This window comes from candidate division WOR-3 bacterium (assembly GCA_039801905.1).
GTDB lineage: Bacteria > Hydrothermota > Tepidihabitantia > Tepidihabitantales > JBDRVQ01 > JBDRVQ01.
Map to the genome: position 1 here is coordinate 1 of JBDRVQ010000007.1, position 57,671 is coordinate 57,671.

General features: G+C 44.4%; 42 protein-coding genes (1 of these 42 running past the window's edge). 19 read left to right on the forward strand and 23 right to left on the reverse strand.

The window, feature by feature from the left end; all coding sequences use genetic code 11:
- The first annotated feature begins 295 nt into the window (after nucleotides 1–295).
- Entirely contained in the window at nucleotides 296–2,398 is a 2,103-nt protein-coding gene (gene recG / locus ABIL00_02200; GenBank protein MEO0109582.1) for an ATP-dependent DNA helicase RecG, read from the forward strand.
- On the forward strand, nucleotides 2,395–3,375 hold the full coding sequence (locus tag ABIL00_02205; GenBank protein MEO0109583.1) for a DUF4837 family protein: 981 nt from the start codon (nucleotides 2,395–2,397) through the stop codon (nucleotides 3,373–3,375). Before recG ends, ABIL00_02205 begins: the two co-directional genes overlap by 4 nt.
- A 45-nt stretch (nucleotides 3,376–3,420) precedes the next feature.
- Here the strand turns inward: ABIL00_02205 and ABIL00_02210 are convergent, their stop codons facing one another.
- Nucleotides 3,421–4,533 (reverse strand): hypothetical protein, encoded by a 1,113-nt coding sequence (locus ABIL00_02210; GenBank protein ID MEO0109584.1) that lies wholly within the window; start codon nucleotides 4,531–4,533, stop codon nucleotides 3,421–3,423.
- Nucleotides 4,530–5,717 (reverse strand): pyridoxal phosphate-dependent aminotransferase family protein, encoded by a 1,188-nt coding sequence (locus ABIL00_02215; GenBank protein MEO0109585.1) that lies wholly within the window; start codon nucleotides 5,715–5,717, stop codon nucleotides 4,530–4,532. The genes ABIL00_02210 and ABIL00_02215 overlap by 4 nt, the downstream gene beginning before the upstream one ends.
- Before the next feature lie 74 nt (nucleotides 5,718–5,791).
- Here ABIL00_02215 and ABIL00_02220 point away from each other — a divergent pair, with 74 nt between their 5' ends.
- Nucleotides 5,792–8,065 (forward strand): glycosyltransferase family 39 protein, encoded by a 2,274-nt coding sequence (locus ABIL00_02220; protein ID MEO0109586.1) that lies wholly within the window; start codon nucleotides 5,792–5,794, stop codon nucleotides 8,063–8,065.
- Nucleotides 8,066–8,079: 14 nt separating this feature from the next.
- Here the strand turns inward: ABIL00_02220 and ABIL00_02225 are convergent, their stop codons facing one another.
- Both ABIL00_02225 and ABIL00_02230 read right to left on the reverse strand, forming a co-directional pair.
- Nucleotides 8,080–8,430 (reverse strand): hypothetical protein, encoded by a 351-nt coding sequence (locus ABIL00_02225; GenBank protein MEO0109587.1) that lies wholly within the window; start codon nucleotides 8,428–8,430, stop codon nucleotides 8,080–8,082.
- 202 nt (nucleotides 8,431–8,632) lie between these two features.
- Complete coding sequence (locus ABIL00_02230) at nucleotides 8,633–9,514, reverse strand: hypothetical protein (protein MEO0109588.1); 882 nt, start codon at nucleotides 9,512–9,514, stop codon at nucleotides 8,633–8,635.
- A gap of 99 nt (nucleotides 9,515–9,613) precedes the next feature.
- Here ABIL00_02230 and miaB point away from each other — a divergent pair, with 99 nt between their 5' ends.
- Genes miaB through mutS form a run of 4 tightly spaced genes read left to right on the forward strand, consistent with a single transcriptional unit; the run spans nucleotide 9,614 to nucleotide 14,869 of the window.
- A complete protein-coding gene (miaB, locus tag ABIL00_02235; GenBank protein MEO0109589.1) occupies nucleotides 9,614–10,912 on the forward strand; it encodes a tRNA (N6-isopentenyl adenosine(37)-C2)-methylthiotransferase MiaB in 1,299 nt (432 codons plus the stop codon).
- Nucleotides 10,909–11,202, forward strand: coding sequence for a lipopolysaccharide assembly protein LapA domain-containing protein (locus ABIL00_02240; GenBank protein MEO0109590.1), 294 nt, complete (start codon nucleotides 10,909–10,911; stop codon nucleotides 11,200–11,202). Before miaB ends, ABIL00_02240 begins: the two co-directional genes overlap by 4 nt.
- A gap of 8 nt (nucleotides 11,203–11,210) precedes the next feature.
- Nucleotides 11,211–12,302: a tetratricopeptide repeat protein gene (locus tag ABIL00_02245; protein MEO0109591.1), complete on the forward strand. Its 1,092-nt coding sequence runs from the start codon at nucleotides 11,211–11,213 to the stop codon at nucleotides 12,300–12,302.
- 26 nt (nucleotides 12,303–12,328) lie between these two features.
- Nucleotides 12,329–14,869, forward strand: coding sequence for a DNA mismatch repair protein MutS (gene mutS, locus ABIL00_02250; protein MEO0109592.1), 2,541 nt, complete (start codon nucleotides 12,329–12,331; stop codon nucleotides 14,867–14,869).
- 325 nt (nucleotides 14,870–15,194) lie between these two features.
- Here the strand turns inward: mutS and ABIL00_02255 are convergent, their stop codons facing one another.
- From ABIL00_02255 to ABIL00_02305, 11 genes are read right to left on the reverse strand one after another with little or no spacing between them, the layout of a single operon-like run.
- The gene (locus tag ABIL00_02255) at nucleotides 15,195–15,719 is read right to left on the reverse strand and encodes a DUF2284 domain-containing protein (GenBank protein MEO0109593.1); all 525 of its coding nucleotides are present in this window, start codon (nucleotides 15,717–15,719) and stop codon (nucleotides 15,195–15,197) included.
- The gene (gene rsmA / locus ABIL00_02260) at nucleotides 15,679–16,470 is read right to left on the reverse strand and encodes a 16S rRNA (adenine(1518)-N(6)/adenine(1519)-N(6))-dimethyltransferase RsmA (GenBank protein ID MEO0109594.1); all 792 of its coding nucleotides are present in this window, start codon (nucleotides 16,468–16,470) and stop codon (nucleotides 15,679–15,681) included. Before rsmA ends, ABIL00_02255 begins: the two co-directional genes overlap by 41 nt.
- Nucleotides 16,445–17,203 carry a TatD family hydrolase gene (locus ABIL00_02265; protein ID MEO0109595.1) on the reverse strand — a complete coding sequence of 253 codons (759 nt, stop codon included), beginning with the start codon at nucleotides 17,201–17,203 and terminating at the stop codon, nucleotides 16,445–16,447. Before ABIL00_02265 ends, rsmA begins: the two co-directional genes overlap by 26 nt.
- 22 nt (nucleotides 17,204–17,225) lie before the next feature.
- Nucleotides 17,226–17,687 (reverse strand): cupin domain-containing protein, encoded by a 462-nt coding sequence (locus tag ABIL00_02270; protein ID MEO0109596.1) that lies wholly within the window; start codon nucleotides 17,685–17,687, stop codon nucleotides 17,226–17,228.
- Entirely contained in the window at nucleotides 17,687–18,106 is a 420-nt protein-coding gene (locus ABIL00_02275; protein ID MEO0109597.1) for a ferritin-like domain-containing protein, read from the reverse strand. The genes ABIL00_02270 and ABIL00_02275 overlap by 1 nt, the downstream gene beginning before the upstream one ends.
- A 21-nt stretch (nucleotides 18,107–18,127) precedes the next feature.
- Nucleotides 18,128–19,306 (reverse strand): FprA family A-type flavoprotein, encoded by a 1,179-nt coding sequence (locus ABIL00_02280; GenBank protein MEO0109598.1) that lies wholly within the window; start codon nucleotides 19,304–19,306, stop codon nucleotides 18,128–18,130.
- Nucleotides 19,307–19,813, reverse strand: coding sequence for a flavin reductase family protein (locus ABIL00_02285; GenBank protein MEO0109599.1), 507 nt, complete (start codon nucleotides 19,811–19,813; stop codon nucleotides 19,307–19,309).
- A gap of 51 nt (nucleotides 19,814–19,864) precedes the next feature.
- The gene (locus ABIL00_02290) at nucleotides 19,865–20,278 is read right to left on the reverse strand and encodes a DUF2703 domain-containing protein (protein ID MEO0109600.1); all 414 of its coding nucleotides are present in this window, start codon (nucleotides 20,276–20,278) and stop codon (nucleotides 19,865–19,867) included.
- The gene (locus ABIL00_02295; protein MEO0109601.1) at nucleotides 20,275–20,832 is read right to left on the reverse strand and encodes a GNAT family N-acetyltransferase; all 558 of its coding nucleotides are present in this window, start codon (nucleotides 20,830–20,832) and stop codon (nucleotides 20,275–20,277) included. Before ABIL00_02295 ends, ABIL00_02290 begins: the two co-directional genes overlap by 4 nt.
- Nucleotides 20,833–20,871: 39 nt before the next feature.
- Entirely contained in the window at nucleotides 20,872–23,442 is a 2,571-nt protein-coding gene (locus tag ABIL00_02300; GenBank protein MEO0109602.1) for a hypothetical protein, read from the reverse strand.
- A gap of 15 nt (nucleotides 23,443–23,457) precedes the next feature.
- Nucleotides 23,458–24,657: a T9SS type A sorting domain-containing protein gene (locus ABIL00_02305; GenBank protein ID MEO0109603.1), complete on the reverse strand. Its 1,200-nt coding sequence runs from the start codon at nucleotides 24,655–24,657 to the stop codon at nucleotides 23,458–23,460.
- A gap of 255 nt (nucleotides 24,658–24,912) precedes the next feature.
- Between ABIL00_02305 and ABIL00_02310 the strand changes: the two genes are divergently transcribed.
- On the forward strand, nucleotides 24,913–25,974 hold the full coding sequence (locus ABIL00_02310) for a DUF763 domain-containing protein (GenBank protein MEO0109604.1): 1,062 nt from the start codon (nucleotides 24,913–24,915) through the stop codon (nucleotides 25,972–25,974).
- Nucleotides 25,975–26,020: 46 nt separating this feature from the next.
- Here the strand turns inward: ABIL00_02310 and ABIL00_02315 are convergent, their stop codons facing one another.
- Nucleotides 26,021–30,877, reverse strand: coding sequence for a T9SS type A sorting domain-containing protein (locus ABIL00_02315; GenBank protein MEO0109605.1), 4,857 nt, complete (start codon nucleotides 30,875–30,877; stop codon nucleotides 26,021–26,023).
- Nucleotides 30,878–30,973: 96 nt separating this feature from the next.
- Nucleotides 30,974–34,474, reverse strand: coding sequence for a T9SS type A sorting domain-containing protein (locus ABIL00_02320; protein MEO0109606.1), 3,501 nt, complete (start codon nucleotides 34,472–34,474; stop codon nucleotides 30,974–30,976).
- A gap of 599 nt (nucleotides 34,475–35,073) precedes the next feature.
- Between ABIL00_02320 and ABIL00_02325 the strand changes: the two genes are divergently transcribed.
- The 5 genes from ABIL00_02325 to ABIL00_02345 are packed head-to-tail and all read left to right on the forward strand — an operon-like array spanning nucleotide 35,074 to nucleotide 40,058.
- Nucleotides 35,074–35,742 (forward strand): ATP-binding cassette domain-containing protein, encoded by a 669-nt coding sequence (locus tag ABIL00_02325; GenBank protein ID MEO0109607.1) that lies wholly within the window; start codon nucleotides 35,074–35,076, stop codon nucleotides 35,740–35,742.
- A gap of 1 nt (nucleotide 35,743) precedes the next feature.
- Nucleotides 35,744–36,604 carry a permease-like cell division protein FtsX gene (locus ABIL00_02330; GenBank protein ID MEO0109608.1) on the forward strand — a complete coding sequence of 287 codons (861 nt, stop codon included), beginning with the start codon at nucleotides 35,744–35,746 and terminating at the stop codon, nucleotides 36,602–36,604.
- Between the two features lies 1 nt (nucleotide 36,605).
- Complete coding sequence (locus ABIL00_02335) at nucleotides 36,606–37,733, forward strand: peptidoglycan DD-metalloendopeptidase family protein (protein MEO0109609.1); 1,128 nt, start codon at nucleotides 36,606–36,608, stop codon at nucleotides 37,731–37,733.
- A 1-nt stretch (nucleotide 37,734) separates the two neighbouring features.
- Nucleotides 37,735–38,766, forward strand: a complete 1,032-nt coding sequence (locus ABIL00_02340) for a hypothetical protein (GenBank protein MEO0109610.1) — start codon at nucleotides 37,735–37,737, stop codon at nucleotides 38,764–38,766.
- A complete protein-coding gene (locus ABIL00_02345; GenBank protein ID MEO0109611.1) occupies nucleotides 38,763–40,058 on the forward strand; it encodes a B12-binding domain-containing radical SAM protein in 1,296 nt (431 codons plus the stop codon). Before ABIL00_02340 ends, ABIL00_02345 begins: the two co-directional genes overlap by 4 nt.
- Before the next feature lie 151 nt (nucleotides 40,059–40,209).
- Here the strand turns inward: ABIL00_02345 and ABIL00_02350 are convergent, their stop codons facing one another.
- The 3 genes from ABIL00_02350 to ABIL00_02360 all read right to left on the reverse strand — a co-directional run bounded on the left by ABIL00_02350 (nucleotide 40,210) and on the right by ABIL00_02360 (nucleotide 45,190).
- On the reverse strand, nucleotides 40,210–44,388 hold the full coding sequence (locus ABIL00_02350) for a CARDB domain-containing protein (GenBank protein ID MEO0109612.1): 4,179 nt from the start codon (nucleotides 44,386–44,388) through the stop codon (nucleotides 40,210–40,212).
- The gene (locus ABIL00_02355) at nucleotides 44,381–44,560 is read right to left on the reverse strand and encodes a hypothetical protein (GenBank protein MEO0109613.1); all 180 of its coding nucleotides are present in this window, start codon (nucleotides 44,558–44,560) and stop codon (nucleotides 44,381–44,383) included. The genes ABIL00_02350 and ABIL00_02355 overlap by 8 nt, the downstream gene beginning before the upstream one ends.
- 396 nt (nucleotides 44,561–44,956) lie before the next feature.
- Nucleotides 44,957–45,190 (reverse strand): hypothetical protein, encoded by a 234-nt coding sequence (locus ABIL00_02360; protein MEO0109614.1) that lies wholly within the window; start codon nucleotides 45,188–45,190, stop codon nucleotides 44,957–44,959.
- 103 nt (nucleotides 45,191–45,293) lie between these two features.
- On the opposite strand from ABIL00_02360, the gene ABIL00_02365 reads away from it, so the two are divergent.
- From ABIL00_02365 to ABIL00_02390, 6 genes are all read left to right on the forward strand, one after another.
- On the forward strand, nucleotides 45,294–47,810 hold the full coding sequence (locus ABIL00_02365; protein MEO0109615.1) for a T9SS type A sorting domain-containing protein: 2,517 nt from the start codon (nucleotides 45,294–45,296) through the stop codon (nucleotides 47,808–47,810).
- The gene (locus ABIL00_02370; GenBank protein ID MEO0109616.1) at nucleotides 47,811–49,958 is read left to right on the forward strand and encodes a 6-pyruvoyl-tetrahydropterin synthase-related protein; all 2,148 of its coding nucleotides are present in this window, start codon (nucleotides 47,811–47,813) and stop codon (nucleotides 49,956–49,958) included.
- Complete coding sequence (locus tag ABIL00_02375; GenBank protein MEO0109617.1) at nucleotides 49,951–51,468, forward strand: hypothetical protein; 1,518 nt, start codon at nucleotides 49,951–49,953, stop codon at nucleotides 51,466–51,468. Before ABIL00_02370 ends, ABIL00_02375 begins: the two co-directional genes overlap by 8 nt.
- Nucleotides 51,469–51,501: 33 nt before the next feature.
- Nucleotides 51,502–54,342 carry a phosphoribosylformylglycinamidine synthase subunit PurL gene (gene purL / locus ABIL00_02380; protein ID MEO0109618.1) on the forward strand — a complete coding sequence of 947 codons (2,841 nt, stop codon included), beginning with the start codon at nucleotides 51,502–51,504 and terminating at the stop codon, nucleotides 54,340–54,342.
- Between the two features lie 171 nt (nucleotides 54,343–54,513).
- Nucleotides 54,514–54,900: a RidA family protein gene (locus tag ABIL00_02385; protein ID MEO0109619.1), complete on the forward strand. Its 387-nt coding sequence runs from the start codon at nucleotides 54,514–54,516 to the stop codon at nucleotides 54,898–54,900.
- A gap of 2 nt (nucleotides 54,901–54,902) precedes the next feature.
- Nucleotides 54,903–55,346 (forward strand): hydrogenase 3 maturation endopeptidase HyCI, encoded by a 444-nt coding sequence (locus ABIL00_02390; protein ID MEO0109620.1) that lies wholly within the window; start codon nucleotides 54,903–54,905, stop codon nucleotides 55,344–55,346.
- Here the strand turns inward: ABIL00_02390 and rfbB are convergent.
- The 3 genes in view from rfbB to ABIL00_02405 are tightly spaced (each overlapping or abutting the next) and all read right to left on the reverse strand, a layout consistent with a single transcriptional unit that may run on beyond the window.
- The gene (rfbB, locus tag ABIL00_02395; protein MEO0109621.1) at nucleotides 55,316–56,329 is read right to left on the reverse strand and encodes a dTDP-glucose 4,6-dehydratase; all 1,014 of its coding nucleotides are present in this window, start codon (nucleotides 56,327–56,329) and stop codon (nucleotides 55,316–55,318) included. The two genes, ABIL00_02390 and rfbB, sit on opposite strands and share 31 nt — an antisense overlap.
- Complete coding sequence (locus ABIL00_02400) at nucleotides 56,326–56,805, reverse strand: dTDP-4-dehydrorhamnose 3,5-epimerase family protein (protein ID MEO0109622.1); 480 nt, start codon at nucleotides 56,803–56,805, stop codon at nucleotides 56,326–56,328. Before ABIL00_02400 ends, rfbB begins: the two co-directional genes overlap by 4 nt.
- A protein-coding gene (locus ABIL00_02405) for a glucose-1-phosphate thymidylyltransferase (GenBank protein ID MEO0109623.1) crosses the window boundary here: on the reverse strand, nucleotides 56,802–57,671 show its 3' portion. It continues 210 nt past the right edge of the window; the window shows 870 of its 1,080 coding nt (coding positions 211–1,080); its start codon lies off the right edge, out of view — the gene reads right to left on this strand; it ends in the stop codon at nucleotides 56,802–56,804. Before ABIL00_02405 ends, ABIL00_02400 begins: the two co-directional genes overlap by 4 nt.

Genomic DNA, 57,671 nt, shown 5'->3' on the forward strand with positions numbered 1-57,671 from the left:
ATTGGAGATAAAATCCCCCCTTAAATTAGGGATAAAATGCCGGATAAGAAGTGGGTAGGGGGGTGGTAGGGGAGGCGGTGGTGGGGCTCACTTCAATTTAACCTAAAATAATTAAGTTATTGGAAATGCGAAACTTAAAAGAAAGACCCTTCTTTTAATAGGCGACTTTTATGTCGCCTGAATAACATTCCTTTTTTCCCGGGAGAAGGGGCAAAGAGAACTAATATACTTTCCCAAAGGAATATCCGAAGGTCAGAATTTTTCTTGATTTATTGAGATTTGGGTCTATAATGAAATGATGCCCCAACTTTCCGGCAAGTTCGCAAAATGGAAGGATGTAGAATTTGACCTCAATTCCCCGGTTCAGTATCTAAAAGGGGTCGGACCAAAAAGGGCATACTATTTTAAGAAGATTGGGATAGAAAAGATTAAAGACCTCATCTTCCTCCTCCCCCGAAGATATTTAGACCGAAAAAATCTCCGCCCCATCCGAGAATTGAAAGTCGGCGAAGAAGGAACAGTGATCGGTAAGGTTTTAGCCAGTGGGGTAGAAAAGACCTTAAAGAAGGGAGAAGTGGTAAGAATCGCTGTTGGCGACCAAACCGGTATTTTGTATGTCACCTGGTTCAACCGCCCCGATCTAAAAAACACCTTCCGGATAAATCAGGAAGTAATCCTTTCCGGACCAGTCTCCTATTTTAGGGGGAAGTCAATGGTCAACCCCTATTACGAAATTATGGAAGAAGGAAAGGAAGAATATAACTACTGCGGCGCCATCATCCCCATCTATCCCTTAACCGAAAACTTATCCCTCTGGGATATCCGCCGCACGATGCGCCAGGCACTCCAAATTGCCCAACCCCTATTAAGAGAAACCCTGCCCAAAAAGATTCTAAAAAATTATTCCTTCCCTTCCCTCCCTGCCACCCTAAATTCCCTCCACTTCCCAGAGACGATGGAAGAGACGATAAAGGCAAGGGAGAGGTTGGTTTATGAAGAGTTCTTCTATTTTGAATGCCTCTTGGCATTGAATAAGAAGCGAAAGAAAGAAGATGCCCCAATTCTTAGCAATCAGGAGAGATTGACCAAGAGTTTCCTCTCCCTCCTCCCTTTCCCCCTCACCCAATCCCAAAGGGAAGTGATTAAGGAGATTGAGGATGATTTACAAAAGGGGAAGAGTATGACCCGGCTTTTGCAGGGTGATGTCGGTTCCGGAAAGACGGTGGTTGCCCTTTACGCGATGGTCTTAGCCTGTGAGAATGAGACCCAAGCCTGCCTCATGGCACCAACCGAAATTTTGGCAGAGCAGCATTTCTTAAACTGGCATCCCCTTTTGGCGAAGATTGGTATAAAAAGCGCCTTACTCACCGGCAGCACAAAAAAGAAGGAGAAAATCTATGAAGGGTTGGCAAAGGGAGAGATTGGGATTGTCTTCGGCACCCACGCCCTGATTGAAGAAGATTGCCGGTTTAAGAATCTCGCCTTGGTGATTGTTGACGAACAGCACCGGTTTGGGGTGATGCAGCGGGCAAAACTTCTAACGAAAGGGAAATCTCCCCACTTTTTGGTGATGACCGCTACCCCCATCCCCCGCACTTTGAGTTTAACCCTTTACGGCGACTTAGATATCTCAACCTTAAAGGAGAAACCTCCGGGAAGGAAAAGAATCGTTACCCGTTTAACGAGCGAAGGAAAGAGGGATAAAGTCTATGATTTTATCAAAGGGAAGTTAAAGGAAGGGAGGCAGGTCTACATCCTCTGCCCCTTGATTGAAGAGTCGGAGAAGTTGGATTTGGCTTCGGCGAAGAAGACCTACGAAGAGGTGAAGATAATCTTTAATGATTTTTCGGTTGCCCTCCTCCACGGTCGGATGAGAAGTGAAGAGAGGATGAAGACGATGGAAGACTTCCGGAAAGGTTTAATCCAAATTTTAGTCACGACCACGGTGATTGAGGTTGGGGTTGATGTGCCCAATGCCACAATCATCTTAATTGAACATCCGGAGCGATTTGGTCTGGCGCAACTCCACCAGTTGCGGGGTCGGGTCGGTCGGGGGGAAGAAGTTTCTTATTGCATCTTATTGGCACCAGAAAATATCTCCCCGGAGGCAAAGGAGCGATTGACCCATTTTGAAAAGATGGATGATGGCTTCCTCTTAGCCGAAAAAGACTTGGAACTGAGAGGACCCGGACAATTCTTCGGTGTCCGCCAGCACGGCTTGCCCGATTTCAAAATCGGCGACCCGATAAAAGAGAAAGAGATCCTCTTCCGGGCAAGAGAGGATGCCTTCGCTATAATTGAAGAAGACCCAAACTTAGAAAAAGAAGAGAATTGGGTCATTCGGGAGAATATCCCGAAGAGATTTTTGGCGCGGGAGGATTTATTAAAGGTGATATGAGAAAGAGATTCGCTTCTCTTTTTATTCTTGCTTTTTTCTCCTGCACCCCCCTGCCCGAGGTGATTGGCAGGTTATTTGATGTCTATGTCTTAACCAACTATTCCGAGATGATAAAGGATACCCTATCCCTAATCTTAGAAGAAGAGATTCTCACCCCCCAACCGGAGAAAATCTTCCGCCTCCGCTATCGCCCCCTCTCCCAATTCGCCGTCTATGCCCAATTCCCCAATCTCTTACTCATCGGCACCCCTTTTGATACCATCATCCGAGATTTCCTTGGGGAGAAAAGGGAGATTGTGGCGAAGGAGACCTTTGCCTTCTTCACCATAAAGGAAGAGAAGAAAGGGAAAAAACTCCACCAATTCTTCATCTTTGTCGCTGCGGATAAAGAGAAGTTGTGCCGGGGGCTTATTAGATATAAAGATAGGATAAGATATTCCTTGGAAGAAGAGATTAAAGAACGGATCTTCTCCCTCACCTATACCCGAGGGGAGAATGAAAAGATAAAAGAGAGGCTTGAGACCAATTACCATTTCTCCTTAAAGGTACCGAAGGGATTTCAATTGTCAGAAAAATATGCCGCCGGCAACTTCCTCTATCTCTTCACCCATTATCCGGACCGGAGCATCTTCATCTACTGGTCGGATGGGGAGAAGGAGTTAAACCCTTTTGATTTAATCACCCTCCGGGATAGCCTAACCTACTTATATTACGATGGTGATTATGTTGCCCGAAAATATACTACCTACCAGGAGACAAAATTCTTTGGTCTTCCCGCGATTAAAATCCAGGGTGTCTGGCAGAATGATAAAGAGATAATCGGTGGTCCTTTTATCTCTTATGCCTTTAATTACAAGGGAAAGTTCTATCTCCTTGACGGCACCCTCTTCAATCCCGGAAAGAGAAAGTTAAATAACCTCTTCCAACTCTCGGTAATTCTTCTCACCTTCCAACCAGAAGGTGGAGAAAAGAATTAAACCTTTAAGACTTTAATCACCTACCTTCTTTGGAAAATAAAGAAACTATATCTCTATCCCGTAGATGCGGGTCTTCTTGTATAATTTACAACCCCACATCTCAATCGGGCGGATGATTGCTAAGTTATCTTCTAAGATCTGGGAGACCTCTCCCCATTTATAACCCAACCTCTTTGCCCCTTCAAAGGTCTCATAGTATAATAAGGCATCAAGCCCTAAGTTATGAAACTTCTTCTTCACCCCCAATGCCCAGAGCCTTGCCGCATCAATTCTCTTCTTATAGATTAAGAACTTCAAAAAGCCAAAGGGAAAAAGCCTGCCGTTCAATCTTTTTAAGACCTGATTGTAATCCGGCAATGCCAAACTGACCCCCGCCGCTTCTCCATCAACTTCCACAATCGGCAACAATTCGGAAACGGCAATCGGCTTCAATTTCCTTCCCAAATACTTAAATTCGGCATCGGTCAGGGGGGCAAAGTCCCAATTTTCCGACCAGGCATCATTATAAATCTCTTTAATCAAATAAATCTCCTTATCCAATCTCTTCAAATCAATCCTTCGCACCCTGATATTCTTCTTCTCCTTTAAGTAGTTTAATACCCTCTTTAACTTCTCCGGGACCTCTTGGTCGGTGCGAATAGCGTAGGCATAAAAATCCTTCTCCTTTCTCATTCCGTACCTCTCGCAGAATTCCAAATAGTAAGGAGGGTTATAGGACATCTTTAAGACCGGTGGCGAATCAAAACCTTCCAGAAGAAATCCGCATTCGTCATAAAGACCGGGGTTAGCCGGACCGACCATCTTTTCCATCCCCTTCTTCTTCAGATCTTCCCGCACTTGGTCAAAAAGGGCAGCGGCAATCTCGTAATCGGCAAAAGCCTCAAAGAAACCGAAATAGCCAACCTTTTTTTGATGATAGTCATTGTAATTATAGTCAATAATGGAGGCGACCCGCCCCACAACCTGCCCTCCCTTTTTCGCTAAGAAAAGTTCCCTCTCCGCATGGGAAAAGAACGGATTCTTCTTCACATCAAGCGTTTCCGCCATCTCCGAGATTAAAGGCGGAACCCAATTCTTATCCCCTTTATATAACTTAAAAGGGAGAAGGATAAATTCCCTTAATTCCTTTTTCGTCTCAACCCTTTTTACCTCAATCATCCAATTATCCCCATCTTCTTCCCAACCTTCTCAAAAATTTCCAATGCCCGGTCCAAATCCTCATCGGTGTGGGTTGCCATATAACTGGTGCGGATTAAGGAACGTCCGGAAGGAACCGCGGGCGGGATTACCGGATTGGTAAAAAGCCCCGCCTCATAAAGATTATGCCAAAATTGGATGGTCTTATAGTCGTCACCGATAATAATGGGGATGATTGGCGTGCAACTATTTCCAATATTATAACCCATCCCTTTTAACCCTTTAAGCATCTTATTCGTATTCCGCCACAACCTTTCCCTCCTTTCCGGTTCGTTCTTTATTATCTCCAAGGCAGCAAGAACCGTCGCCACCGCCGGGGGCGGGATACTGGCAGAAAAGATTAAAGAGCGGGCTTGGTGGCGGATAAAGGTGATCACCCTCTTTTCCCCAACGACAAAACCACCGATGGTGGCGAAGGACTTAGAGAATGTGCCCATAATCAAATCTACTTCCTCCTCCAAACCAAAATGTTCCGCCGTGCCTCTTCCATTCTTCCCCAAGACCCCAACCGCATGGGCATCATCAACCATCACCCGACAGTTATATTTCCTCGCTAACCGGCAAATCTCCGGCAGGTTGGCAATATCCCCTTCCATACTGAAAACCCCATCCACGATAATCAACTTCCCTTTCTCCTTCGGAATCCCTTTTAATACCTTTTCCAAGTCTTCCATATCATTATGAATAAATCTCTTCACCTGACCGAAGGATAATTGACAACCGTCAACGATTGAGGCGTGGTCAAGTTTATCCGTAATGGCACAATCTCCCCTCCGCACCAAAGCCGAGATCACCCCTAAGTTAGTCTGAAAGCCGGTTGAGAAGACAATACAATCCTCTTTCTTAAAAAATTCCGCCAGATTTCTCTCCAACTCCTCGTGTAAGTCTAAAGTGCCGTTTAAGAAACGAGAACCCGTGCAACCGGTGCCGTATTTCGCAATCGCCGCGATTGCCCTCTCTTTCAACTTTGGGTGGTTGGTGAGTCCCAAATAGTTATTGGAACCGAACATCAGAAGTCTCTTCCCTTTGATTACCACCTCCCGGTCGGGTTCGGATTGGATGGGTTGGAAATAGGGATAGAAACCAGTCTTCTTTGCCCTCTCTACAATTGGATAGTACTCATAACACTTGTCAAATAAGTCCATAACCGATTTTATCTTTTCAGTGAGAAAAGTCAATATCATTCTTGAAAAGGAGCCTTTTTCTCTTATAATTTTTCGTGCCGAAAGACTCCCCCAAAGAGAGAAAGATTATTATCTTTATTAGTCTTCTCCTTCTTTTCCTTTCTGGTTTCTTAAATTACTCTTCTCCCTACTTTTATGGGGAGAGTTGGCGAATCTTTCTTCACCTGCCAAAAATGAGCAAAGAAATCTCTTTTTCTGTTTGGTGGTTAATCATCGGCTTACCCTTACTTCTCTTCTTTTCCGCCCTACGCTTTCCCAATTTTAGAAAGATATTAAAGGCACTCCCCCGGCAAAAAAATCTCCCCCTCTTTCTATTTTTTACCCTTCTCTTCGCCTTCTCTCTTTTTCCCTGGGAATACTCTTGGGTCCGACCCAGTAAATCCCATCTTACCATCTATCTCATCTTGGGTAGTGTCGGCTTAATTTTTTTGCTCATTGGGATTTATCCGAAACTAAAATTCTTAGAGGAATTTTCCAATAAATTCCTTCTCTGGTTAATGAACCTCAATCAAAAAACCTTTATCCTTCTCTCTTCCCTTCTCCTATTTATTATCTCTAACCTCGTCTCTTTTCTAATCTTTAACCATATTCCCCACATCTCCGATTCCATCGCCCAACTCTTCCAAGGACGGATATTTGCTAATGGCAGACTTTATCTCACTTCTCCCCCGTTCCCTGATTTCTTTGATTACGGTCATATTATCAATAATGGCCGCTGGTATTCCCAATACCAATTCCTCCATCCCCTCTTTTTAATGATTGGTGTGTTAATCAAAGCCCCTTGGCTTATTAATCCCGTTTTGGGCACTTTAACTATTCCCCTCGTCTATCTTCTGGGTAAAGAAATTTATGACGAAAAGACCGGTCGGTTGGCCGCTCTTTTTACTAGTATCAACCCGGTCATCTTTATGATGTCTGGGGAATATATGAATCATCCCACCTCCCTACTCTTTGCCACCATTTTCTTCCTTTTCTTTTTCCGCGCCCAAAGGGAAAAAAAATTATCCCAAGGTTTAATTGCTGGTATCGCCTTAGGTCTGGTTGCCAATTGCCGGGTCTACACCGCAATCCTAATCGGCATCCCTTTCTTCTTTTATGCCCTTTATCTAATAAAGAAAGAACCCCGTTCTCTCTTCACCTTTCTCATTATGCTCTTTTCCTTTCTCGGAGTTGCCGCTCTCAATCTCCTTTACAATTGGCTTACCAATGGCAATCCCTTCCTCTTTGGTTATGTTGTGCGCTGGGGTCCTGGCCATTCCATCGGCTTTGGTAAAAGTGGTTGGGGAATTAAACATACCCCACTCCGGGGACTAATCAATATTGGCCATGATGGGAACCTCTTAAATAAGTTTCTCTTGGAAATTCCCTTTCCCGCCCTTTTTCTCGTCTTTTTCCCCTTCGCCTTGGGGAATAAAAATAGAAGCGATTGGCTTTTTCTTTTAACCTTCCTCTCCCTCTGGTTTGGACATTTCTTCTATTGGTTTCACGGCATCGCCTTTGGTGCCCGATTTTTATACGAAGTGGTGCCGGTCTTAATTATCTTATTAGTCCGGAGTGGAAAAAATTTAGGTAATCTCATCCGCCGGGCTTGGCACCTCAACATCCCCGATTCTACCATAAACCAATTCTTTGCCCGGACCTTACCCCTTCTCTTTTTTCTCTTTCTCTTTATCGGCTTACCACCCCTTCTCCGGATGTATTATAAATATTGGGGGGTTGACCGGAATTTACTCCAAAGGGTGAAAAAGGAAAAGATTAAAAATGGACTCATCTTCTGTCAAGAATTGGGTGATGCCTTCAATGCCAACCCCATTCACTTAAAGGGTGAGATAATCTATGCCCAGGACCTGGGTATCTTAAATCCCGCCCTCACCCTTCTCTATCCTAACCGCCATTACTACCAAGGGACAAAAGAAGGGTTAAAACCGTTAAACCTGCCACCATTTCCCCAATCGGCATTAAAGAAAATCTTAGATTCCCTCGCTTCCTATTTATCGGAAAGCCTCATTAATCAATACCGAACCGTCATCTGCCCCTTTAAAGACCTGCCACCGGAAATTCTTAAAGGGAGCGATAAGTTAACCGACTTTCGGGAAGTGACAATTTCCGTAATGACCCAAAAAAGAACTCTTGACGATTATCTCCCCGCGCTCCTCTTATGGGTTGTGGGTGATTGCCGCCCCCACTTAGAAATCTTTCGCTACTTGGAAAAGTCTCCTTATTTTGTGGCCGGTCCTTATAAGGCGAAACGTCTCTGGCAGAGTAGTGACAATCGGGCACTAATCGCCGAAATCAACTTCGCGGAATAGATTTTTAAAGAAATTTACCAAGTGATAGTAATATCTTCCTTCGGGAAAAAATTTTTCTTAGTGAAATAGACCTTCATCTCTCCTCCCTCTCTTTTTGTGCTGTCCGCCGAATAAGAGATCTTATAGGAAGAAAGACTTTCTGGTAGTTCAATCAGAAAATGGGCTAACTTTAATGGTCTACGCCATTTCTGAGTTGTCTTCACAATATACCGTGCCTCCCTACCCCTTAATTTCTGCTCGTAATAGACAAAAAATGATTTCTCCTCTTGGGGTAAAAAGGAAATCGTCATCACGAGACCACTATCCCTTTTTTGAAAAGATAAGTCCGAAGAGATACTCTCGGGATAAGAATGGAAACTATCCAAAGGAAAGGGATAGAAAAGTTCCGCCCTTATTCTCTCCTTCTTTAAGTTTTTTAGGAAATATTGACCGAAAACCGAAACCTTGCCGGGAAGGATTTTTATTCTGACCTCTTCTTGATAGAAATCAATCGGTGGTTTTTCAGTACAGGTAAAAAGAAGAATGGTTAAAGGAAATAAGATTTTCTTTATTTCTCCCCCAATTCTCTTAATAAATTACCAACTTCTTTACCCTTTCCCTTTCGGGTAAAAAGTAAATTCCCTTTCCCAATGTCCCTCTCTTTTCTACCTTTCGTCCCAGAGCATCGTAGAAGTCTATCCTTTGGGAAAAAGAAATTTTTTCCTCTCCCAGCCCGGAGTATCTGACAACAATATCAATCCCCGTGAGGTGCTGGTTATAACCAAGGTCAACGGAATCTTGGCGAACTGCCCAAACCCGATTAACCAAAAATGCTTTAATTTGATATTTTCCGGCACCCAAACCCGGAAGGTAATATGGTTGATTAATTGGAAAACCCTCCCAATCATAAGAAATCTCTCCCATCGGACCGGAGGCAGAAATGAAAATATAAGGCACCAGATTACCCAATTCGTCAATTACCCGACCGGCGATAGAACTCCAATCGTCATTTTCTTCACCAAAGGTGGGCGTGGAATCAATATACCAATTAAGGGGACGAGAAGGAATATCAGGAATCCGATAAAGGGAAACCGACCCGTTATAAGGTGGTGCGGGACCCCTACCGTAAGATGCGGGGAGGGCTGGATATTTATAGCAGTCTGCGAAATAGCCCCGAGGGTCAAGTAAGGTAATAGAATCCGCCTCATCCCCTAAGGAGAAAGTCCCCGTAGTATTGCTCCGATCAATTACTACATAACCATTGGGTGGCAAGATGACGCCAGAATTTATCACCGCCCTGCCCGCGGAACTGACAATCTGCCAGTTACTCAAATTCCATCCCCCTCCAAAGTGGTCATGGATTTCAATGCGCTCTAAGGAATCGGGTGCGGATTGAATTTCATTAAAATAAGTAATAAGGAAAGGGTTGGCTAAAAGAATTGAGGGGAAAATTATTAAAAGATATTTCATACTCTCCCTCTCTCCTAAAATTATATAGGCAAAAAGATAAATGTCAAGGAAACGATTTTCTGGGATTGACAAAAGGGATTTTTTGAGGAAAATAAGGAAATGGCAAAAACCTTCTTCATTAAGACTTATGGCTGCCAGATGAACCTCTATGATGAGGGGATTGTGCGGGAAATCTTAAAAAGGGAAGGCTACAAACCAACAAGGGAGGAAGAAGCGAGCCTTCTTCTCATTTTAACCTGCGCGGTCCGGAGGCACGCCGAAAGGAGAGCCCTCGGCTTCCTCTCCTCTCTCAAAAAGTTAAAGAGGGAAAGACCGGAAAGGAAAATTGGGGTCTTGGGTTGTTTGGCAAAGGCATGGGGAGAAAAAATTCTCTCCTTTGGTGCCGACTTCGCCTTAGGACCGGATAACTACCAAAAATTACCGGCGATGATAAAAGATTCTACGGTCGGGGTAGAAACGGCCGACTCCTCTATTGAGACCTATGAAGATCTTTTGCCCGAGCCAAAAGGGGTGAGCGCCTTTCTGGCGATTATGCGCGGTTGCGATAACTTCTGTACCTATTGTATTGTCCCTTATTGCCGGGGAAGGGAAAGGTCAAAGAAATTATTAAAGGTTTTGGCAGAAGCGGAAAGTTTGGTGAAGAAAGGAGTGAAAGAAATAATCGTCTTGGGACAGAATGTTTTAGCCTATAAAGATGGCGAAAGAGATTTCTTAACTCTCCTTAGGGAATTGAATTCCTTAGAAGGTTTGGTACGGATTCGCTTCTTAACCTCCCATCCGAAGGATTTATCCCTTGCTCTGATAGAAGAAATTGCCCATCTCGTTAAACAAGGAAAAGTCTGCCCAGAGTTTCACTTACCTTTGCAATCCGGTTCCGATAAAATCCTCTCCCTGATGGGTCGGCGGTATACCCAGAAGGAATACCGAGAGAAGATAAATTACCTCCGCCAACTCCTTCCCGATTGTGCCCTCACCACTGACCTGATGGTTGGCTTTCCCGGGGAGGAAGAGGAAGATTTCCAAGAGACCTTAAAAATGGTGGAGGAGATAAGATTTGACTTTGCCTATATGTTTAAGTATTCCGAAAGGCCCTTCACCAAGGCAAAAGAGATTGAACCGAAGGTCTCAGAAAAGGAAAAACAGGAGCGGCTCTCCCAATTGATTTCCCTCCAGAACCGGATCACCAAAGAAAAGAATGAGGAGATGATTGGCAAAATCTTTCCGGTTCTAATTGAAGGGATAAAAGAGGATGGGGCTTTTGGGAAAACGCCCCAGGGAAAACTTGTCATCATCCCTTCCCTTTCCCAAGAGGGAAGAAAGGGTGAGATTTATCAGATAAAGATTGAGAAGTTAGAAGGTTGGACCCCAATCGGTACTCTTTTTAAGGAGGAAAAATGACCGCTTTGAGAATTGCCCTCATTATTCTCATCGTCATTGCTGGAAGTATTTTAGCCATCCTCAATACCCAAGTGGAAGTAAAAGAGGTTAAGGTCTTCTGGCAGTCTTACTACCGGGTCCCCTTAGCGGTGGTGATGCTCTATTCCTATGCCTTAGGACTCCTCACCGTTGGTATCTTTGCCGGTATCTCGGAAATTAAACTCCGTCGGGAAATCAGGAAAGAGAAGAAGGAGAAGGAAGCCCTCTTGGAAGAATTGCAGGCATTAAGAAATTTGCCCTTAGGCGAATAGGAGGCGAGATGGCGCCCCTCATCATTATTTTTCTCATCATTATTTTTTTAGCAATCTATCCCTTAATCCGGGATGCCATCCGCAAAAGATACCAACCGGAATTAGACTTCTCTTTAGCCTTAGAACTGATCATTGCCGGAAAGAAGGAAGCGGCATTAGAAAAGTTGAAAGGGATTGTGAGAAGAAATAGTGAATTTATTGATGCCTATCTCTACCTTTCTGACCTCTATTTAGAGAAGGGCGATTTCCATACGGCGATGGCGATTGGCGAAAGGCTCGCCTTACGGAGAAATCTGACCAGAGAGAAAGAGAGGAAGATTCTTAAACACCTTGCCCGATTGTATGTCAAGGGGAAAAGATACCTCAAAGCCATTTCCATCTTAGAAGAACTGATAAAAATTGAGAAAGACCCGGAAGCCCTCTCCACCCTCTTCGCCTTATACTTAAAGGAGGAAAATCTTCCGGCCGCGGAAAAAATCTGGGAAGACCTGGTAAAAACGAATAAGAGTAAAATTCCTCTCTTCTATGCGGAACTGGGTAAAGCCTTTTTGAAAAAAGAGGAGAAGAAAGGGCTTGCCTACTTAGAAAAGGGGAAAAATTCCGAAAACCCCATCCCTTCCCTTCTCTACCTGGCGGAATACTACGCCTCAATTAACGAACCGGAGAAGTCGCTTGCCCATTACGAAAAGGTGATTGAGAAGAATCCGAGTTCTTTCAAGAGGATTAAGGATAAGATGGAAGAACTCTATTACTCCTTAGGCCGCTACGAAGAATTGGAAGATATCTACCGCCGTTGGATAAGATCCCATCCGGAGATTTTAGACTTCTTCTTAGCCCTTTCCCAGATTTACATAAAGAAAGAATTACCCGAAGAGGCGATTAAGGTTTTAGAGCAATATAAGGGAAGAGAGAAAAATTACCTCCTCCATCTCCTCGCCGCCTATCTCTCCGCCGGAAAATTGGAGAAAAGTCGGATGGTCTTGGAAGATTTAATCAAAAGGGACGAGGTGAGAGGGAAGACCGGAACCTGCTCCTACTGCCAAACAGAATTAGAGGTCTTAGCCCTAATCTGTCCCAACTGCCTCTCTTGGTTTGAATAATTGTTAAGGGGGAGAGACATCCAATCATGACCACCCTAACCCCGCTCCTCTCCCAATACCACAAGATAAAGGAGAAATATAAAGACTGCCTCCTCCTCTTTCGGCTCGGTGATTTTTATGAGATGTTTTACGATGATGCCAAAATTGCCTCTCAGGTCTTAGGTCTCACTCTAACCGCTCGCTCTTATGGGGAAAGTCAAAAGATCCCCTTAGCCGGAATTCCCGTCAAATCCTTAGACAATTATCTCCGCCGCCTGGTGGAGAAGGGTTATAAGGTGGCAATCTGCGAACAATTGGAAGAAGCCTCCCCTTCCCGCAATCTCATTTTGCGCGATGTGGTGGAAGTGATTACCCCCGGCACCATCGTCTCCCCTTCCCTTTTAGAAGAGAAAAAGAACAACTTCCTTCTCGCTATCGCTCCGGATGAGGATGAGACCTTGGGCATCGCCTATTGCGATATCTCAACCGGAGAATTCGCCACCGCCCTTTTGAAAAAGGAAGACCTCTGGGAAGAAATCCAGCGGATTGACCCAAAAGAAATCATCCACCCCCAATCCCTCACCTTAGAAGAGATAAAGATTGCCAAAACCCCTCTGCCCGACTACTACTTCTCCCTTGATTTTGCAGAAAATGAGATTAAAGGCTTCTTCGGCATTCTCAGTTTAACCCCATTCAATCTGGAAGAGAAAAGGGGGTGTATCTCCGCCTCCGGTGCCATCCTCTACTACCTAAGAGAAACGCAAAAGGGCTGGGTGCGGAATATAAAGAAGATCACCTTCTATGAGGGAGATGAATATCTCATCTTGGATAAGGCGACAAGAAGAAATTTAGAACTGACCGAAAGGCTCCTTGATGGGAAAACCGAAGGGAGCCTCCTCTGGGCATTGGATGAGACTCAGACTCCCCTCGGGGCACGACTTTTAAGGAAATGGCTCCTCTTTCCTTTAAGGGATGAGAGGAGGATAAAAGAGAGGCAAAATTTGGTGAGAAAATTTTATCAATCCCCTTATCTCCTAAATTCTCTCCTTGAAAGTTTAAGAAATATTGGGGACATAGAAAGGATTGGCACTCGGGTCGCCCAGGAAAGGGCAAATGCCCGGGAGCTACTCAATTTAGCCAAATGGTTGAGGGAGGCTAAGACAATAAAAGAAAATCTCCAAACCGAAATTCCAGAATTGGCTTCCCTCATCCCGGATTTTTCCGAAACTGTGAGTCTGATTGAAAATACCCTCCTCCCCGACCCGCCATTAAGTTTGACCGAAGGCGACTTGATTAAGGAAGGGGTAAATAAAGATTTGGACGAACTGCGAGATCTCTCCCTTAGAACCAAGGATTATTTAATGAAGATGGAAGAAGAAGAGAGGAAGAAGACCAATATCCCAAATCTGCGGATTGGTTACAACTCGGTCTTCGGTTATTACATTGAAGTGACCAAATCCTATACCAAATATGTGCCGAAGAACTATTCAAGGAAACAGACCCTAACCAATTGTGAGAGATTTATCACCTTGGAGTTGAAGGAATTGGAAAGGAAGATCCTCTCCGCCGAGGAGCGGAGGAAAAGATTGGAATACGAAATCTTCGCCGATTTAAGGAAAAGGGTTAGTGAAAGGAGGGAAGAGATTTTTCAATTCGCCCGGGTTTGTGCCGAGATTGATTGCTACGCCAATTTTGCCGCCATCGCCCAAAAATACAATTACACCTGCCCGGAGGTCTTTTCCGGGGAAGGGATTTATATTAAAGAGGGAAGACATCCGGTTGTGGAAAGGCTCACCCCTTCCCCTTTCATCCCCAATGATACCAACCTCACCCCTGAAGAGAGGATGATGATTATTACTGGGCCAAATATGTCTGGAAAATCTACCTATTTAAGACAGGTTGCCTTAATTGTCATAATGGCGCAGATGGGTTCTTTTGTGCCCGCAAGGGAAGCGAAGATCGGTATCGTTGACAAAATCTTCACCCGAATTGGTGCCTCGGATGATTTATCAAGAGGTGTCTCAACCTTTCTCGCGGAGATGCAAGAGACCGCCAACATCCTGAACAACGCCACACCGAAAAGCCTTGTCATTCTGGATGAAGTTGGTCGGGGAACGGCAACCTACGATGGTCTGGCGATCGCCTGGGCAACCTGCGAATACTTATATAAAAATCCAAGATTACGACCGAAGACCCTCTTTGCTACCCATTACCACGAACTGACCGATATCACCGAATACCTAAAAGGGGTTAAAAATTACCACTTCTTAGTGAAAGAGACCGAAGAGGGGATGATATTTTTAAGAAAACTGACGGCAGGGAAAAGTTCTCGCAGTTATGGGATTGAGGTGGCAAAACTGGCTGGTTTGCCCGAAGAGGTTATCAGGAGGGCAAGGGAAGTTTTAAGAGATTTAGAAAAAGGGGAAGAGGTGAGCCTGAAAGGGATCTCCCCTTTCCCCTCTTTACCTGAAGAAGACCCAAAGGAGAGAGAAATCTTAAAGGAATTAAAAGAGAAGGATATTGATAGACTCACCCCCTTAGAAGCCCTCCTCCTTCTTGCCGAATGGAAGAAGAGATTAAATAAATAGGAAAAATCGGCGAAAATTTAGTGTCAGAAATTGGGGGATTTCCGTTTTTATTATATAGGGCTATGGAGAAGTTAAATAGGAAGGGTTTCCTAAGTGATTGGGTTCTAATCCCAACCCTTTTAGAAGAGAGATTAAGGAGGGGTTATCGGATAATTAGGACTTAAATAAAAATGGTCTTAAATCATAAATCATCGGCAATCTAATTAAAAGTCTAACTGAAAACTTAATCCCGAGCCTAATTAGAGTTTTAAATGAGAGCCTAATTTATAGTCTAATCAAAAGCCTAATTATCGGCTTAACAACCTTGACGAGCAATATTAGGAAGTTATTCAATTAGGACCAAGCCATAGTAGTTGCCGGTAAGTTCCCTTTTCCTTAAAACTTCAATCGGAAACTTATTATTCCGAACCGTGGCGTAGACATCAATCCCGCATGCCTCCATTGAAGGTCTTGCCAATTCCGGAAACCGACAAAACCTACCACAACGCCGGCAGAGCCGACAGGGACCAGCCCCCATCCCGAATGCCTTATAATAGCCATCAAGGAAAATTTCCCTTTCCAATTGGGCAACAATCCTACTAATCTCTCGCCATTTATCACTATGAATTAAGATCCCATATTGGTAATAGGTAAGCATCTTATTGGTATATTCCGGAGTTGGTGAATAAGGGGGGCAGGTGAATCTCTTACCGTACTCATCGCAACCGTATTGACACTTCAATCTCACCCATTCCCCGGTGATAATAGTCTTGGTGGCGATAATTTTACAGTCTTTTGCCCCCAAATCCTTTCCTCTCTTCACATACCTCTCATAATCTTTTAAGGGCATCGTAAATCTCCTTAAACTCATCCAAACTTAACTCCTCAGGTCTTATGTTTGGCGAAAAGCCTGCCTCCTTTAAGAAATCTTTCAATTCGGTAAGGGAGATCTCCCCCCGGAGATACTCACGAAGATTATTAGCCAATATCTTCCTCCGGTGCGAGAAAGAGATTTTAATGAAGTTGATAAAATCAGGGTCTAAGAAGATCGGCCTCTCCCTCCGGCATAAGATGATGGCTAAGGATTGAACCATTGGCTCGGGCTTAAAGAATTTTGCTGGGATGGGAAAGAGCCTTCTCTTCTCGGCATAGATCTCAGAAATTAAAGTCAAGGCGGAATATTCCTTACTCTTCGGCTTGGCTAAAAGACGAGAGGCAAACTCTCTCTGTAAGGTTAAGACCGCAATCCGCCAACTCTCCCAATGAGAAAAGAGGTGAAAGAGCAGAGGGGAAGAGATAGAATAAGGGATATTACCGATTACCTTTAACCCCCTTTCCGGAAACTCGTATTTTAATATATCCCCTTCTCTAATCTCCAAATTCTCCACCCCCTTAAACTTCTCCTTTAAGAATAAGACCAATCGCTTATCAATCTCAATCGCGATCACCCGCACCGGATATTTAATCAAGAATTCGGTCAAAATCCCTTTTCCCGGACCAATCTCTAAGACCAGTTCCCCTTCTTTTAAGTTTAAGGCGGAGACCAATCTCTCGGCAACCTTTTTTGATTTGAGAAATGATTGCCCCAGACTCCTTTTAGCAACGAAATATCCTTTTCCCATTCTCCATTATCACCTCTGCCATCTTATTTTCTTCTAACCCTTTTATCTCGGCAATCGCCTTTAAGATATAGGAGAGATAGGAAGGCTCGTTTCTCTTCCCCCGAAAAGGAACCGGTGCTAAATAAGGGGCATCGGTTTCAATCAAAATCCTCTCTTCGGGTATCTTCTTGATCACTTCCCTAAGTCTTGAGGCATCATAGGTGATAGAGCCGGAAAAAGAGATATAAAATCCCAAATCTAAAATCAATTTTGCCATCTCCCAACTACCGGAAAAACAATGGAAGACCCCATTAAAATAACCAATTTCCTTTAAGACCGCTATCGTTTCCGAGAAGGCGGAACGGGAATGGATGGACATCGGTAAGTTATATTTCTGGGCAACTTTCACCAGGTTCTTAAAGACCTTTATCTGATTTTCCTTTCGGGAATAGTTCTTGTAGAAATCAAGGCCGATCTCACCCAGGCAATAGACCTTTTCTCTCTTAAGAATCTCTTCTATCTTAAATAAATCCCCTTCGGTAAATTCATCAGCAGAATGGGGATGGAAACCAACCCCGGATAGAATTAAAGGAGACCTCTTGGCTAAAGAGATAGTCTTAAAGTTATCCGGGGTATCAGTACCACAAGAAAGGATATATCTTACCCCTGCCTCTTCGGCTCGGACTAAAATAGATTCAACCTCTGAGAGTAAACGAGTATCAGTTAGATGGCAGTGGCTATCAAAAAGAGTAATAAATCCCCTCTTATCCTCCTTTTTATTCCAACCAGACCAAGTCCACCGGTTTGGGCGCCTTAACCGAAAGGAAGATCACCGGCTCCTCACTTATATTCTCAAAGGAATGGGGAATATCCATCGGACCTTTTACCAAATCCCCTTCTTTCGCGATGATCTCCTTTCCCGCCACCTGGAATTTAACCTTTCCCCGAATGACAAAAAAGAGTTCATCGGTTGTCGGATGCTTATGTAATTTAACCTTCTTCCCAACCGGTAGATTATAGATATAAGGGGCAATTACGGAAAAATCGCCAAAGAAAGGGTTGACATCAACCTCTTTGCCGTAGGAGACCTTCTGTCCATAAAAGAGATGGAACTCTTCAAAATTCGGTTCCACCTCAATAAACTTCTCCTTCGGCGCCCCGCAATTCGGACATTTTTCCGGTGGTGCCAACCCTTTATGGATATAGCCGCAGACCGTGCAGCGCCAGAATCGGTTCATTAAAGTCCTCGCAAGAGACCGGTGAAGGTATCGTGGTGTTCTTCTTCGTCTGCTAAAATCTTCTTAAAGAGGTCGCAGGTAACATGGTCGTCTTCTTCGCAAGCGGTTTTAATTATCTCCTTATAGAGTTTTATCGCGCCTTCCTCATCCTTCACATCCTGCTTCAGCATATCCCTTAAGGTTTTGCCGACAAAAATCGGTTCCGGTTTCGTAGTCGGTTCGCCGCCGAGATAGACCAGTCGCTCCGCAATCATCTCCGCATGTTTCATCTCGGTGATGGCAATCTTTTTTAACTCATCTTTCACCGCAAAGCCCGGCACCCCTTCCCAGAGGACATGTTGCCACATATACTGAATGGCAACCTGGAGTTCTCGGGCAATTGCCAGGTTTAAGGAAGTAAGTAGTTTTTTAGAAGCCATAACTCCTCCTGTTTTTTATTTTCAACAAATTCCAATTTCTTTATGTTTTCTTAAAATCTCATCCGCCAATTTTTCCAAAGAAGAAAAATCTCCTTCCTTTGGATAACCCTTAACGAGCACTGGTTCCAGAAACTCAACCTTTAAGTTCCCCAGTGTCTCTTTAATCATCTCTACCATCTTGCCACCCCAACCATAAGAACCAAAAACTCCGGCAAACCGCACCTTCGGCTTTAAGGCATTAGTTAAATAGACCGCATAGAAAACCAAAGGATGGGAACCAGCTAGGACCGTAGGGGAAGCGATAACCAACGTCGCACAATCAACTAATGCCATCGCCAATTCCCCGATATCGGTCACTGTCAGATTGAAAGGCTTGACCGTCAATCCCCGGCGCATCAGAGCGGAAATAAAATAATCAACCAGCGCCTTGGTACTGTAATGCATTGAGACGTAAATTAAAACTACTTCGTTTGCCACTCGCTCGCTAACCCAATCCTTGTAGAGATTAATAATAAAATCGGGCTTGGGATAGACCGGACCGTGACTGGGAGCAATCAGACTGACCTCATATTTTGCCAACTTTTCCAGATGTTTCTTAATCGCACTTCGAAAGGGCATCATAATCTCCGCATAATACCGCTTCGCCGCTTGCGCCACACGTGGCTCATCTTTCACATAAAAATCGCTCGTTGCCAGATGGGAACCAAAGAAATCGCAAGAGAAAAGAACCTTATCTTCCCTTAAATAACTGACAATCGTCTCGGGCCAGTGAACCCAAGGGGTAGAGAGAAACTCCAAAGTCTTCTCTCCCAAAGATAAGGTATCACCATCCTTTACCACTAAAAAACGCTCCTTGGGCACAGAGAGTAAATCAGAGAGCATCTCCTGGCACTTCTCACTCCCCACCACCTTTGCCTCGGGATATAAAGCCAAAATATCGGGAATTACTCCGGAATGGTCCTGTTCCGCATGGTGGGCGATAAGGTAATCAATCTTCTTGATCCCCAATTCTTTCAAATTACCAATTAACTCCTCTCTTTTTCTTGGGTCAACGGTGTCAATCAGGGCAATCTTCTTATCCCTAATCAAATAGGCATTATAACTTGTTCCCTCCGGTAAAGGGATTAACTCATCAAATAGCCTCCTATCCCAATCAATCGCACCCAAGCCGAAAATATTAGGCTTTAACTCCCAAACCATTTAACCTCCCGTATAAGTTGGTGCGGTCTTTGGTGATTTCCCTTTCTTCACCTTATAGTAATAGGCATAGGTCAAAGGTTCTCCTTCCTTAATTATCTCACCTTCAATCACTTTCCCAAGAAAAAGGGTATGGGTTCCGCAGTCAAAACTATTGACCACTTCTGCTTCTAAATAGGCAAGGGTATTTTCCAAAACGATCGGTGCCCCGGTCTTCCCTAATTGATAAGAGACTCCAGAAAACTTATCAACATCCCGGCCGGACTTAAAACCGAACTTACCGATGAAAGGGAAGGGGGTCTCTTGTGCCAAAACCGAGACCGTAAAGACCGAACTCTCCCTAATATACTGGTGGGTCAGGTTCTCCTTATTGATACTCACCGCAATCGTTGGTGGTTGGGCAGTTATCTGAAATACGGTATTGGCAATCTGCCCATTAATCCTTTCCCCTTTCTTAGAACCGATAATATACATCCCGTAACTAATCTGGAAAAGGGCTTGTAAATTCATAAAGAGAATTATAAAAGATTTAAGAAGTTTGTCAACGAAAATTCCCCTATTTTATTCCTTTTTAATCTTATTCTTCCCCAACCAATTGTGAACCGCATCAAGCCCCGCTTTAATAATCAGCACCGAAGGGATTATTTCGTATTCCTCTTTTTCCACTTTGATTGTCCGACACTCCTCCGTTCCGCAAACCTCACAGCAAGAACTTTGCCCAACCTCCCCTTTAAGATAATCTTCTATCGGTCGGTTATTAATCCATAAGCGATTTGACTTAAGGGGATTCTTTTTGAACTCTGCTAAGGAAAGCCCCTCCTTCTTTAAGGAAACTTTAACCCCCAAGGGTATGAGCAATTTTCGGAGAGTGGCGATTGCCTTATTAATCTCCTTCTCCGTCCCTTTACATCTCGGGCAAGTTTTCCCTTTAACGACTAATCTCTGCCATTTAATATTTAAGATTTTCTTCTTCATAGATCTAATTTCAAAAGGGGAAATTCTTTATCATCTTTATATATCCGAAATCCGTTCCTCAAATAAAACTCAACTGGTCCGGAAGGGTTCTCTTCCTTTCCCTTTCGGGCAAAGGCTTCTAATGCCTTCACCTTTCTTTTCTCCAAATCGGCAATTATTCTTTTAAGGATTTCTCTGCCGATTCCCAACCGCCTATACTCCTTTTGGGGAATAAAAAGGCAAGAGAGCAATACCGCATCCTTACTCGGTTTTATTGGATAACTAAACGCCTGGGGTAAAAATTCCGGTGGGGCGTATTGGGCATAGCCTACTGGTTTTTCATTTAGATAGGCAATCATTCCGCAGTTGCCAAAGACCATTCTTGTCTCTCTTAGCCAATTTAACTTCTTTTCTCTCATCTCTTCCTTCTTCTCTTTCTTCGGGTCAAGACATCCTTTAGGAAACTCCCAATAGAGACAATACTGACCACTGAAAGGATGACTAGGCCATTCTGGGCCATTGCTTAAATTCTTTTCCTTAAGTTCGGCAATTTCCAGCGACATCCCTATCTTCATCCACAAAAACAAAAATCCTCAAAAGATATCGCCAAGGAACTATTTGTAGATTACCTTCTCCCTAACAATTGATTCCTTTTCTCCACTCCTAACGATTAATAGATAGACACCAGAAGATAATCCTTCTTCCTTTCCATCCCAGATAACTTTCTCCCCCGATTCTAAATTGAACTCTTTAACCTTTCTTCCTAATGGGTTATAAACAATAACTTCTCCTTTCTCCCTTCCCCACCAAGAGATAGAGAAATAATTACCAACTGTTGGAAAGACCTTAAAAATTTCCCTTCTTTGACCAAAGGCTCCTTCTTCTATCCCCGGAATTTCATCCCTTATCACCAACAATTTGCTTTTCTCGTATACCTTCACATAAAGCCGGTTTAACTCTGGATACCACACCTTAGTATCCAACTCTATATTCTCGCTATATCCTTGGGGATATTCCCAAATTATTTTGTTTGTCCGACAGTCTAAAGCCTTTATTCCAAACAACCCGTAATATAGTTTGTTATTTATCGGATTCCAAAAGAGGCCAACAATTATACTGCTTTCAATCCTTCCTATCACCCGATTACTCTCTAAATCAAAAATCTTTATCGTGTCTTCTGACTCATAAGTGGCGAGGTAAATTCGGTTGTCAATTGTATCCAAGGCAAGGAAAAGACCATGGGCGCCTCGGATGTAACGGATTATGCTATCCTGAAAGCCGTCAATGATGAAGAGACCGCGGAATAGACGAGCGGTATCAACCCTCATCGGTTCTATTCTCCTTGCTTGGAATAAATCGCAAGTCGGCAAACCATCCGAGATATAAATTCTTTCATTCCTTGGGTCATACCCAATATCACCCTGGATATTCTCAAACACCTTTATCACTTGATGAGTAACCCCATCAATAACCCGAGTCCTCCCTCGTTCGCCACCACTAACCCCCATATATACCTTATTTGTCGCAGGACTATAACTAATGCTAAAGGTTCGGTAACCGGTAAAAATCTGGTCAATCACCATATCGGTTGAACAATCTATCACATAAGTATAAGGGTCACCAGTAGGAGCAGGGGGTGGGTAGGCAAAAATTTTATTTAAGCCATCCAAATAGAGAAGTCTCCGAAAAGTGGGGATACCGGTGATTACTGTTAAGAGGCTATCGGTATTCCCATCCAGCACAATTATCGGTCCCCCACCACAAGAGAGATAAACTTTATTCATTCGGGTAGAAACTCCTCCGTAACCAATCCCCCGGGGTCCAACATAATCCCGAAAGTTGGCGTATCCCAAAGAGCGATTTCTCTGCACATCAAATACCGAAACTATGGGAAAGGATGGATCAGTAGCATAAAGTTTTCTTGTTAGGGGGTTAAGTATCAAATCATAGGGACCACCTTGACTCACCCCCAAATAAATCTCTTTTATATGTTCTTGGGATTGGCAATCAATAATTCCTAAAAGTTGGTTCACAAAATATACCTTATCCCGGAGAGGATGGTAGAAACAGGGGCGTCCTACATAAGAATCAGCATTACTGGGAATCCTTATGTAACCAATAATCTGGTTTGTTGCCCCATCAATAATCACCACCGAAGAATCATAATTGACAAAACAATACAGGACATTATGACGGGAGATATACTTTATTGATGTTAAACCCATCTGAAAAGGGATTATATCAACTTGAAGGGTGGTGAGGTCAACAACCTTCACTCGGTCATCGCGCTCCAGCCCACCACACATCAGATATAGTTTATTATTGGTCTGGTTATATTCTACAAGCGCCCCGGCTGGGCACAAATATGGCCCAAGACTAACCTCACCAATTATCTGATTCCTCTCACAGTCAAAAATCAATAGGAAGAACTCGTGGGGATTAGGGAAAGAATCACCGGCTGGGATGTAAATTCTATCACACCTCTCGTTCATAATAATATCCGGGAGGAGGAAGCGAGTTGGAGATATGGAATCTTCAATCCTTCCCGTGGCACCATCCAGAATATAAATTTTATTACGTGAGCTAGCAGTTAAGAAATAGTAAATCTTATTATTGATGGGATTCCATAAGAAAGGGGACCGCTCTAATTTCCACCACCCGCTCCAAATTTTGGTCTTGTATAAAACTTCATGGGTCGCCCCATCAATCACAAAAAAGGTAGTATCTAGTTCCGTCCGACCGATAGAGAGATAGACCTTATTTTCCCTTGGATTAAGGTCGAATGCCGCATAACCCCATGCCTCAAATGGTAATGGTATCTCCCTCACCAATCGCCGAGTAGCGCAGTCAATGATAGCAATAATATTTTTGGGGTGTTGATAAGCCGCATAGAGGCAATTATTGAGCGGATTATAAAAAATCCCCTCGCAGCAGGAGTAACGCCCCCGAACGACTTCAATTGGTGGTAACTTCTCATCACGCCCACAATCCAGAACCAATATCCGGTCACTAATGGTCCCATGGATGTAAAGTCTATCCCGAATGGAATCCCAAACCATCTGAGTGGCGAAATAGAAACCGCTAAAACTATCAGGAATGAATAACTCGGCCTCCCGGTATTGGGAGAATAAAGAAAAGGGGAGGGCAAAGAAGAGAAAATAAAAGAGAAGACCGCTTCTCTTCATCCCTACCCCCTTCCTTTAACGATAAATTGCTATTTTACCGGTCCGAGAGAAACCAGTTGATTTCAGTTTATAGAAATAGAGACCAGAAGGAAAGTTCCGATAATCCCATTTCCCCTCACCAATCACCGAAGTTCGGTATATAACCTCTCCCAGGCTGTTATAAATCTCTAATTGAGAATTGGGGTGGAAGAATTTCACCCACCTCGCCTTTTGGTCGCAAAGGACTAAAAATGATTTTTCCTCCCTTTTGTCAAAGGACGACTGGCCACCGCCAAAACCTTCTCCCTCCGGATAGAAGAAACCAAAGGTATCGGTATTATCGCCAAAAAATGCCCACATCCCTTCCATTAAATATCCGTAATACCTTAATGAACCATAGGCGAGACCAGAACCTAAATAAACCTTTTTTAATGGGTCGCTCGGGCGTGGACTCCAGGTGGTATCTCGTGTGAGATAGTCGTCAAAATCCTTAGTAGCATCTCCGCGAAGATAGTAAAGGGTCTCTACCTCGGTATTAGAAGGAAACCTTTCCGCACCAACCACACCTCGTGCTGCCAGTTGTAGACCAAAACCGGTACGATATCCCCACCGAGGTCTATTGACCCATTTATTATCTGAGATAATATATTCCTTCAAATTCGCTCCGTTCACTGTTGCGCTGACAATAACATACATTGATTTCCGGCCTGGGTCGTATGCCATTTGGGAAGGAGACTGAGATGGACTCCCACTTGGTTTTAACCTTTCCCACCAAGTGATTGGAGTTTGAATGAGTGGGATATAAGGGTAATGATATCGCCAGAATTGGTCGTCAGGATTATCCCGAAGATAGACCGAAACACAAGGATAGTCATTCCAAAATGTGTAGCCACCTGCTTCCAGAGAAACATAGTTGCTTGGATTAATTGGGATATCTTCTAAACGTTTCCAAAACTCACCATCTATATTGTAGACCCAAAACTCCCTATTGTTCTCTCCCTTTATCACAAAGATGAGATTTTGCCAGGAGGCAGGAATTGAGTGGAAAGCAAGGCTCACTCCGGTATTTATCGGACTTCCCGGAAGAGAAGGCAATTCAATCCACCTTGGGAACGGTTGGTTATAAATAATATTGCAGTCCAAGTAATAAAATCGGTTCCTATTGGTCTGCTCGTCGTAGAATAGGGCATAAATCCTTCTGTAAGGATGGATGGCTGTTGACTCAGTGGCAATCATCGCACTTCGGAAGGTTTGGCGATGTGGGGTTGGTTCAAAATAGTACCACTCTCCATAGCCTAAGAGGCTGACTGGGATTAAAAAGAAAAAGATTGTATGTATGTATGTATGTATATTTACTCATAGTATCCTCCTCTTTCCATAAGATAAAATATTATACAGGGAAAATTTTATTTGTCAAGTATCCGGTTTTCATCAAAAATAATCTTAAAGATCGAGCACTTGATTTATTCCCTTAATCCCTTAAAATAAACTATGCGGCAGGTATTGGAACTTCCCCTCCATTACGGTAGCGCCCCTCCCTGGTTATTTGAGCGGATGAAAAGATTAGCCTCCGCCATCTTAGAGGTTATGGTAAGGGAATTCGGTCCTGAGGAAGTGATTAGGCGCCTTGCCGACCCTTTCTGGTTTCAAAGTCTTGGCTGCCTTTTAGGTTTTGATTGGCACTCTTCTGGTTTAACAACCACAGTCTGCGCCGCCTTAAAAGAGGCGGTCAAGGGCAAAGAGAAGGATTTCGGAATTATCATTGCTGGTGGTAAAGGGAAGACTTCCCGCAAGACCCCTGAGGAATTGAGAGGGTATGGAGAAAGGTTTGGCATGAAAGCGGATGAATTAATCTTTGCTTCCAAAATCTCCGCCAAAGTAGATTCTGCTGCTTTGCAAGATGGTTATAACTTATACCACCACACATTCATCTCTACCCTAAAAAATCAATGGGCGGTAATCCAACAGGGGATGAACGAAGAGACAAGAAAGGCGAGGAGATACCATTGGCTAAAAGAAGACCTAAAAGACTTTGTTTGCGAACCCCATAAGGCAATAATCTCCGAGGCGAAGGGTTCTGCTTTGAATATGGTTGCCCAAGAGAGTGAAAACGCAAGAAAGGTTTCAACCTTAATCGCTTGCGACAATCCAGAAAGAACAATTAAGGAATTGAGTAAAATTCTCCAATTACCAGACAGGCATTTCTTAACTAAAGAAGATATTTCACCAAATAGAATAAAGAAGATTTTATTAAAGACCTATAACAATCCCCCGAAGGATTTTCTCCAATTATTAAAGACCGAAGGGGTTGGTCCAAAAACGATTCGCGCCTTAGCCTTAATCTCCGATGTCATTTATGGCGCCAAACCAAGTTATACCGACCCCTTTGTCTATTCCTTTGCCCACGGGGGCAAGGATGGTTATCCCTATCGGATAAAAAAAGAAGATTATGATAAGTCAATCAAAATCTGGGAAAGTGCCATAAAATTAGCCAAATTAGGCAGAGAAGAAAAACTCTTAGCCCTTCGCCGTTTAAGCCGGATGTTTCGTTAAAAAAAACCCCGCCCGAAAAGGGCGGGGTCTACTATTAAGGGAAGACTCACATCTTTATCACCTTTTTGGTGATTTTCTCTTTTCCGCTCTCCCACTGGAATAGATAAATTCCGGAAGGCAAAATTCTTCCTTCTTTTGTTCGCCAGTTCCAAACGAGATTTCCGTCTTTCGGTACCGAAATGGTAGTAATTAACCGACCATCTGTGGTAAAGAGTTTAACCTTATTTACCTCTTTACCGGTGGATGATAACTTAATTCGGATAAACTTACCCGCCGGATTGGGCGAAATCTCTAAGGCGAAAGGTTTCTTCACAATCTTCACCTCTTCTTCCATAATCCCCTTCGTCAGAAGTTCGAGTTGTAAATCAATATAGGCACCATAAGACCAGAATTCGGTTCTATTGCCACCCTTAAAGAGATAGACAATAGAATCAGAAGCGGTAAGGGCAGCTCCGGGTTTAACCTTCCTATTGTAAGGACCTTTCGGTATAGAATCTCTTGTGAGCCAGGTATCACGGATAATCTCATAAGAGAGAAATTCTAAGGAGTTGCCACCAAGGGCTAAATAGAGTTTATCAGAGAAGGCGGTAAGGCAGGCACCGGACCGAACCCGTTTGAAAGCGGGATAACCAACAACCTCTAAGGTCCGCCAGATATTATCCGCTACCACATAGCCATAAAACTCCTGGGTATTTCTTCCCTTCACTCCATAAATAATACCATCCTTTGCCGCCAGAGCCGAGCCGTAGCCAAGTCTTTTGAGATAACCACCAGCTGGAAAATCAGGCTTTGCCTCCCAATTGTCGGTTAAGGGATTATAAGACCAGAACTCAAGGGTATTCTCACCTTTTATCGCAAAGAGATGTTGTGATGTCTGGTCGTAAACTAAACTGGCACCTTTCCCTGGTCCTTTACCACTTGCCCCTTTCGGAATTGTGCAACACTCAACCCAACTCGTCTCGGTCGGGATACTATCGGTGAGGTCAAAGTAGTAGAAGTCCTGCCTTCTTCCTCCCTTAAAGGCATAAATCCTTCGCAAATTGGCATCGTAGGCTAAGGCGCAACCAAATTTTGTCTTGGTCCGACGCTTTAAGTATTTTGAGGAATCGGGCAGGGAAGGCATCATCAGCCAACTATCTTTTCTCGGGTCATATTTCCAGAACTCATTTGTATTATGCCCTTTTAAGGCATAGACATTACCTTCCGCATAAACCAGAGCCCCGGACTTCACCCTTCTCCCGGTATAGCCTCTTGGAATATCCGCTTCCTGTCGCCATTTCCGCAAAGTGAAGACTAAAGAGGCGGTATCATTCCGGAAGTTATAGTCCTCAGTGGAATAGGTAGAGCATCTCAAAAGATAATTCCCGGAGATTAAATTAAAGGAAGGAAAACTAATGGTTAAGGTCTCCCCGGGGAGAAGTTGGGTAGAAAGTGATTCCGCATAGTAGCGTTGTGTTGTATCCAGAGAGAAGATTTGAACTTTTGTCCAGAAGGTATCCGGAAGGGTTCCGAAATTTCCAACCCGCACCTTGGGCACTAAATTCCCAGGATAATCTTCTTTCCGCGGGGAAATAATTTTGGCAATTCCCGCATCCTGGAAGAGCCGATAGAACCTAACCGCCCGACCATTAGTTAATAGATTCCCCGGATATTTATGTCTCCCTTCACCGTAGAGATATTCTAAGGCAACGCCACCGGTCGTATCTTCAATCCCCACTGTGGCGCTCCTCCCTTGGTCATACCTTTTCTCACCGGTTAGGACATCAAGATACTGGAAGGTGATGGTCCCGTTCTCATCTAAGATAACTTCAAAGGAGATACCCGCTTCTGGGTCAGAATAATTTGTTCCTTTTCTCTTCACCCGGTCCCAGATAATTACCACTTTACGCAGTGGCGCTTCACCTATTACCTTATAACCAATCCGACCACCACCAAAATCCCGGCCGATGATTAAATCATCCCAATAGGGATAGATGGCACCGTTCGGGGAAGAAGGACTGGGAATACCGGAATTATTCGGGGCTAAAACCGCACCGGGTAAGAAAGAAAGCCAGCCATCAACTGAGACCCGGAGATAAGTATAGGAAGTGTCATAAAATCTAAAGGGGAAAGGTAAACCACCGGGTAAGTCAACACTTGCCCCATCACCTTCGCTGATTAAGGTGAACATATCGGTTGTGTCAATCCAAGAAAAGACCGGTCCCTCGGTCGTATCGGAATCAATCCAGAAATGGCGATAAATCCCATGGTCGGGACCACCGGTAAAGTAGGCGGGATAAATATAAATTTCTTTCGTTGTGGTATCATTTTCCAAAACCATATCCGCCGGGAGAATTGTCCTCACTCGGATAAAATACCTTCCCGGTGCCGGAGGGATAAATGGACTAAACTCCACCATCTCCCCACTAAAAGTGGGAAGGCTTTCCGAAACTAAAGACTTATTCTCAGACATAATCACATTTCCTAAGACATCATAGACCGTACAGGCAACAACCACTGGGTCGGGTAAGAGGGCAGGATATAAAGTCAGATTCCCATAATTCTCAATCCGGGCGGAGATGGGAAACTCCTTTCCTAAGGGTCTCAAAACCAATTCTCCTCTTGGCTTAAAGACAAAGACCGCCTTAAGGTCGGAATCTGCCAGAACCGGTTCCTGGAAATCAACCGTTGCCCTGATCATCCAATCACCCGGTGTGGTATCTTTATTATAGAGAGAATCCGAGAATAAGAAATAGTAGCGATTCCGGGCAATCGGATTCCGGGCGATATCCCGATAGAGTTGGGGACCAGAAGGATAATCTCGTGCCAAGAGATAAAAGAGATAAAAGCCACCTTCCTTAATCGTTAAGTTTTTATCTCGCAAATCAATCACATTCCAACCCGGGGAAACCCCAAACTCTTCGGATTCGTAAAGGATTGTCCCCGGAGAAGAATCAATCCCGTCATCGGCTAAGATGCGAACCTTAAACCGATTGGGTAAAGTGTCATCTGCCCGGAAATAGAAATGGGCATAGGAAATTTTATAGGGGAAGTATTCCGGGATAAAACGAACCCCAATTCCCTCATCGGCAAAATAGAAGAAAGTGTCCCGCACCGGAACCGAATCGTCATAGAGATAGGTCGCAAGATAATTGACTGTAAAGTTACGGGCAATGGAATCGTTCGTTGGATTCTCATCAACCGTATCTACCAGAGCGGTCCAGAATCTCACCCCGTATTCGCCACCAGTGGTAGCAAATCCCGGAAAAGTAAGTCTCAAAGTCTCAAGTGGCGGCAAAGGGTCAACTGGTAGAATACTTTCTAAGTAGACCTCAGTTCCTAAGGTATCGCCTTCATAAATGCCGCAATAGACCTTAACCATTTGGGAATCTAAACCGAAATTCTTCACTAAGACCTCCGGATAAACCATATCCGGTAATTCTAAGGGTTTTGGTCTTATAATCTCACTAATCCCAACATCATTGGGGAATACCTCATCACCATAAATCATCACATTATCCAGACACCACCAGTAGATTCCCCGGACATCACCTTCAAAGACCCAAGCAAACTTCACATCTTCCTTATAATCTGCCCAATCCAAACGAAATACCTCTACCCCGGGACCGAAAGGTTCTTTATATTCCCGAATTAGATAGGTATCCGGACCAGCAAAACCGATAATCTTTGCCTTGTATCTCGTTGTATCATCGGGTCGGAAATAAGTGGAACACCTTAAAAAGAGGTTAGACATATCAGAAAAATCAAAGGTTGGTGAGATTAGAGAATCCGGGGCATCATCCGAGGTGTAATAGACAATCGCCGCATAGGGCGTAGAATTTGCGGTCCAGGGAGAAGAAGCCCCATCCCTTCTGTGCCAATCCGAAGTTGAGGTATCGCCGGTCCAAGTGATCCGCCAGCCTGGTGGCGGAGAAACGGTTGACCAGGGGATATTGAAATCCTCCCGATACCGACGGTAAACACCAAACTTCTTTCTTTTTCGGTTATTACTCTCGTTTTGGTCAAGACTATAAAGGGTGGAACAAATCCCTCTAAACCAACCCCGCAAAGATAATTCAAGCGGGGCAAACTCTTGAAGGAGCGAATCACCGGCATTAAGACTTATATCCTGAGTATCTAAGTAGATAATAGAATCATAAGAGATACTCCTCACCCGGAAGAGGACGCGGAAATTGGCATCTTCGGTGCCATAATTTTTAATCCAAGCCTGAGGGGTAACAATAGTTCCGGAATCAAGAATTCCGGTCGGTGCCACGATTGACTTCACCCCGACATCATGAAGGGTATAATAAATTCTTAATACCGGTGGTCTTGTGCTCTCTCGGGGACGAAAACGGATATAATCGCCAATTAAAACCTCGCCCACCTCCAGTCGGTTTGGGTTATTTTCCGGTAAGGAAGGGGGAACGACAAAAGTCGGGTCATCCGGGTCCTTTAACTTAAAAGAAACAAATTGATTTCCCACGCTGTGGTCAACCAAGACGATATCCTTCACATCAACCGATTTTGTCCAGTCATTTGCCACCATCCCGAAACCTGAGGTCTGGTCAATCTGATTAGAAGTTGGGATATTCCAGATGTGATGAGCAGAATCGTCTTCGGTCCAGGTCTGGGAATTGACATTCCAGAAGGTAATATCCCCATCCCAAGTCCCAAGAACATTAGTAACATAAACCAAAAGGAAGGCGGAATCAATCAGGCAATTTTCCGGTAGGGGGGAGATATCAAACTTCAAAAAGGCATTTGCCCCTTCCCCACCACCATAGGAGATAATGTGGACATCATCGGTTGGGTTCAATTCTAAAAGGTAAGAAGTATTGCCTTTTATCGGTAAAAAGAGAAAGGCGAAAGATAAAAAGAAAAGAGAAAACTTTTTCCAACTAAAAGAAAAAAGGTTAGCCATTTTTCCTCCTTAAACAACTATGCACTTCGCTATCCATCTTTTTCCAAAAAGCGAATCGCACCAATAATTATAAGATAAAATCCTATTTTGTCAACTTTATTTCACCACAATCAATTTTCGCTCTTCCCTTCTCTTATTATCTTTATCGCGGAGTCGGAGCAAATAGACACCCGCCGGCAATTTTTCCACTCGGAACTCCCCCCTCTCCGTCTCTTCTTTATAAAGAAGTGCGCCGAAGGTATTATAAACTTCCAAAATGACCTTCTCCCCTCTTGGGAGATGGTAATAAACCTTAATCGAACCTTTTGTCGGATTCGGGAAAATCCGAATTATCTCCTTTTGATTTAGAGAGATCGCTTCCGAACTTCCTTCTCTGGAATACCATTCCTCTTTCCCACCAATATACTTCCAGATGGAACTGGTATTATTTCCCTTCAATGCCCAGATCTCTTCTCCTGAGGCGACTAGCGCCCCACCACCTTTAACCCTCTTTCTCTCATCCGCCCTCGGAATTGTCTCCAAACCAACCCAAGAATCTTGGGTTAAATCATACATCCAGAACTCACCGGTATTGCCACCCTTGAAGGCAAAGATTTTATCACCCTTTGCCGTAAGTGCTGCCCCTTCCTTCACTTTCTTCTTCTTATTCACCTGCGGGTGATATAGAGGCATTGGTTTCAGAGTATCCCAGGAATTAGCACTTGGCGAATAGCGATAGAAGTTATTATAGTTATTTCCTAAGAGATAAATCTTTCCCTGATGTGCCAAGAGACAGGAACCGTCCTTAAAGCCTTTACTTCTTGGTGGCGAAGACAATTGCTCCCAATTTCTATTGGCGAGATTGAACCGATAGAACTCTGTGGTATTGGAACCCTTTAAGAGATAAATAAAATCCGAGAGATGGCAAACACCGGTTCCGCCTTTCAGACCCTTCTCCCCCAAAACCGGTGGCAACTCCTGCCAGATTGTCTCCCTTTGGCAATCGTAGCGGAAGAATTCCTTTGTGCCAGAACCCTTAAAGATATAAAGGAAACGCTCCCCATCCGAAGTGATACCACTTCCCTTCTTCACCTTCTTATTAGAATTACCAAGGGGTAGAGAATCTTCATAAATTGCCGAAGCCGAACCCGGAAGATAAGAGTAAAGACTTCTCGTATTATTCCCCTTTAAGATATATAATTTCCCGGCGCATTCGGTCATTCCCCCACCCGATTTTATCCTCTTTCCATCCGGATTAAGTGGCACCTGGCCCACCAAAACCCAACCCTGGGTTGGCACTCTCACCCGGAAGGAGACTATCTGTTTATCATTCAAATGATTCTGGTCAGTGGCAAGAGCGGTTGAGCATTGCCCGGTATATTCTCCAACTTGGGCATTCCATTCGTCAAATAAAACATCCCTTGCCTCATTGGGATAAATATCTGAGACATAGGAGGAATCATAATAGACCAACTCCTTCCCGGAATAAATCTTAAAATAGGTAAAGAAACTCTCCGGATAATGACCATAATTATAGACCTTTGCCTTTGGTCTTATTGGACCTGGAGAAATCTCGCCCCTCGGTCGGCTAATCTCCAAGACCCCAACATCATAAACCTGCGCCTCAACCAGAAAGATTCTCCCCTTAGCATCATTTTCCGGATTATTATCCCCAAAAAGGGCGGTGGAACATTTCGCCTGATAGAGAATTGGTCCGGTCGCATACCATTCGGAAAACTCCACCTCTAAGGTAGAATCCGGGAGAAGGGAGACCAATTGGGAATCAGAATAGACAAGATTACCAAGATGGATATTAATCGTGAAATAAACCCAAAACTCTTCTTGCGTCTCGCCGTAATTCTTGACCAAAGCCTTCGGTCGCAAAGGTCCTTGGGACTCGTAGACATAAGGTCTAATGATTGATTCCACACCAACATCTTTCACTAAACGGAGCACTTCTACGGAATCGGTCTTCTTATCATTTCCCCTTATCATATCCCGAGCCAGTTCCGTAGAACAAGAGACCGAATGAGCCCCAACTTCCCTTGCCTCCCAATTCGGAAAGAAAATCTCTTGGTAAGTTCCAGGTAAATGACCAGAGACCGAAGCGCTTTCGTTATAGAAATTACCAATCTTCAACCGAATTGAGTAATTTTCACTCCGGTTCCCATAATTATAAACCGAACATCGGGGCGTCACCACAACTCCGGAATCAATCTCTCCGGTTGGGGCAATAATCTTACTCACCCCAACATCCGAGACATAGACCATTAGAGAACCGGTGAGCCGGTTATTGGTTGGATTCAGATCGTAGGTGAATTCTGTTGAGCAACTAACTGGGTGATTTCCCCTGGGCAAATTACTGATTGAAGGAAAGGTAAGATATAATTTTTCTTGTGGATTATGGCTATTGACAATTCCCACCTGATTATAGAAATCACCAATTTTTAATCGGACCAAATAGGGACCTTCGGAAGTTGTGCCAAAATTATAAACGGTGCAGGCCGGAGTAAGAGAAGTTCCGGAGTCAATCTCTGGTGGGAGAACAAGAGAAAGAACACCAACATCCCGCACCCGAACCGAAAAAGAACCGGTCTTCTTATCATTTGTCCAATTCATATCCGTAGATAGTTCCGTAGAGCAGGAGACCGGATAACTTCCCCTTTGCCAATTGGCATTGGTTTGGGGAAAGGTGACATAAACCAACTGATTCGGACTATGGGAAGAGACATTAGCGGTTTGGTTATAGAAATTACCAATCTTCATCCGGACATTATAACTCACCGTATTTGTCCCATAATTAAAGACCGAGCAGGCAGGAGTGAAAACAGTTCCCGAATCAATAGTTCCTGCGGGTGCCACAATCTTTGTCACCCCAACATCATAAGGCAGAGAATAGTCAACAATCAGTTGAGGAGAATAAGGGGAATAAGTGTGATGGGCAAAACCAATCTCCCAAGTCAAAACCCCACTCGTCGGACCAGTGCCGCTATAACCAATCGCAAACCAATTGTCGCTTAAATGGTTCTGAAGGTCGGTCCGTGCCTGGGTACTAAGAGTTGCGGTATTCCAACCAGAAACCGTTGGCGTATACCCCCCATACAAAGGTCCGCTTCCGGCATCATTGTAAAGGGTGAGGGCATCCGCGGAACCAGAAGGGCGATTGGTCATCTGGTAAAGGTTAACATTTGGATAACTTCCTGTAATTTCCGTCCGGTAGGTGCGGCAGATAACATTATTAATTATCGCCCCATCAGGAATGGAACTGATATCCCACTCTACCCAACCCCGCTCTAATTCATAAGCGTCGGGATAATATTCTCCCCAATAGCCGCAGAAAAAGGCATTACGTACCGGTGTCGTCCATTTTATTGCTTGGTAAAGACTTCCCCAAAGGTAAGCTAGTTCCGAGAAACCACTAAAATTTGGTAAAAGGGTATCAGCTTCAGAGAGAAAACTTGGCTCGGCTTCAATCACTGCCCTGATTGTCCCATCGCCATTAGCATAATGCCGGGCATTGGCAGTTCTTATAATCTCCGTCCCTTTTGGTAAGTAGCCAGGATTAATTCCAGCAAAAACGAGACCAAAGAAAAAACTTAAAACTATTAACCTCTTCATAAATCCTCCAAACTAACCATTTATCTCTCCAATTATCTATTATACTAAAAAAAAGAAAAAAGTCAAGGATTTTTATAAAATGGAGTCAATCCGTAAGGGTTTTATTAAAACGGCTTCACAAAAGCCGAAGTCCTAAGTCCAAATTTTTACAAAATTCTTAGGAATTAACTCCTAATCTTTCTCCCCCCATTACGAGACCTTTCACGGGAAGGAAAAGGAGAGAAGAGGTCAGCCTCTAAAACAGCCATTTGAAGAAACCTTTCTCCCGAGAAGGAATTGGGAAGGAGACTATGAGAGGAACCAGGGAAGAGACTGGGGAAAGAAGCCCTATGAAAAATGGGGGGAAAATTAGAGAAGAAAATGCCCTTTTCTACCCCCAAGGGATGCCGTAGGGGGAACTGACCCCTATCTTTTTGGCAAAATACCTATAAGTTATTAAAAATCAATAACTTAAAAGATTTTAGACCCCGTAAAAAAGTTATCTCATCAGATAATTTTTTCTCAAAAAATTTCCTTCGCCAAAATCTTTTGCCGGGCGAATAAAAGAGGTTTTTGGAGGCAAAGGGTTGACTTGGAAGGGATATTTAGTAAAATGGAGAATGATTTCTTTTCAGGATGTAACGAAGGTCTATAGCAATTCCTGGGTGGCATTAAGGGATATTAATCTCCAAATCAATAAAGGGGAGTTCGTGTTCATCCAGGGTCCAACCGGAGCGGGAAAGACAACCATCCTCAAACTCATCTATCGGGAAGAACTACCAACCAGAGGGGAAGTCATGATCCAAAACCGAAAATTGAGAGAACTTTCCCCAAAGGAAATCCCCCACCTGAGACGCCATATCGGTATCGTCTTCCAGGATTTCAAATTGCTCTCCGACCGAACAGTTTACGAAAACTTAGAATTTGCCTTAGCGGCAATTAATTTCCCCAGGACGAGAATGGAGGAGGTAATTATTAAAACCCTCACCCAGTTGGGCATTGGAAATAAGATAGAAAATTATCCCCACCAACTCTCGGGTGGCGAACAGCAGAAGGTGGCGATTGCCCGGGCATTAGCCAAAGACCCCGAGATAATTTTAGCCGATGAGCCAACCGGTAATATTGACCCGGAATCAGCCGAAGAGATTATTAAAATCTTCTTAGAACTAGCCAATCAGGGAAAGACGGTAATTATGGCAACCCATAATACCGAATGGCCCAAGGTCTTAAAGAAGAGAACCGTAAAGTTAGTGGCTGGAAGAATCGTTGAAGATTTGATCCCCGGTTAAAATGGCTTTCCAATTTATTTGGAAAGAGACCTTACGGACAATAAAAACCTCCCGGCTCAACTTCTTCCTCTCGGCAATCGTCCAGGCCCTCTGCCTCCTTGTCTTTTTAATCTTCTTCCTCATCACCCTCAACCTCCTCTCTTTAGTCCGAAAGACCTACAACCGGATAGAGATTTACGCCTTCTTGGAAGATAACACTTCCTATCCAGAAGTGGCGGATAAGGTGTTCTTAATCGCCGGTGTGAAAGAGGTGCGTTATGTGTCAAAGGAGGAGGCACTTGAGGAATTGAAAGAGGACTTGGGGGATGAGGCCGGTATCTTATCCGGTTTGGAGAAAAACCCCCTCCCCAATTCCATCCGGATTAAATTGGAACAGACCTACCACTCCCGCCAAGCCTTAAAAGAGATAGAAGAGAAACTCTCCCGCATCCCCGGGATTAGGGAAGTCTGGTCGGGAAAAGAAGTTCTGGGGAAACTGGAAAGGTTCTTGCGCATCACTCTCATTTCCGACTTTGCCCTCTTAATCATCATTGGCATCGCTGTGATATTCATCATCTTCCAAAATATTGAAGCCACCTATCTCCAGCGCCGGCGGGAGGTTGAGATAATGCGGTTAGTGGGAGCGAGCGCCTCTTTAGTCTCGGCACCATTTTACTGTCAAGGTTTTCTCCAGGGGACATTGGGTGGTCTATTTGCCTTTCTCGCTCTTGCCCTTTTGGCTTACCTCCTCTCTTCTAATCTTTCCCTCTCTTTCTCTTTCCCTCTCTTACCGCTTCTCCTCCTCTCGCTCTTCCTCGGCGCCTTCTTGGGTATTGCCGGCTCTTATACCGCCCTCTCTCGGATGGGAGAAACCAGTAAGTGATATGAAATCTCTAACCTTCCTCTTTTTCTCCTTTTGGTTGATTACTGCTTTTTCCCAGGAGGTTGAGGAGTTTGAAAAAAAGAAGAGGGAATTGGAAGAGACGAAGCGAAAATTAGCCGAGATTGAAGGGAAGATCAAAACTTTGGAGAAGGAAGAGAAGAGTGTCTTAAAAAGAATTGAAGCGGTAGACGAAAAAATTTCGGTCACCCGAAAATATCTCCAGCAACTATCCAGTTTAATCAACTTAAAGGAAAAGGAGATTGCCGGGGTGAAAAGGGAAATCGTTCTCACGCAGAGGAAAATTAAGCAAAGCAAGGAAAATCTTTCTCAGCTCCTCTTTCTCTTCTATAAGATCAACCGCTTCCTCCCCTTAGAATTTTATCTGGAAGGAAAAAGTCTTCCGGCGATTTACCGGAAGGTAATCAACTTAAAATATCTGGGACGGGAGGGGAAGAGAAGTATTGAAGAACTCTCCCAATTAAAAAAGGAACTGGAGGTAAAAGAGAAGAAATTGCTCACCGCCCATCAGGAGTTGGCAAAGATGAAACAAGAAAAAGTGGCGGAGGAAAACTCCTTGAAAGGGACCAAAGAATTAGAGAAAAAGATTCTCTCCCGGGTGCGGATGGAGAAGGAGAAACAGGCGAGGATGGAAAAGGACTTGAAAGAGGCAAAAGCCCGATTAGAAAAAATAATTGCCGAATTGGAAAAACGCCGCCAGGCACGCCGTTTAGCCCCGGGCGCTCACTATTTAGAAATTATGAAAGGGAACCTCCCCTGGCCGGTAAAAGGAAGGGTAGTCTCTTACTTCGGCAGCCAATTACATCCCAAATATAAGACCCGGACCAAAAATACCGGGATTGATATTGAATGTGCGGTCGGCTCTCCGGTAAAGGTAATCGCCAAGGGACGGGTGGTTTATGCGGAACGATTTATGGGTTATGGGAATATGGTAATTGTTGACCATCGGGAAGGTTATTACACAATCTATTCTGACCTTTCCGAAATTCTGGTGACGGTTGGTCAGGAATTAGAAGGGGGCAATGTTTTAGGGAAGGCGAGCGAAAACCTCCATTTTGAAATTAGAAGGGAAGGAAAACCGGTTGACCCTTTGGAATGGTTAGGGAAATGAGATGGTCTTTGAAAATCTCTTAGGGAGTGAGAAGGTCTTTGCCCAGTTGAGAAGGTTGGGGGCAAAACCGTCTTTTCCTCCCCTCCTCTTCTGGGGAAGACCGGGGATTGGCAAGAGAACGACCGCCCTCTTATTCGCCCGGAGTTTAATCTGCGAAGAAGGGGGATGTGGCAAGTGTCGTTCTTGTCAAGAATTCAACCGCCTGGGCCATCCCGACCTCTTTTTAATTTTTCCCGCGCCCCCAAAAGGGAATGAGGACGAAAAATACCAAGAGACGATTCAACTTCTGAGGCGGCGTTATTCCCTTTACGAGAAAAGACCTAATCTCCCCCGAAACTATCTCATCCATTTAGAGGAGATTCATAATCTTTCGGCGGAGATGCGCTTTCCACCCCGGCGGGCAAAAAGGAGGGTGGTCTTGATAATTGATGCGGAGCGGTTGACTCAAGAAGCCGCCAACGCCTTACTCAAAACCTTAGAAGAGCCCCAACCGGCAACCCGCTTCATCCTCCTCACATCCCGTTTCTCCCTCCTACCCGCCACCATCCGTTCCCGCTGCCTCAGTATCTATTTCCCTCCTCTTTCCGACGAACTGATTGCTCGTCACTTATTGGAGATGGGTTACGAGGAGATTTTTGTCAAGAGGGCATTAGCCTTCGCCTACGGCAGCCTGCGCCGGGCTTTAGATTTTTTAGCCAACCCCTTCCCCATCCCCGAAGAGATTCTTGACCTTGCCCTCGCGCCCTCCCTTCCTGCTCTCTTAACCCTGATTGATGAAATTCGCCTTACCAACTGGGAAGAGACGGTCCAGAATCTCATCTTACTCTTCCATTCCCAACTATTAAAAAAGATTGGGCTGAAAGACTACGAAATCTACTATCCCGAGGGTTTCACAACGGAAGAATTACTCACCCGGATTGAAGCCCTCTTAAAACTGCAACCCGATTTGGAATATAACCTCAACCGACGCCTCTTTCTCTTTTCCTTCCTCAGTCTCCTTTTGAAAAAGAAGCGGGAGACGAATGAGAGGTGAAGAAGGCTCTCCTCGTCAACCCCTGGATTTATGACTTCAAGGCATTTGACTTCTTCCTGAAACCCCTCGGCCTTTTATACCTCGCTTCCTATTTAAGAAAGTTTAATTTCCAAATCTCCTTCCTTGATTGTCTTGACCGTTACCATCCCTTCCTTTCCGAAGGGAAAAAGCCGAAGGTTGATAGTTTTGGGCGAGGGAAATTTATCTCCCGTTTTATTCCGAAGCCTGTAATCTATCAAAACATCCCCCGGCGGTATAAAAGGTATGGGTTGCCGATTGAAGATTTGGAACGCACCCTTAACGAGATAGAGAGACCCGACTACATATTCCTCACCTCCATTATGACCTACTGGTATCCCGGGGTGATTGCTACCATTACCCTGCTGCGAAAGTATTTTCCCAAGACGCCCATCATCCTGGGTGGGATTTATGCCACCCTCTGCTTCTCCCACGCCCAAAAATTTTCCGGTGCCAACTTGGTAATTTCCGGTCCTTTTGAAACCGAACTCTATAAGTATCTCCCCGGACTGAAACCGATTCCCTTCTCAGAACTCCCTTTCCCCGCCTACGACCTATATAAAAAACTTGACTATGTCTCAATCTTAACCTCGCGGGGTTGTCCCTTCCGCTGCACCTATTGTGCGGTGCCGAGATTATTCCCCGAATTCCAATTTCGGAAAAAAGAGGAAGTGATCGCCGAGATTGATTACTACCGGGAATTGGGAATAAAAAATATCGCCTTCACCGATGATGCCTTATTATGTCATCCTGAGATAAAGACCCTCTTAAAAGAGTTAGCAAAGAAAAATTGGCCAATAAACTTCCACACCCCAAATGGCCTCCATCCCCGATTCCTTGACCGAGAGATTGCCCATCTCCTCTTTTCCGCCAACTTTAAGACCGTTTATCTCAGTTTAGAAACCGCTTCCCCTTCTTTACAGAAGAGAACCGGAGATAAGGTGAGAACCGAAGAATTTATCCGGGCAGTCCAATTTTTGCGAGAGGCAGGTTTTGACAAAGAGATTCATACCTATCTTATCTTCGGTTTGCCCGAGCAGACCCTTTCCGATATTAAAGAGAGCATTGACCTTGTCCTCTCCTTAGGGATTAAATGCCATCTGGCGGAATTTTCACCCATCCCCGGAACAGAAGAGTATAAAAAAATTGGTTTTGATGAAAAGACCGATCCCTTATATCACAATAACACTGCCCTTTTTTATCTCACAAAAAAGGAAGAATTCTTAAAGATGAAAACCTACCTCCAACAAAGAGACCGCTCAATCTCTTCTTAGGATTTTATATATTAAAGAAAAACGCCCCCGGAAAATCCGGGGGCGTCTCCTCTTAATTTTCCCCCAAGCCCCGCTCAATAGGGGTTCTCACCCCTCTTGCGGGAAAAAGCCCCGTGGTTTTTTCCCTGTCACCCCGTTGGGGGAAAATTGGCTACTTCACCACGATTAACTTCCTATCTTCCTTGTAGCCCTTGGACTCAAACCGTAAGAGATAGATTCCCACCGGTAGTCTCTTGATTGTAAACTCACCCTTATCGCTTCTCGCAAGATAAACCAGACTTCCTAAGGTATTATAGATTTTGAGAGTGGCAACTTCTTTCTTCGGCAGGTTGTAATAAACCTTGGCCAAACCCTTGGTCGGATTGGGCACAATCCGAATACCAAGTTCCTTACCAGTCAGATATTCCATCGTCGCGGTATTCGGTAAGGTAGCAGCCAATGGCAGATATTCACCGGTATACTTCCAGATGGAAGTTGTATTATTTCCTTTCAGAGCATAGATTGTACCATCGGTCCAGAGGCAAAGTCCACCACCACCCTTCACATACTTCTTATCCGGCATCTTCGGTATCGTATCCAAACCAACCCAACCTCCAGGCGGTGTCAAGCCCCAGAACTCCTTCGTATTATTCCCCTTGAAGGCATAAATCTTTCCTTCCTTCACAACCATTGAGGCACCTTCGCCAACCTTCTTCTTCTTATTCCACATCGGATGAGTGAAAGGCATTCCAGAATCAGATGTCCAGGTCTTATTCGGGATGTCATACTTGTAGAACTCATTATACTTACCCCTTAAAGCATAGAGCGTATTCTCATCATAGGCAACTAAGCAAGAACCATCACCATAACCCTTATCTCCCGGAGCAGATGGTAAAGTCTCAATCCAAGTGTTATTGGCGCAGTCAAAGGCATAGAACTCATTGGTCTTGGAACCCTTTAAGAGATAGACAAAACCATTAACATAAGCCATTCCCGTGCCACCTTTCAGAGCCTTGCCACCACCAGTCGGAATATCCGGTAAGGCGACCCAACCGGATTCACCCTGGGTATCATACTTCCAGAATTGTAAGGTATTGGTACCAGAAGCGAAATAGAGCCATCTTGTGCCATCATAGACCATACCGGTTCCCTTCTTGACACCCTTCTTTCCCGTAACTGGGACGGAATCAAGTGGTGTTGGGGCAGTTTCCGGAACGAAGGCATAGAAGTCTTTCGTATTATTTCCCTTGACGATATAGATCTTATCGCCACCGTAAACAATCAGACCACCGCTCTTTATCTTCTTGCCCGAAGGTGTAAGTGGCACTTCCACTGATAGTTTCTCCCAGGCACCCGGTGGCGGTGGTGGGGTACCAACGGTCACATCCCGTTTCATCGTATCATTCGCTGGGTTCATATCCAGGGAGTAGACTGTAAAGGCGGAGAGGTGATAGACGCCTTCGGTGGCAATCCATGGTGTGAGAACAACGGAGAGAACTTCTTCAGGATTGATCATGCTATACTCACGGAAGTCGTTATAGACCTCATTACCGAGGTTATCGTTAATTATCACTTGGGCGCGGATATTGTAGGCTGGGACATTGCCGAGGTTAGAAATCTTAATATTCACCGGTATCGCAGCAGCGGGTGGTTCAACCGCATTCGGCCGGACAATTTCTACAACCGTCAGGTCGCGGAACCGGATAAAGGTAGAACCAGTCTGGCCATCGTTATCCGGATTCATATCGTTCGCGAGTTCGGTCCAGGCATTCAGTTGATATTCACCGGGTTCGGTTGGTGTCCATTCCTCAAAGGTCACATTTTGGGAAGAGTTGCCCTCCATCGTCAATTCCGCGGTATCGGCATAGACAACCGCTTTGCCATTGCTAATCTGGAAGATCACATTAAAGGTCCTGTCAAAGTAGCCATAGTTCCAGACTGTTGCCTGCGGTTGAACTGATGTGCCAAAGTCAACTGTATCACCAGGAGCAAGAATCGCGCTGACACCGGCATCAATACCCGGGACAGCAAAGACCAGACGCATCATCCAATCATGACCAGTCCAGAGGTTCCAAGTTCCCGGTGGCGGAGTCATGGACCAGTAAGAACGACTATTGGGAGCGCTGGCATCAGCCGAGACATAAGGACCGGAAGAAGAGCCGGTTGGCCAGTGGACCACTAAAAAGACATCATTGGGATTACCGGAAACCGCAACATCGCCAAAGTCAACAGTTTTCCAATCGGTTGTCGGAATTACGGTCGTTGCCGTTGGCTGGTTGGGAACCGAAACAATTGGCGAAGAGAGTCTTGGGATATTAGCGGATTCGGGATAGACGCCACAGTCCGCGAAGGAAAGGGGCACAGTGGAAGCGGAGATATTGAAACGACCCCTTCTGATTAGATAATTGGCAGCCGGTGGGGTAATCTTTACCGCAAACCGGTCATCGGGACCAGAAGGATACTGAACCCAGTAGTAGGCTTCTGGCACTCCATCATCATAGCCAACTTCAATCTCTGCCCAGTTGGAGAAACTATGGCTCATCACCTTGGCATCATTCTCGGGTTTCTCATCCCCTGCCAGTAAGGTGCGCATCGTATCAAGATAGACCCCTTCGCTCGGTGTGAATTCTGGAAATTCCACTTCCCGTTCTTCCCCACTTATTAGGTCATAGATAATAACGGTCTCGTTGTAAACCTCAACCCCAGTGTTATCCCGGATGACGCACTGAACATCAACTTGGGGTTGGTCATTGACACCATAATTCTTAACCTTAGCCTTCGGAATTACTGGTTCTGGGGGCCAGTTCGCAGGTGGACTAACAATCTCTGAGACACCAACATCATTCGCTGGGACCCAGACCTTCACATCATCCAGATAGTATCCCTCATAGTTGACTGAGGCATCGGATAAAAATCTCCACATAAACCGCATCTTATCCGAAGTGGGGAGAGTCTGGGAGAAAGCCTGCCAGGCACTAAGATAGTTCCCTTCGCATTTCATCAATCTCGTCCAAGTGGGGTTGGGATTATCAAAGTCCGCTTCGGTCGTATAGTAGATGATGACCGAATCATAACTGGCTTCAAGATACCAGCGGTGATAGAATTCAAAGAAGCATTCCGACATAGCGGACATATCAACAATTGGTGATAAGAGGATGTCATTAGAATTGTTTTCATAATAAGTTGCCCCATCCGCGGTATTCCGGCAACTATAGGTTCCGGTGTGGGCGTAGTTATCGGATTGGGACCAGGTATAACCGCCATTGATATTCTGGACGACCCAACCAGTCGGTGGGAAACTCCCTTCAAAACTCTCATCAATCCCGGTCACAACATAAGTGGCACCTTCAACCCGGGTTAAGGTATCATTTGCCCGGTTCTGGTCCGTAGAAAGGTCGGTGAAGAACTTTAAGGTATAAGTGCCAGCGGATGGTGGGGTCCAGGCAAAGAAGGTATCAAGATAAGTCCCAGAATTGAGCGAAGGAATGGTGATTGTCTGTTCCACTGTCCCATTGACCATTAACTTCACTGGGATATCGGTCTCATCATTTTCACCAGAGTTTACCACCCTAAACCAGAACTCATCTTCATCACCGGCGACCACTGGATAATTTACAACATTGTAAGGGGTAGTGGCACTAACATCGTGGGCAACTGGAAAGCCAAGTCGGATATTGGGCCGGTTATAGGAAGTAGATAAGGACGTTGGCTGGGAATAATCAGAATAACCCCTCCTCACCCGATAATTTGGAGAAGTTGAGTGGTAATACCAGTAGGGATAAGGAGAAGTCCAGGCTTCATAACCTTTAACGATCAGGATGATGAGGTTTTGAGTATTAGAATAAGCGAAAGGAGTTGTAAAGGTGACATATTGCCAGCCGGTCTGGGTATTGGGCCAACTTCCCTGCCAGACCAAGACCCAGGGTGAAGGTGGCGGAATCGTTACAATACCAGAAGTTAAGGTTGTAGCGGTTGTCTCGCGCATATAGATTGAGACATTCTGAATCGTAATTCCACCGGTGGAATAGTTATTAAATCCCATCGCGACGATATTCCCGGCGGTATTAATCTCGGTCTGAAGGTAGATTCCCTGCCAGGTGGAATAGTTAAAGAACCGATACATTGGCCAGCCTTCATAAGAAGTTCCGGTGCCGATCTCAATCCACATCTGGTCGGTTGGTGGCGCAATCGGTTCTTCCCCGGGCTTATTGCCAATCTCTACCCAGTTCATCTCTTCGGGTTTCGCCTTCTTCGCCGGTTCCGGATTGAGGACGGACTGCGCGGGCACGCTCGCCAGGATAAAGCCGAATGCTCCCAAAAGGAGCATTAAGAGAGCGAGTCTCTTAAACATAATTACCTCCTCGTGGCGGGATAAATTTTCGCTTTCTTTCCCCGCCCAAAAGAAAGCGTTGGGGTAAAAAATCTAACCAGTAGACCAAGACCCCAAAACTGGTCTCTGGGGCAGAAAAGAAGATGGGCTTCTCTCTTCTCTTTCCCATTTCCCTTTCCGCCATCTTCTTCATCTTACCTTTCCACCAAGTTTAACCTTGGCTTATTTATTATAACAACCTTTTTTAGAAAGTCAAGCATTTTTTTCCGGTCCTATAATTTATTATAATAAATAAAGGGGAAAAGTCAAGGGTCAATTTAACCTTCCTTCTGCTCATCATCTCTCTCATCTTATCCCTTCACCAAATCACTTTATTTATTATAACAACCTTTTTTAGAAAGTCAAGCTTTTTTTCCGGTCCTTAGGTTTTTATTTTCTTCTTTACCTTCTCTCTCTTTTCTCAAAACGAAATTGTATCTTATTTATTAATAGGTCTTATATTAATAATTCTTATATCTACCCTAAAATTTATCTCCACGCCTTGTCTGAGAATGCCGGGCGTAATTTTTCAGATGTATCGCCCAAGATACTATGTTGTATCACTAAGAATACAGGGTTGTATCAGAAAAGATACAAGATTTTTAAGGTTATCCCCCATACCGCCTTCCCGACCCCATTTGATTCGGACTAAAAGGGAAAAATCGGCAACGGAAAATAGGAAGGAAGAAAGGTCCCGTCTCTTTTGGGGAATTGGGAGAAAGGAAAAAGGGGAGAGAAGAAAGAAAGAAGATAGGGAAAGGATTTCCCGTCTCCCGCCTAACAAAAAGTGAAGCCTTCTTCCGAAAGATAGGGGAAGGAAGATAAGGCTTGATTTTTTAGGAAAAAGTAATAGAATCCCTTATGCGCTTAAAATTTAGGAGGAAAGAATGAGTATTCTCTTTCTCATCTTTTTATTAGAAATTTTAAGACCCATCCCCTATTATGACCCAGAGGGGAGACTCCCTTCCCATTTTGAAGATTATCAATCTTCTATTAGTGAACCCTATAACGAAGTCGTCCTCTACAGCGCGCCCAAGGAGTTAATCCGTAAGGATTCTATAAAAGTCTTACAACTTAACTCCCTGGCGATTATTTTTATCAACTCCGGATTGTATCCGGAAATCCAAAGCGAACTACAAGTTTATCTCCAAGACTTACAAAACGAAGGCTACCGGCCAAAGGTTATTTTAATCACGGGTGGTCGGGCACAAAATTTACGCCAAACCCTTCAAGCCCATCGCGACTCCGGCTTGGTGGGAAGTGTAATGATTGGTAGTCTACCGGTCGCCTGGTGGGAAGATAGTAACTCCGGAGAAGATTACCCGATTGACCTCTTCTTTTCTGACTTAGATGGGGTATTTGCCGATAATGATGGTGATGGTAAATACGATTCCCATACCGGAAGTGCGGCACCCGATATCTGGGTGGGAAGAATTCATCCCGGTTCTTTAACTTATGATGGGGAAGCCAATCTGGTAAAAAGTTATCTGCAAAGGAATCACCTCTACCGCACCGGTCAACTACCAGTTCCTTCCCGCGGCTTAGTTTATAACGAAGTGACCTGGTATCCCAATAACCACGGAATGAATTATCTCTATTCCGATATCACAATGTTCAATGATGAGAATACAACAACCGCCTATCATTATAAGAATCAACTGCGGCTCGGTTATGAGTTTGTCCATCTCATCGCCCATTCTTCTCCCTGGGCTCATACCTTCTTTTTAGCCAATGACCAATTTGGTGGTGGTTCGGTCTTCAATTTTGAAATTCCCGCTTTAGCCCCCAATGCCTGTTTTTATTTCTTAAACGCCTGTATGTGTACCCGTTTCTTAGAGAAGGATAATTTAGGCAACTGGTACCTCTTTGCCCAACCCTGGGGTTTAGTGGTAATGGGGTCAACCCAACTGATGTACGGGATTAGTGACCTCTCAACTATCTATCGGGCATTGGGTAGAGATTCTTCTTTTGGTGATGCCTTCCTCAAATGGCACCGCTCAACCTACTCTTCCTTTCGGGGAACCGGGATTTTAGGCGACCCGACCTTAAAGGTAAATCGGAAGAAAGAACCTCTCGTCCAAGTAAACCCGCCATCTTACAGAAAAGGGGAAATCTTAAACTGGACCGAATATGTGGTTGATACCGTCCCCTTCGTTAATGGCAATCCGGCAATCGGCTACTCTCAGGGAAGAATCAGGATTGTCTTTGACTCCGGTCGGATTGTCCGTTCTGACAATTACTTCTCCTCTTTTGATGGCAGCCGTTTCACCCGTCCGGAATCAATCGCCTGGCACGAATACTATGACTTCTTTCCCGCCTGTGCCACTGACCGGACCGGCCGCTTTTGGGTTGTCTGGCAGAGTTTCCGGGACTATAATAGTGGCTATGACCATTTCCAGTTATTCAGTTGCTATTATCACAATGGCAGTTGGTCAGGTGTCAGTCGGGTTGGACCACTGGCTGGTCATCACGATGTCCAGCCCGCCTTAGCCAGTGCCGGCGATACAATTTGGTGTGCCTTCAAATCCTGGCGGGCAGGTCAGGGTGATATCTGGTTATCCTATGAAGTAGGTGGCAGTAATTGGTCAAACCCGGCCCGATTGACTACCGACTCCTTAGACCAAATTGACCCAACCATCACCGTTGACCGGAATAATTACCCCTGGATATTCTGGACTTCCCAAAGGAATGGTAAATGGTGCCTCCAAGGGAGAAGATACGAGCCCGGCTCCCCAATCTTTAATCTTGACACCATTGGTAATAACTCTTCACCCAAGGCGATAACTGATAACTCAGGAAGGATCTGGGTCATCTGGCACAAGTTTCTCAATAACCAGGCGGATATCTATTACTCTTATTACGATGGCACCAATTGGCTTTCACCGCAACCGGTTACCAATACACCCTTTAACGAAATCCTACCGGATATTACCCCAACTCCTGATGGCCGAGTTTGGGCAACCTGGCAGGGAGATAATAATGGCTACTGGGATATCTATATTTCTTATTATCAGGATGGTTGGTCTTATCCCCAACCGATAACCAATGACCCAGCGAATGATTACGACCCGGTCATCACCACTGATGCCTCTGGTAATATCTGGGTTGCCTGGGCATCGGACCGAAGGAATTATTGGCATATCTATGCCGCGGTCAGCCCCCCAACCGGTATCGCTTCCAAAAAAGAGGATAACTTCCCAATCCAAATTTTACCCAACCCCTTTTCCCAAAAGGGAAGATTTTCTCTCCCCAAAGGTTTCGTCTTAGAGATTTATTCACCCACCGGTCAAAGAGTAGCCACCCTCTCTCAAAAGGAGATAGGCAATCTGCCAAGTGGTGTCTATTTGGTAAAAATTAAAGGGAAAAATTATCTAAAAGCCCAAAAGATTGTCGTGGTTGATTAAGTGAAGCCGAAAAAGAAACCTCCCCAACCAAAACCAAAAAAATTAAGTGAAAAGAAAAAGATTTATCTTATCCTTTTTGCCATCGCCTTTATCGCTTCCCTCTCCTTTGTTGCCCGGGGTTATCCCACCGCCGGTGATGTCTGGCCCCACTTGGCTCGGGTGAAGATGGTCCAAGAATGGCTAAAAACCGGTAGTTTTCCTTTCTTCTCTTTCTTCTTCTATTCCGGTTATCCGGCACTGAGATTTTATAGTCCCCTCTTCTTTCTCCTGGCTGGGGTCTTATCCCTTATCTTTGGTATCTTTTGGGCAACAAAAATCTCTCTCTTTCTCACCAATATCCTCTCCGGTTTTGCCTTCTTCCTCTTCTTAAAAGAGATAAAAAAGGATATTAAATTTGCCCTCTTCGGTAGCCTCGTCTATCTCTTAGTTCCCTGGCGGATAATGTATGTGGGTGGGGTTGCCACCTATCCCTTAAATTTAACCTTCCTCTTCCTCCCTTTAGCCTTTCTCGCCTTAGAAAAAATTTTTCAGAACCCTTCCTTCAAAAACTCTCTCCTTTTGAGCCTTACCATCTCTTGCCTCATCCTCTCCCACTTCGTTTATGCCCTCTGGTCCTTTCTCTTCCTCTTACTATACTTTCTCTTCCGACGCCAATTTGCGAAAAAAGTATTCCTTTACGGCTTTCTCGGTTTAATCTTTTCTTTCCTCCAATCTTCTTTCTTTTTGCTCCCCTTCTTAATAAAATTCTCCTCCCATAGTTTCCCCCAACCTTACCAGAAACTACCTTCGCCCAACCCGATTGTCCTCTTTGGTTTGCGCTCCGAGATTGGTGGTTATACCGGTGCCTATCTCGGTTGGAGTGTCATCTTCCTTTTAATCTTTGCCTTCCTCTACCAAAAGAAAAATAAAATTTTATTAAAAGATGGTGTCTTCTTTAGCCTTCTCCTCTCCCTCTTTTTAACCTTCTTCCCAACCTTTTTGAAAAAAGGTGACCCAATCCTCACCGCTGGTTTACCACCCCAACGCTTTTTGGCTTTCTTTGTCTTCTTTTCCGGAATAGCGGTTCTGGATGGGATAAAGTTTCTTCAGGAGAGACTTTTTAAGTTGGGAATGGATTACCATCCCACCTTCCTTCTCCTCTTTCTAATTTTAATTTTTGACTGCCTACCCCGTTCCTTCTATCCCCTCTATTCTAAGAGAGAAGAACTCTTGGGACTGAGGGAAGAGATTTACGAAATCTTAAAAAGGGAGAATGTGGTGAAGTTAGTAGATATTGACATCCCAACCGAAGGGATTGATATCTTCAAAAGAACCTGCCGTTATCCAGCGCTGGGGTATATCTTTGCGGACCTACCAACGGTTTATGGCCCACCCTATCACCAGTTTGCTTCCAAGAATATGCTTTACATCTATCCCTGGATGAATCGTTTAGCGGTTGACCTGGGTGATTCCACCACCCAAACCCTTTCCGAAAACTCCTTAAAAATTATGAGACTGGCTGGAATTAGTAACATCATCAGCCTGCCCACTTTAATCGGGGGGACTGTCGACCAAACCTTCCTCCTATTAAAAAAGGGTATCTGGTGGGATGACCGGTTCATCCTGGCGGAAAGGAAACCACCCTTGGCGATTGGTAAATACCCTTATCTCTCACTCTTCCTCGCCTCCAACCGGATAAAACCCTTGCCCTTAGAGAAAATAATTCCGGAGAAGTCTTTCTGTATCGCCGAAGATTGGCAAGATTTATTGGAAAAAATCTCTATTGACCATGAGAAAGGCAATTGCTCTTTTATCCCCCTCCGCTTTGGCCAAAGAGAAGACTCGCTATTGGGGGAAGAACCAACAATCAATCTCCATCACCTCAACCTTGACCACAACCTAATCTCCGCAGAAATCTCCGCCAGTAAAGATTGTTTTTTGCGCGCGGCGGTCAGTTTCTATCCGGAGATTAAAGTTTTAGTTGACGAAAGGGAATTAGAAATCTTTGAGACCAAAGACCATTTTCTCGCCTTTCCCTTTCCCGCCGGCAAGCATCAGATTAAAATCTTTACCGAGAAAACTCCGATTGACATCTATCCCTTCTACCTTTCCCTTTTGACCCTTCTCTTCTCCTTTCTCTTTCTCATTATTCGGAGAAAAGATGGATAAAAAGACCTTCACCATTTTCTTTTTTATCTTCTCCCTAATTTTTACCCTGCCGGTTTGGCTCTTTCCCCTCCTACCATTTGTTGACCTACCCCAACACCTAAACTTCGCCTTCGTCTTAAAAAACTATTCCCAACTGGGCTATGGGAAGTTCTATTCCCTTCGGCTCTTCCCGATGCATAATACCCTACATCTTTTCTTTAATTATCTCCTCTCTTTCCTCTTTCCCTTGGAAGTGAGTAATAAAATTTATGTCACCATTTCTCTTTTACTCTTTCCCCTGGCTTTACTCTTCTTCCTAAAAGTGATCGGCGGGAACGAAAATTTTAGCCTCCTCGGTTTTCTCATCTCCTATAACTATAACCTCTTTTGGGGTTTTATGGGAATTAATCTGGGAATTGCCTTAACCCTTTTCTTAATTGGCTACGAGATTAAATGCTTAAAAGAGAGAGGAAAGATAAAGTACCTTGCCATTATGGTCTTCCTCTTTTCCCTTATCTTCCTTGGCCATTCTCTTATCTATCTCTTCTCTTTTGTCACTTATCTCCTGCTCTTAATTTTTATTCCGGCAAAGGGGAAAAAGATTTATCTTTTCCTCCCTTTAATTATCCCCTTTCTTGTCTTCTTCCTACCCTGGCAGATTGGGCAATTCCGAGGTGAAGGGAGTGAACTTCAGGCACAATTCAAAGAATATATCTCCCCTTCCGCCCTTTATAATAACCTCTGGGATTTTTTGCGCCGGGTGGGGATGAAGACCGATGAGAGTTATATCTTCATCTTAAAAATCATTTTCGCCGCCTCCCTGCTCACTACCTTCTACCAATTGAAAAAGAAAGGGTTCGGTTATCTCCTTTCGGAAATCTATCGTCCCCTTTCCTTCTTTTTCCTTGTCACCCTTCTCTTTTATGCCTTCTTCCCCGGCACCTATACCGAAGCGGTATTTTTGAACGAAAGGTTTGCCCCACTTCTCTTTCTTTTGATAATTGCCTTTTTAGCCTTAAACCTAAAAGAGTTTAACCACCCAATCCTTAAATATCTCTTTATTATAATTATTATCTATACCGGTCTCAATATCGGTATCCGGATCGCCATCTTCAACTATGAGGCAAAACCGGCAAAGGAGATGCTTTTAAGACTGCCCGAAGGGAAAAAACTGGCAGGTTTAATCTATCAGAAGAGGCAAAAGGCAGACCTCTTCGGTTATGATGTCTTCTTACACTTCCCCGCCTATTACTCAATCTCTAAGAAAGGTTTAGTCGGTTTCACCTTCGCCCATATCCGCTACTCCCCAATTGTTTATACCGATTCCTTCCCCTTATTCCGGATTGACGAATGGGAGACCTGGTATTCGGTCTTTCCCGAAGGTTGGGAAGAATATGATTACTTTCTCGTTACCGGAGAACCGAGACCCTCCGACCAACCGATTATTGAAAAATGGCGCCTCTTGGAGAAGAAAGGCATCTGGTCTTTATACGAAGTGCCGCCGGAGATAAAGCCCCCCAAAGAAGAATAATTGACAAGAGAAAAATCGGGGTTATTATGGAAAATGCTCTTCCGGGTAGAAATCAAGAAGAAGTTGGAAGATAAAGAAGGGATTGCCCTCTTAAATCAGGTAAGGGAATTTTTTCCTAAAGGGATTGAAAAAATTTCTATAATTGACCTCTATTTCGTTGAAGGGGAGATTGAGAAGAAATTATTTGAAAAGATTGCTAAGAAAATCTTTTGCGACCCGGTGAAGGAAGAGATAACCCTGGGCCGCTTTCCTTTACCGGGAATAAGTATTGAGATTTTATACAATCCCGGCGTCTCCGACCCCAAAGAGGAGAGTCTGAAAAAGACCTTCGCTGACTTTGGCCTTTCCGAGATTAAAATCAAAACCGGAAAGAGGTATGTCTTTAAGGTCTCGGGGAAGAAAAAAGACTGGGAAAAGAAGATAAGAAAGATTGCCGAAGAGTTCCTCTACAACCCTTTAATTCAGCATATCGCCCAGCCTAAGGAGAAGATTTTCTTAAAAGGGAAAGAATATACCTTCTATTTAATAGAAATCCCAATCCGAAAGGCAAGCGGTAGAGAGTTAAAAAGAATTTCCCAAGAACGTCTCCTCGCCCTCTCCCTTCCCGAGATGCGCGCCATTCAGAGGTATTACCAGAAGTTAAAAAGGGAGCCCACCGATATTGAGTTGGAAACCTTTGCCCAGACCTGGTCCGAACACTGTAAGCATAAGACATTGCGCGGGGATGTCATTTATCAAGAGAACGGGAAAGAGATTTTTATCAGAGACCTCCTCGCTTCTACCATCTTTAAGGTGACAAAAAAATTGAATAAACCATTCTGCCTTTCGGTCTTTAAGGATAACTCCGGGGTGATTGAATTGGATGAAAATTACGGCATTACTTTTAAGGTTGAGACCCATAACCACCCTTCGGCATTAGAACCTTATGGTGGTGCGGCAACCGGCATTGGCGGTGTGATTCGGGATTGTTTAGGAACCGGGAAAGGGGCAAAGCCCATCTTAAATACCGATATCTTCTGTTTTGCTCCCCCGGACTTTCCAAAGAGAAAGGTCCCCAAAGGGGTTCTCCACCCCAAGAGAATCTTAAAAGGGGTGGTGGCGGGGGTGCGGGATTATGGCAACCGGATGGGAATCCCAACCGCCAATGGCGCCTTATATTTCCATAAGGATTTCTTAGGTAACCCTCTGGTCTTCTGCGGCACGGTTGGGTTAATCCCAAAGGATAAGATAGAGAAAGAGATTTCCCCCGGCGATGTGATCATCCTCTGTGGGGCAAAGACCGGTCGGGACGGGATTCACGGTGTCACCTTCGCCTCCTTGGAATTATCCGAAGAGATCTCTTCCTCGGTCGTCCAGATCGGGAATCCGATTGAAGAGAAGAAGTTGACCGATGCCATCTTATTAGCCCGGGATAAAAATTTAATTAAGGCAATTACCGATTGCGGGGGTGGTGGTTTATCCAGTGCCGTCGGGGAGTTGGCAAAGGATTTCGGCTGTGAGGTCTTCTTAGAGAAAGTCCCCTTAAAATATTCCGGTTTGAGTTATACCGAAATCTGGATTTCGGAATCTCAGGAGCGAATGGTGATCTTTGCTGACCCGGAAAAGGTAGAGGAACTGATAAGATTATTTAATGATTACGATTGCCCAGCAGTACCCATCGGTAGGGTGACCAATGATAAGAAACTGAAACTCTTTTACCAAGGTCATAAGGTGGGAGAGATTGCTATGGAATTTTTACATAAGGGAAATCCCAAAGTAATAAGAAGGGCAGAAATAAAAATCCCAAAACCAATAAAGGTAAAAGATTTCCCCGAACCAAGAGATTACAATGAGACCCTCTTAAAACTTTTATCTTCCTTCAACATCGCCAGTAAGGAATGGGTTGTGCGCCAGTATGACTTTGAAGTTCAGGGAAGGACAATTGTGAAACCAATCACCAGTGACGGCTGTGTCTTAAAACCCCTTTACGAGAAAGAGTTGGGGATAGTTATCAGCAATGGTCTCTGCCCCCGTTACGGACTCCTTGACCCTTATTGGATGGCGGCTTCGGCGATTGATGAGGCATTAAGGAATGCCGTCGCCTGCGGTGGTGATATCAATAAGACGGCAATTTTGGATAACTTCTGTTTTGGCAACCCGGAGCGGAAAAAGGTTATGGGAGATATCGTTAGAGCCTGTCTCGGTGCCTACAAGACCGCTCTTGGTTATCAAGTCCCCTTCATCTCGGGAAAAGACTCTTTATACAACGAGTTTAAGGTGAAAGGGAAAAAGACCATCTCTATCCCTCCCACCCTCTTAATCTCTGCGGTCTCAGTTATCCCAGATATCAAATTGGCTTTAACCCCTGAGTTTAAGAAAGAAGGCTCACCCATCTATATCATTGGTGAAACCAAGGAAGAGTTGGGTGGTTCGGAATACTTTGCCCTTTTGGGAAAATTGGCTGGGGAAGTGCCAAGGGTTAATCCCAAATTGGGAAGGGAAATTTTCCAAAACCTCTTTTTCGCCAATCAAAAGGGTTATCTCCTCTCCCTCCATGATATCTCGGAAGGGGGGATTGGCATAGCAATTGCCGAGATGTGTATCTGGGGGAAGATTGGTGCCGAGATTTCCCTTTCTGAGATTCCGGGGAGAGAGAAGATTAAGCGGAAAGACTTTCTCCTCTTTGCCGAATCCAATACCCGCTTTCTCTGCGAGGTGAAGAGAGAGAAGGAGGAGGATTTTAAGAAATTATTTGCCCATCTGCCCTTTGCCCAAATTGGTCGGGTGGGTGGTGATAAACTCTCCATCAATGATAATAAGAATCTCATCTCCCTGCCCGTGGCAAAACTTGCTCCTGTTTGGAGTGATTCTCTAACCCGCCTCCTGAGGTATTGACAAATTAAAAAATTATTGTATAATAATATAATAAATAAAAAGTGGAAAAGAGAAAGAGGGTCCCGGTCAGGATGAATTTCTTCCTTCCTCCTTCCGTCAAGCATCCTCCCGAAATTCTCCGGCCGGGACCATTCCCTATTGCTCTTCGGAAAATTTTTTTTATAATCATCTATGAGTGAAAATAAGAAGATTATTTTTAGCGAAGATGCCCCAAAACCAATCGGACCCTATAGTCAGGGGATAAAGATCGGAAACTTCCTCTTTACCGCCGGTCAGATTGCTATTGACCCAAAAACGAACGAACTGATAAAGGGTGATATTAAAGAGGAGACGCGGCGGGTCTTAGAAAACTTAAAGGCGATTTTGACCCAAGAGGGATTTTCCTTAAAGGATGTGATTAAGGTCAATATCTATTTGGTTGATCTCTCTCACTTCCCCCAGGTGAATGAAGTATATAGTGAATACTTTAAGGAAGATTTCCCCGTGCGCACCACGGTTGGCGTCGCCTCCCTACCAAAAGGGGCAAGAATTGAGATTGACCTCCTCGCCTATCGCTAACTATGGAGACTTTGATTTTGGGGGTTGGTAATCCTTTAAGGGGAGATGACGGGATTGGCAGTGAGATTGCCAAAGAACTGATCCGCTTGGGGTTTAAGAATGTGATAGACAGCGAAGATGCGCCGGAGAATTTTATCCTAAAAATTATTGACTTAAAACCGAAGAGGTTAATTGTGATTGATGCCTGCGATTTTTCCGGAAAGGTTGGGGAATTTCGCCTCTTTACCAAAGAGGAGTGGCAAAAGATTCTCCCCACTTCTTTTTCCACTCATACCCTTCCCCTCTCCCTTTTCCTCTCCCTCATTGCCCGGGAGGTTTCCTGTGAAGTCTATCTTTTAGGCATCCAAGTGAAAAATTTAGAAATGTCTTCGGAAATCAGCCCGGAATTAAGAGAAAAGAAAAGCGAAATCGTCAATTATCTTCTTAATCTTCTTTCGGGTAAATAAAACTTAGAAAACCGGCGAAAATAGGCTCTCTCTTCTTTAATCTTCTCCTCCACCCAGGAGAAATTTTCTAAATACCAATCAACAGTCTTTCGCAAACCTTCGGCAAACCTTGTCTTTGCCCGCCAGCCCAATTCTCTTCTTACTTTCTTAGTAGAGAGGGCATAGCGGAAGTCATGTCCTGGTCTATCGCGGACGAATTGAATCAGACTAAAAGGTTTCTCTAAGAGGGAAAGGATACTTTTCACAACATCAATATTTTTCTTCTCTTCCCCACTGGCGATATTATAGGCTTCACCAATCCGTCCTTTTTCTAAGACTTGAAAGATCCCTTCCGCACAGTCTGCCACATAAAACCACTCTCGGACATTTTCCCCCTTTCCATAAACCGGAACCTTCTTATTCTTTAAGGCAGAGTAGATAACAAGGGGAATAAGTTTCTCCGGATATTGGTAAGGACCATAGGTATTAGAAGGCCGGACGATTAAAATCGGCAAGTTATAGGTGCGATAATAAGCCTTCGCCAGCATATCGGAAGCCGCCTTACTCACCGCATAAGGAGAATTGGGAAGGAAGGGAGATTCCTCGGTGAACTTCCCTTTTTTTATTTCGCCGTAGACCTCATCGGTTGAAACCTGTAAGAACTTCTCCACTCCATAAGTCCGAATCGCTTCCAAAAGGGTATGGGTTCCTTTAACATTGGTTTCTAAAAAGAGCGAGGGGTCAAAAATACTCCGGTCAACATGGGTCTCGGCGGCAAAATTGACGAGATAATCCGGTCTTTCTCTTCTCAAGATCCTTCTCACCGCATCCCGGTCGGCGATATCCCCTTTATAAAACTTAACTTCTCCTTTCGGAATTCTTCGTAAATCACCAGCGTAGGTCAACTTATCTAAGACAATAATCTCGTAATTTCTTTCTAAGCCCTGCCGGACAAACTCACTACCAATGAAACCACAACCACCCGTTACCAATATCTTCTTCATAAATCAAATTGAAAAGGGGAAGGTTGGTTCTCATAGCGAATTTCGTCCACCGCCTCTTTCCTTCCCCATCCTTTATAGAGGCGGTTCGGAAAGTTTATGATGTAAGCCGGACTATCTCCGATATTCACATAGCCGTGAACCACCCCCGGAGGAACAATCACCCTTTTCAACTCCCCTTCCCCAAAGGTTAAAACTAACTTATTTTGATAGGTTGGGGAGTGAGGTCGGTTATCCCAGAGATAGAGGCGGAAGGTGCCAATTCCCAAAAAGCAGAAATAGTCGGTCTGCTCTTTATGTTCGTGGGGACCCCGACTCTTTTTGGGATAGGTTAAAGAGATATAGGACATCACCGGATAAATCCCTTCTTCCATCTCATCCTGCCGGAATAATTCGGCAAGCCAACCCCGTTCGTCAGAATTCTTTTTCAAATCCGTAATCACCACATCGGCAATCGGACCAATCTTAAATTCCCTCATACCTCAATCTCGGAATCGTCAGAGATTAAAAGGCGGAGACATTGGTGAGTTTTCTGATTCTTTTCAATCCGCACATTCCGGCCGATAAGCGATTCCGCCATCCGATTAATCTCCTTAATTTTCGTTCCTTTCAAGATGATAGAATATTCAATCGTTGAATCTTCAATTACACAATCCTCAGCAATCGCCGTAAAAGGACCAATTTGGGAATTGATAATCTTCGTATTCTGCCCAATCACCACCGGTCCGTTAATCTCACTATTTCTCACCTCTCCCCCTTTCCCAATCTCCACTTTACCCGAGATTTGGGATTGAAAAACATCTCCTTCAATCTTCCTTTCAATCAATTGTTCAAGAATTGTTCGGTTCGCCTCCAAAAGGGAATCCTTCTTTCCGGTATCCAGCCACCATTTATCTAAGATATGGGCGTGCACCTTCCTTTTGTCTTCTAACAACCGGGCGATGGCATCGGTAATCTCCAACTCTCCCCGGGCGGATGGTTTTATCATCTCAATCGCCTGATGGATCGCCGGGGAAAAGAGGTAAACACCAACCAATGCTAAATTTGATTTCGGCATTTGCGGTTTCTCTACCAATTCCACAATCTCCCCTTTTTGATTAAGGGTGGCGATACCAAATTGGCTGGGATTAGAAACTTCCTTCAAAAGGAGCAAGGCATCAACCCCCAACTGATTAAACCTCCTAATAAACTCCTTCAAATCCTCACCGATGAGATTATCCCCGAGATACATCAAGAAAGGTTCATCTGCCAAGAAATCCCTTGCCACCTTTACTGCATGGGCAAGCCCCTTCGGCTCTTCTTGAATTATGAAGGTAAAACTCACCCTTTGCTCACCTAAAATCTT

Bases quoted from the DNA above. Each gene is read 5' to 3' on its own strand.
- recG (MEO0109582.1), top strand. From the start codon at position 296: ATGATGCCCCAACTTTCCGGCAAGTTCGCAAAATGGAAGGATGTAGAA.
- ABIL00_02205 (MEO0109583.1), top strand. From the start codon at position 2,395: ATGAGAAAGAGATTCGCTTCTCTTTTTATTCTTGCTTTTTTCTCCTGC.
- ABIL00_02210 (MEO0109584.1), bottom strand. From the start codon at position 4,533: ATGATTGAGGTAAAAAGGGTTGAGACGAAAAAGGAATTAAGGGAATTT.
- ABIL00_02215 (MEO0109585.1), bottom strand. From the start codon at position 5,717: ATGGACTTATTTGACAAGTGTTATGAGTACTATCCAATTGTAGAGAGG.
- ABIL00_02230 (MEO0109588.1), bottom strand. From the start codon at position 9,514: ATGAAATATCTTTTAATAATTTTCCCCTCAATTCTTTTAGCCAACCCT.
- miaB (MEO0109589.1), top strand. From the start codon at position 9,614: ATGGCAAAAACCTTCTTCATTAAGACTTATGGCTGCCAGATGAACCTC.
- ABIL00_02240 (MEO0109590.1), top strand. From the start codon at position 10,909: ATGACCGCTTTGAGAATTGCCCTCATTATTCTCATCGTCATTGCTGGA.
- ABIL00_02245 (MEO0109591.1), top strand. From the start codon at position 11,211: ATGGCGCCCCTCATCATTATTTTTCTCATCATTATTTTTTTAGCAATC.
- mutS (MEO0109592.1), top strand. From the start codon at position 12,329: ATGACCACCCTAACCCCGCTCCTCTCCCAATACCACAAGATAAAGGAG.
- ABIL00_02255 (MEO0109593.1), bottom strand. From the start codon at position 15,719: ATGAGTTTAAGGAGATTTACGATGCCCTTAAAAGATTATGAGAGGTAT.
- rsmA (MEO0109594.1), bottom strand. From the start codon at position 16,470: ATGGGAAAAGGATATTTCGTTGCTAAAAGGAGTCTGGGGCAATCATTT.
- ABIL00_02270 (MEO0109596.1), bottom strand. From the start codon at position 17,687: ATGAACCGATTCTGGCGCTGCACGGTCTGCGGCTATATCCATAAAGGG.
- ABIL00_02275 (MEO0109597.1), bottom strand. From the start codon at position 18,106: ATGGCTTCTAAAAAACTACTTACTTCCTTAAACCTGGCAATTGCCCGA.
- ABIL00_02280 (MEO0109598.1), bottom strand. From the start codon at position 19,306: ATGGTTTGGGAGTTAAAGCCTAATATTTTCGGCTTGGGTGCGATTGAT.
- ABIL00_02285 (MEO0109599.1), bottom strand. From the start codon at position 19,813: ATGAATTTACAAGCCCTTTTCCAGATTAGTTACGGGATGTATATTATC.
- ABIL00_02290 (MEO0109600.1), bottom strand. From the start codon at position 20,278: ATGAAGAAGAAAATCTTAAATATTAAATGGCAGAGATTAGTCGTTAAA.
- ABIL00_02295 (MEO0109601.1), bottom strand. From the start codon at position 20,832: ATGAAGATAGGGATGTCGCTGGAAATTGCCGAACTTAAGGAAAAGAAT.
- ABIL00_02300 (MEO0109602.1), bottom strand. From the start codon at position 23,442: ATGAAGAGAAGCGGTCTTCTCTTTTATTTTCTCTTCTTTGCCCTCCCC.
- ABIL00_02305 (MEO0109603.1), bottom strand. From the start codon at position 24,657: ATGATTGCCACTGAGTCAACAGCCATCCATCCTTACAGAAGGATTTAT.
- ABIL00_02310 (MEO0109604.1), top strand. From the start codon at position 24,913: ATGCGGCAGGTATTGGAACTTCCCCTCCATTACGGTAGCGCCCCTCCC.
- ABIL00_02315 (MEO0109605.1), bottom strand. From the start codon at position 30,877: ATGGCTAACCTTTTTTCTTTTAGTTGGAAAAAGTTTTCTCTTTTCTTT.
- ABIL00_02320 (MEO0109606.1), bottom strand. From the start codon at position 34,474: ATGAAGAGGTTAATAGTTTTAAGTTTTTTCTTTGGTCTCGTTTTTGCT.
- ABIL00_02325 (MEO0109607.1), top strand. From the start codon at position 35,074: ATGATTTCTTTTCAGGATGTAACGAAGGTCTATAGCAATTCCTGGGTG.
- ABIL00_02330 (MEO0109608.1), top strand. From the start codon at position 35,744: ATGGCTTTCCAATTTATTTGGAAAGAGACCTTACGGACAATAAAAACC.
- ABIL00_02335 (MEO0109609.1), top strand. From the start codon at position 36,606: ATGAAATCTCTAACCTTCCTCTTTTTCTCCTTTTGGTTGATTACTGCT.
- ABIL00_02340 (MEO0109610.1), top strand. From the start codon at position 37,735: ATGGTCTTTGAAAATCTCTTAGGGAGTGAGAAGGTCTTTGCCCAGTTG.
- ABIL00_02350 (MEO0109612.1), bottom strand. From the start codon at position 44,388: ATGTTTAAGAGACTCGCTCTCTTAATGCTCCTTTTGGGAGCATTCGGC.
- ABIL00_02355 (MEO0109613.1), bottom strand. From the start codon at position 44,560: ATGAAGAAGATGGCGGAAAGGGAAATGGGAAAGAGAAGAGAGAAGCCC.
- ABIL00_02365 (MEO0109615.1), top strand. From the start codon at position 45,294: ATGAGTATTCTCTTTCTCATCTTTTTATTAGAAATTTTAAGACCCATC.
- ABIL00_02375 (MEO0109617.1), top strand. From the start codon at position 49,951: ATGGATAAAAAGACCTTCACCATTTTCTTTTTTATCTTCTCCCTAATT.
- purL (MEO0109618.1), top strand. From the start codon at position 51,502: ATGCTCTTCCGGGTAGAAATCAAGAAGAAGTTGGAAGATAAAGAAGGG.
- ABIL00_02385 (MEO0109619.1), top strand. From the start codon at position 54,514: ATGAGTGAAAATAAGAAGATTATTTTTAGCGAAGATGCCCCAAAACCA.
- ABIL00_02390 (MEO0109620.1), top strand. From the start codon at position 54,903: ATGGAGACTTTGATTTTGGGGGTTGGTAATCCTTTAAGGGGAGATGAC.
- rfbB (MEO0109621.1), bottom strand. From the start codon at position 56,329: ATGAAGAAGATATTGGTAACGGGTGGTTGTGGTTTCATTGGTAGTGAG.
- ABIL00_02400 (MEO0109622.1), bottom strand. From the start codon at position 56,805: ATGAGGGAATTTAAGATTGGTCCGATTGCCGATGTGGTGATTACGGAT.